The organism is Bacteroides coprosuis (assembly GCF_020741705.1).
Lineage (GTDB): Bacteria > Bacteroidota > Bacteroidia > Bacteroidales > Bacteroidaceae > Bacteroides_E > Bacteroides_E coprosuis.
The window spans coordinates 1-44890 of record NZ_DYYK01000055.1 but is presented as its reverse complement, the minus strand read 5'-3'; the positions used below and the strand labels follow the sequence as shown (position 1 = coordinate 44890).

41 protein-coding genes are annotated in these 44890 nt (G+C 34.2%); 24 read left to right on the top strand and 17 right to left on the bottom strand.

Going from position 1 to position 44890, the window contains the following annotated elements:
* The 9 genes from recG to folE form a co-directional block, all read left to right on the top strand.
* Positions 1–2078, top strand: a 2078-nt coding sequence (recG, locus tag K8V80_RS03445; protein ID WP_276775462.1) for an ATP-dependent DNA helicase RecG, incomplete at its 5' end; no start/stop codon positions are given.
* Between the two features lie 129 nt (positions 2079–2207).
* Complete coding sequence (gene ndk / locus K8V80_RS03440; RefSeq protein WP_006743519.1) at positions 2208–2672, top strand: nucleoside-diphosphate kinase; 465 nt, start codon at positions 2208–2210, stop codon at positions 2670–2672.
* 11 nt (positions 2673–2683) lie between these two features.
* Positions 2684–3544 carry a peptidoglycan DD-metalloendopeptidase family protein gene (locus K8V80_RS03435; RefSeq protein WP_006743518.1) on the top strand — a complete coding sequence of 287 codons (861 nt, stop codon included), beginning with the start codon at positions 2684–2686 and terminating at the stop codon, positions 3542–3544.
* 204 nt (positions 3545–3748) lie between these two features.
* Positions 3749–4603 (top strand): peptidoglycan DD-metalloendopeptidase family protein, encoded by an 855-nt coding sequence (locus tag K8V80_RS03430; RefSeq protein WP_006743517.1) that lies wholly within the window; start codon positions 3749–3751, stop codon positions 4601–4603.
* A gap of 103 nt (positions 4604–4706) precedes the next feature.
* A complete protein-coding gene (locus K8V80_RS03425; RefSeq protein WP_006743516.1) occupies positions 4707–5249 on the top strand; it encodes a DUF1599 domain-containing protein in 543 nt (180 codons plus the stop codon).
* Complete coding sequence (locus K8V80_RS03420) at positions 5239–6510, top strand: BT_3928 family protein (protein ID WP_276775460.1); 1272 nt, start codon at positions 5239–5241, stop codon at positions 6508–6510. Before K8V80_RS03425 ends, K8V80_RS03420 begins: the two co-directional genes overlap by 11 nt.
* Positions 6511–6545: 35 nt before the next feature.
* Positions 6546–7307: a triose-phosphate isomerase gene (gene tpiA, locus K8V80_RS03415; protein ID WP_006743514.1), complete on the top strand. Its 762-nt coding sequence runs from the start codon at positions 6546–6548 to the stop codon at positions 7305–7307.
* 87 nt (positions 7308–7394) lie between these two features.
* Positions 7395–7862 carry an SPOR domain-containing protein gene (locus K8V80_RS03410; protein ID WP_276775457.1) on the top strand — a complete coding sequence of 156 codons (468 nt, stop codon included), beginning with the start codon at positions 7395–7397 and terminating at the stop codon, positions 7860–7862.
* A gap of 19 nt (positions 7863–7881) precedes the next feature.
* Complete coding sequence (gene folE / locus K8V80_RS03405; protein WP_276775455.1) at positions 7882–8472, top strand: GTP cyclohydrolase I FolE; 591 nt, start codon at positions 7882–7884, stop codon at positions 8470–8472.
* Positions 8473–8485: 13 nt separating this feature from the next.
* On the opposite strand, the gene dnaG is transcribed toward folE, so the two are convergent.
* The 10 genes from dnaG to K8V80_RS03355 all read right to left on the bottom strand — a co-directional run bounded on the left by dnaG (position 8486) and on the right by K8V80_RS03355 (position 21056).
* Positions 8486–10477 carry a DNA primase gene (gene dnaG / locus K8V80_RS03400; RefSeq protein WP_276775464.1) on the bottom strand — a complete coding sequence of 664 codons (1992 nt, stop codon included), beginning with the start codon at positions 10475–10477 and terminating at the stop codon, positions 8486–8488.
* A 96-nt stretch (positions 10478–10573) separates the two neighbouring features.
* The gene (locus K8V80_RS03395; RefSeq protein WP_276775453.1) at positions 10574–11347 is read right to left on the bottom strand and encodes a prephenate dehydrogenase/arogenate dehydrogenase family protein; all 774 of its coding nucleotides are present in this window, start codon (positions 11345–11347) and stop codon (positions 10574–10576) included.
* Positions 11347–12417 carry a bifunctional 3-deoxy-7-phosphoheptulonate synthase/chorismate mutase type II gene (locus K8V80_RS03390; protein ID WP_276775450.1) on the bottom strand — a complete coding sequence of 357 codons (1071 nt, stop codon included), beginning with the start codon at positions 12415–12417 and terminating at the stop codon, positions 11347–11349. Before K8V80_RS03390 ends, K8V80_RS03395 begins: the two co-directional genes overlap by 1 nt.
* 17 nt (positions 12418–12434) lie before the next feature.
* Entirely contained in the window at positions 12435–13628 is a 1194-nt protein-coding gene (locus tag K8V80_RS03385) for a pyridoxal phosphate-dependent aminotransferase (RefSeq protein ID WP_006743508.1), read from the bottom strand.
* Entirely contained in the window at positions 13603–14442 is an 840-nt protein-coding gene (locus K8V80_RS03380; RefSeq protein WP_006743507.1) for a prephenate dehydratase, read from the bottom strand. Before K8V80_RS03380 ends, K8V80_RS03385 begins: the two co-directional genes overlap by 26 nt.
* Before the next feature lie 266 nt (positions 14443–14708).
* Entirely contained in the window at positions 14709–15629 is a 921-nt protein-coding gene (locus K8V80_RS03375; protein WP_006743506.1) for a tetratricopeptide repeat protein, read from the bottom strand.
* 97 nt (positions 15630–15726) lie between these two features.
* A complete protein-coding gene (locus tag K8V80_RS03370) occupies positions 15727–17628 on the bottom strand; it encodes a RecQ family ATP-dependent DNA helicase (protein ID WP_276775446.1) in 1902 nt (633 codons plus the stop codon).
* Between the two features lie 4 nt (positions 17629–17632).
* A complete protein-coding gene (gene recJ / locus K8V80_RS03365) occupies positions 17633–19351 on the bottom strand; it encodes a single-stranded-DNA-specific exonuclease RecJ (RefSeq protein WP_276775444.1) in 1719 nt (572 codons plus the stop codon).
* 620 nt (positions 19352–19971) lie between these two features.
* Entirely contained in the window at positions 19972–20418 is a 447-nt protein-coding gene (locus K8V80_RS03360) for an acyl-CoA thioesterase (RefSeq protein WP_006743503.1), read from the bottom strand.
* A 110-nt stretch (positions 20419–20528) separates the two neighbouring features.
* Complete coding sequence (locus K8V80_RS03355) at positions 20529–21056, bottom strand: NAD(P)H-dependent oxidoreductase (RefSeq protein WP_006743502.1); 528 nt, start codon at positions 21054–21056, stop codon at positions 20529–20531.
* A 367-nt stretch (positions 21057–21423) separates the two neighbouring features.
* On the opposite strand from K8V80_RS03355, the gene K8V80_RS03350 reads away from it, so the two are divergent.
* From K8V80_RS03350 to glmM, 8 genes are all read left to right on the top strand, one after another.
* A complete protein-coding gene (locus tag K8V80_RS03350; protein WP_040310080.1) occupies positions 21424–21987 on the top strand; it encodes an L-threonylcarbamoyladenylate synthase in 564 nt (187 codons plus the stop codon).
* A 147-nt stretch (positions 21988–22134) separates the two neighbouring features.
* On the top strand, positions 22135–23925 hold the full coding sequence (locus K8V80_RS03345; RefSeq protein ID WP_006743500.1) for a chloride channel protein: 1791 nt from the start codon (positions 22135–22137) through the stop codon (positions 23923–23925).
* Positions 23926–23947: 22 nt separating this feature from the next.
* Complete coding sequence (gene fmt / locus K8V80_RS03340; protein ID WP_276775443.1) at positions 23948–24922, top strand: methionyl-tRNA formyltransferase; 975 nt, start codon at positions 23948–23950, stop codon at positions 24920–24922.
* A gap of 52 nt (positions 24923–24974) precedes the next feature.
* Positions 24975–25625, top strand: a complete 651-nt coding sequence (rpe, locus tag K8V80_RS03335; protein WP_006743498.1) for a ribulose-phosphate 3-epimerase — start codon at positions 24975–24977, stop codon at positions 25623–25625.
* A gap of 12 nt (positions 25626–25637) precedes the next feature.
* Entirely contained in the window at positions 25638–27716 is a 2079-nt protein-coding gene (locus K8V80_RS03330; RefSeq protein WP_276775442.1) for a ComEC/Rec2 family competence protein, read from the top strand.
* A 55-nt stretch (positions 27717–27771) separates the two neighbouring features.
* Complete coding sequence (locus K8V80_RS03325) at positions 27772–28800, top strand: DHH family phosphoesterase (RefSeq protein ID WP_276775441.1); 1029 nt, start codon at positions 27772–27774, stop codon at positions 28798–28800.
* 10 nt (positions 28801–28810) lie between these two features.
* Positions 28811–29428 carry a DUF4827 domain-containing protein gene (locus K8V80_RS03320; RefSeq protein WP_006743495.1) on the top strand — a complete coding sequence of 206 codons (618 nt, stop codon included), beginning with the start codon at positions 28811–28813 and terminating at the stop codon, positions 29426–29428.
* Between the two features lie 11 nt (positions 29429–29439).
* A complete protein-coding gene (gene glmM, locus K8V80_RS03315) occupies positions 29440–30828 on the top strand; it encodes a phosphoglucosamine mutase (protein ID WP_276775439.1) in 1389 nt (462 codons plus the stop codon).
* Between the two features lie 84 nt (positions 30829–30912).
* Here the strand turns inward: glmM and K8V80_RS03310 are convergent, their stop codons facing one another.
* On the bottom strand, positions 30913–32133 hold the full coding sequence (locus tag K8V80_RS03310) for an S-adenosylmethionine:tRNA ribosyltransferase-isomerase (protein ID WP_276775463.1): 1221 nt from the start codon (positions 32131–32133) through the stop codon (positions 30913–30915).
* A gap of 91 nt (positions 32134–32224) precedes the next feature.
* Between K8V80_RS03310 and K8V80_RS03305 the strand changes: the two genes are divergently transcribed.
* On the top strand, positions 32225–33271 hold the full coding sequence (locus tag K8V80_RS03305; protein ID WP_276775438.1) for a DUF2027 domain-containing protein: 1047 nt from the start codon (positions 32225–32227) through the stop codon (positions 33269–33271).
* Positions 33272–33610: 339 nt separating this feature from the next.
* Here K8V80_RS03305 and K8V80_RS03300 read toward each other — a convergent pair whose 3' ends face one another.
* The 3 genes from K8V80_RS03300 to hemW all read right to left on the bottom strand — a co-directional run bounded on the left by K8V80_RS03300 (position 33611) and on the right by hemW (position 35772).
* Positions 33611–34213 (bottom strand): lysine exporter LysO family protein, encoded by a 603-nt coding sequence (locus K8V80_RS03300; protein WP_006743492.1) that lies wholly within the window; start codon positions 34211–34213, stop codon positions 33611–33613.
* Positions 34214–34216: 3 nt separating this feature from the next.
* Positions 34217–34513 carry a LysO family transporter gene (locus tag K8V80_RS03295; protein ID WP_006743491.1) on the bottom strand — a complete coding sequence of 99 codons (297 nt, stop codon included), beginning with the start codon at positions 34511–34513 and terminating at the stop codon, positions 34217–34219.
* Positions 34514–34641: 128 nt separating this feature from the next.
* On the bottom strand, positions 34642–35772 hold the full coding sequence (gene hemW, locus K8V80_RS03290; protein ID WP_006743490.1) for a radical SAM family heme chaperone HemW: 1131 nt from the start codon (positions 35770–35772) through the stop codon (positions 34642–34644).
* A 241-nt stretch (positions 35773–36013) separates the two neighbouring features.
* On the opposite strand from hemW, the gene K8V80_RS03285 reads away from it, so the two are divergent.
* The 3 genes from K8V80_RS03285 (at position 36014) to K8V80_RS03275 (ending at position 40687) form a co-directional block, all read left to right on the top strand.
* Positions 36014–38170, top strand: coding sequence for an elongation factor G (locus tag K8V80_RS03285; protein ID WP_006743489.1), 2157 nt, complete (start codon positions 36014–36016; stop codon positions 38168–38170).
* 265 nt (positions 38171–38435) lie between these two features.
* Complete coding sequence (locus tag K8V80_RS03280) at positions 38436–39983, top strand: sensor histidine kinase (protein WP_006743488.1); 1548 nt, start codon at positions 38436–38438, stop codon at positions 39981–39983.
* Between the two features lie 5 nt (positions 39984–39988).
* Entirely contained in the window at positions 39989–40687 is a 699-nt protein-coding gene (locus K8V80_RS03275; protein ID WP_006743487.1) for a response regulator transcription factor, read from the top strand.
* 80 nt (positions 40688–40767) lie between these two features.
* On the opposite strand, the gene K8V80_RS03270 is transcribed toward K8V80_RS03275, so the two are convergent.
* Together K8V80_RS03270 and K8V80_RS03265 are read right to left on the bottom strand one after the other, a co-directional pair.
* On the bottom strand, positions 40768–40944 hold the full coding sequence (locus K8V80_RS03270) for a hypothetical protein (protein WP_006743486.1): 177 nt from the start codon (positions 40942–40944) through the stop codon (positions 40768–40770).
* 129 nt (positions 40945–41073) lie between these two features.
* Positions 41074–41532: a MarR family winged helix-turn-helix transcriptional regulator gene (locus K8V80_RS03265; protein WP_276775431.1), complete on the bottom strand. Its 459-nt coding sequence runs from the start codon at positions 41530–41532 to the stop codon at positions 41074–41076.
* 165 nt (positions 41533–41697) lie between these two features.
* Between K8V80_RS03265 and rpsF the strand changes: the two genes are divergently transcribed.
* From rpsF to rplI, 3 genes are read left to right on the top strand one after another with little or no spacing between them, the layout of a single operon-like run.
* Positions 41698–42045, top strand: a complete 348-nt coding sequence (gene rpsF, locus K8V80_RS03260; RefSeq protein ID WP_006743484.1) for a 30S ribosomal protein S6 — start codon at positions 41698–41700, stop codon at positions 42043–42045.
* A gap of 2 nt (positions 42046–42047) precedes the next feature.
* A complete protein-coding gene (rpsR, locus tag K8V80_RS03255; RefSeq protein WP_006743483.1) occupies positions 42048–42320 on the top strand; it encodes a 30S ribosomal protein S18 in 273 nt (90 codons plus the stop codon).
* A gap of 18 nt (positions 42321–42338) precedes the next feature.
* Positions 42339–42782 (top strand): 50S ribosomal protein L9, encoded by a 444-nt coding sequence (gene rplI, locus K8V80_RS03250; protein ID WP_006743482.1) that lies wholly within the window; start codon positions 42339–42341, stop codon positions 42780–42782.
* Positions 42783–43138: 356 nt separating this feature from the next.
* Here rplI and K8V80_RS03245 read toward each other — a convergent pair whose 3' ends face one another.
* Complete coding sequence (locus tag K8V80_RS03245; RefSeq protein WP_276775427.1) at positions 43139–44590, bottom strand: IS1182 family transposase; 1452 nt, start codon at positions 44588–44590, stop codon at positions 43139–43141.
* Between the last annotated feature and the right edge of the window lie 300 nt (positions 44591–44890).

Genomic DNA, 44890 nt, shown 5'->3' with positions numbered 1-44890 from the left:
GAGATATTAAATTCTTATCGGGAGTAGGTCCAAGAAGAGCCGAAATTTTAAATCAGGAGCTAAATATCTTTTCTCTTCATGATTTAATTTATTACTTCCCTTATAAATATGTTGACCGAAGTCGTGTCTATACGATATCAGAACTTACGGGCTCTATGCCTTATATCCAATTAAAAGGTCAGATTTTACATTTTAATGTAGTAGGTGAAGGCCGTAAAAAGCGTTTGGTGGCTCGATTTACTGATGGTACAGGATTTATTGACTTAGTATGGTTTAGAGGAGTAAAATACATATCATCTAGTTTGAAACTGCGCCAAGATTATTTGATTTTTGGTAAACCAACCGTATTTAATGGACAAGTTAATATTGCTCATCCTGATATGGAAGATGCAACAGATATTCAACTTTCTTCTTTGGGATTAAAGCCCTACTATAATACAACAGAAAAGATGAAACGTGGCTCTATGAACTCTCAGTCCATAGAAAAACTAATGAAATCTGTTGTTGATTTGCTAAAGTATCCTATTCCCGAAACATTGCCTGAACATATCATTCAAAAATACAAATTAATGCCTTTGCAAGAGGCTTTGAAAATAATTCATTTCCCTGGTGATGCATTAAGTTTAAGGAAAGCTCAATATCGGTTAAAGTTTGAAGAACTTTTCTATATTCAGCTTAATATTTTAAGCTATAGTAAAGAGCGTCAATTGAAGTATAAAGGTTTTACTTTTCCGAAGATTGGTGAGTATTTCAATAATTTTTTCTTCAAGAATTTACCTTTTGAACTTACGGGGGCCCAGAAAAGAGTTCTAAAAGAAATTCGACAAGATGTAAGTACAGGAGTTCAGATGAATAGACTTTTGCAAGGTGATGTAGGTAGTGGTAAAACTCTAGTTGCCTTGATGAGTATGCTGATGGCTCTTGATAATGGTTATCAAGCCTGTATGATGGCTCCTACAGAGATATTAGCTAGTCAGCACTACGAAACGATATTAGAGTTTATACATGGACTTGATATTCGTGTGGAGTTATTGACAGGCTCAACTCGTAAAAAAGATCGTGAAAGAATCCTAAGTGGATTAATAAGTGGAGAGGTTCAAATTATAATTGGTACTCATGCTCTTCTTGAAGATACGGTTACTTTTAAAGCTTTAGGATTTGCAGTCATTGATGAGCAACACCGTTTCGGCGTAGCCCAGCGTGCGAAGTTGTGGATTAAGAATGATAATCCACCTCATATATTAGTTATGACAGCTACCCCGATACCTCGAACATTGGCTATGACTCTTTATGGTGATCTAGATGTTTCAGTTATCGATGAATTACCTCCAGGTAGGAAGCCTATACAAACCATACATCAATTTGATAACCGAAAGAAGTCTTTATATAAGATGGTAAAAGATCAGTTGGCTATGGGTAGACAAATCTACTTTGTGTATCCGCTTATCGAGGAAAGTGAAAAGATAGATTTAAAGAATCTGGAGCAGGGGTATGAGTTAATTACTCAAGAATTTCCAGAGTATAGAGTTGTCAAAGTTCACGGAAAGATGAAACCTGCAGAAAAAGATGAGCAAATGAATTTATTTGCTTCTGGTCAGGCACACATTATGGTTGCTACTACAGTTATAGAAGTAGGGGTAAATGTACCCAATGCCTCTGTTATGATTATTGAAAATGCAGAAAGATTTGGTCTATCGCAATTGCACCAGTTAAGAGGTAGAGTAGGACGTGGAGCAGATCAATCTTATTGTGTCTTAGTAACAGGATATAAACTTTCAGAAATCACAAGAAAGAGAATTGAGATAATGGTGGAGAGTAACGATGGATTTGAAATAGCCGAAGCCGATTTGAAATTAAGAGGGCCAGGAGATTTAGAAGGTACTCAACAAAGTGGTGTTGCTTTTGATTTAAAAGTAGCAGATTTAGCTAAAGATGGGCAACTTCTTCAGTTTGTGCGAACTGTAGCTCAGGATATTATTGATAAAGATAAAAATAGAAGTTTGATAGAGAATAAACTACTCTGGTCTCAATTGGATAATTTAAGGAAAACAAACCAGAATTGGGCAGCAATAAGTTAAAACTGCCGTATTAAAGCCACTTCTGGCTAAAAAAAAGGGTATTTTTATTGTTCTTTCATATTTTGTATTATCTTTGAAACGATTATTTCAAAAACAAGACGAGATTATAACCTTAAATTAAGTGTCTACATGATACAACAAACACTTGTGATACTAAAACCTTGTACTATTCAGAGAGCTCTGATAGGGGAAGTTATAACTCGTTTTGAAAGAAAAGGTCTGAAAGTTGTCGGACTTAAAATGTTACAACTATCAGATGAGGTTCTTAGTGAACACTATGCTCATCTATCAAATAAGCCATTTTTTCAGCGTGTGAAAAACTCTATGATGGCTTCTCCTGTAATTGTATGTTGCTTGGAAGGTGTTGATGCTATCGCTGCTGTGAGGAGAATAACTGGTGACACAAATGGACGCTTAGCAGATCCTGGAACTATCCGTGGAGATTTTTGCATGAGCTTTCAGGAGAATATAATACATGCCTCAGATTCGTCTGAAGCTGCATCGATTGAAATAAACCGTTTTTTTAAACCATATGAAATATTCGATTACAAGCAAGGTATATTTGAATACCTCTATGCAAATGACGAGTATTAAAAATGAAACCAATGAATTGTAGTAGTTATATTAAAGCATTCTTAGCTGTATTCGCCTTTTCTTTCGTAGGCTTTACTACAGCACAAGCACAAGACTTAATTGCGAGACAAGCCCCAATCGACAAAAAGCTTAAAAATATTGACTCTCTAACACTTCAAAGACAAATTGATGTTGTAAGAGAAGAATACCCTGCCTTAAGCTTGTATCCAAATTGGAATAATACTTCAGTACATGCTTATGGTAAAGCTGAGGTTCCAGAATCTTTTGAAATAGATTTGACTGGTTTTGTTATGCCAACAGACAGTCGTAGGATTACATCTAAATTTGGTTATCGTTGGAGAAGAATGCACAATGGACTAGATATAAAAGTAAATGTTGGCGATACTATAAAAGCAGCATTTGATGGTCGAGTAAGAATGGTTAAATATGAACGAAGAGGATATGGAAGATATGTCGTTATTCGTCACTACAATGGTTTAGAAACAGTTTATGGACACATGTCCAAACAATTAGTAGAAGAAGATCAGTATGTTAAGGCTGGTGAAGTAATTGGCCTTGGTGGTAATACAGGGCGTTCTACTGGTTCTCATCTTCACTTTGAAACCCGCTTCTTGGGTATAGCAATTAATCCTGCATTAATGTTTGATTTCCCCAATCAAGATATTGTTGTAGATAAATACACCTTTAAACGTCGTGGTGGTAGAACTGCTGCAACGAATAGTGCTACAGCTTCATATTATAGAGTCCGCAAAGGGGATACTCTTTCGGGTATAGCTGCTTCAAAGCGAGTATCTGTAAACAACATATGTAAGTTGAATGGAATAAAGAAAACATCTATCTTACGTCCTGGACAGCAATTAAGATTATATTAAAAGAATTTAATTATATAAGAAAAAGGAGTGTTTAAGTAATAATTAACTTAAGCACTCTTTTTTTATTTGAAAGAAAAATTATCTTTGTGACTTCGTGAGTTGGAACTTTACTTAGATTTAGTTTTTCTAAGAAAGTGATAAACCATTGTCATATAGCATATTCAAATAAATAGTTTATGCTGTGTTTAATCTAAAACAATATCCATGGAGAAACCATCTTTCAAATTTCTTTTTTTGCTTATTGCATTTCTTGGCTTCGGCATGAGTTCTGCACATTCTCAAGATTTGCTTGCTAGACAGGCTCCTATCGATAAAAAATTAAAATCAATTGATTCTTTAGTTCTACAAGAACAAATAACCTCAAGAAGTGAAGAGTTTCCTGCTCTTAGCTTATATCCAGAATGGATTACTTCTTCTGTGCATTGCTATGCTAATGTTGTTATTCCCGATTCATACACCATAGATTTAACCGATTTTGTTATGCCTACTGATAGTAGGAAAGTGACTTCTGGTTTTGGTGCCCGATGGGGAAGAAGACATAATGGTCTTGATATAAAAGTAAATATTGGAGACACTATAAAAGTTGCTTTTGCGGGTAAAGTGCGTATTGTTAAAAATGAGCCAAGAGGTTATGGTCGTTATATTGTAGTAAGACATTATAATGGATTGGAAACAATCTATGGACACCTATCTAAACAGCTTGTTAAGCCTGGAGATGATATTGAGGCGGGAGATGTAATTGGGCTTGGTGGAAATACAGGTCGTTCTTATGGCTCTCATTTACACTTTGAAACTCGTTTTTTGGGTATAGCTATTGACCCAAGTCAAATGTTTGACTTTCCTAACCAAGATGTCGTAGCGGACACCTTTGTTTTTGAAAAGAAAAAAGGTGATAATTCTACTGCTTCTGCAGGTGGAGCATACTACCGTGTACGCCATGGAGACACACTTACAGGTATAGCTGCCTCAAAGAGAATATCTGTTGATACGATTTGCAAATTAAACAGTATGAAGCAAGATGCTGTGTTGCATGCAGGTCAGCAATTAAGATTGTACTAAGTTTAGATTTACATATAAGCTTTAAAGGGTGCTCTAGATATTCTAAAGTACCCTTTATTTTTTATACATAAATGATTACCTTTGTACGGCATAAATAGTATATATGAAAGAGACACTTCAACAATTTGAACAGGTTGTAAGTCAATGTCGTGACTTATTCAAGAAAAAACTACATGACTACGGTGCAGCATGGAGAATTTTAAGACCTTCATCTGTTACTGATCAAATCTTTATAAAAGCGAATCGCATTAGGAGTATAGGCACTAAAGGAGTTAGTTTAGTGGGAGAAGGCATAAAGCCTGAATTTATTGCTATCGTAAATTATGGGATTATAGGTTTGATTCAATTAGAATTAGGGTATTCAGAATCTGATGATCTAGATGAAAACAAAGCCCTAGAGCTTTACGATAAGCATATGAAAGAAGTCTTGGATTTGCTAAAAATAAAAAATCACGATTATGATGAGGCTTGGAGAAGTATGAGAGTTTCATCATATACTGATTTGATCTTGATGAAAATTCATAGAACAAAACAAATAGAAAGTCTAGGAGGTGAAACATTAGTTTCAGAAGGGATTGATGCCAATTATATGGATATGATAAACTATGCCATATTTGGACTCATCAAATTAGAATATGGAGAATAAACATATACAACTATTTCAGAGTATATGGACAAATGTCTGTCGTTATATTCTATCGGCAGTATTTATATTTTCTGGTTTTGTGAAAATAATAGATCCACTAGGTTCTTATTATAAGTTACAAGACTATGCAGAAGCCTTTGGTCTTTTGTGGATCCCTAATTCTATGCTTTTATTCTTTGGCGTATTATTAGCTAGTATTGAGTTTGCTGTCGGGTTATTCCTTTTCTTTGGAGTAAGGAGAAATGTTTCAACTGTGCTCAGTTTGGTACTTATGATATTCATGACTCCACTGACTCTTATTTTAGCTTTGACAAATCCTATATCAGATTGTGGATGCTTTGGAGATGCACTGGTTTTAACTAACTGGCAAACTTTTTGGAAAAACGTAATTCTAATTTTATTAGCATTCTGGCTTTATAAGTTTAGGAAGTTGATAATTCCTTTTTTTACAGAAAAAACAAATTGGATCGTTTCTCTTTATACTGTGATTTATGTAGTAGTACTAGCTATGTATAGTCAGAGATATCTCCCTATAATGGATTTTAGACCTTATAAAGTAGGAGTAGATATTGTGGATGATATGTCTATTCCTGAAGGAGCTGAGGAGCCAGAATATGAGACAGTATTCCTTATGGAAAAAGGGGGAGAGCAAAAATTCTTTGATGTAGAACACTATCCTGATAGTACTTGGACTTTTGTAGAGGCTAAAACGAACTTAATAAAGAAAGGATATATTCCACCCATACAGAACTTTTCAATTCTAGATATAGAAACAGGCGAAGATATAACAGAATCATTTCTAACAAAGGTGGGCTATAAGTTTATATTGGTGGCTCATCGTATAAACGAAGCTGATGATAGTAATATTGATCTCATCAATGAGGTATATGATTATAGTGTAGATCAGAATTATCCGTTCATTTGTCTTACTTCTTCTTTAGAATCAGATATTGAGGAGTGGAGTGATAAAACTGGTGCAGAGTATCCTTTTTATCATGCTGATGATATTACGTTGAAAACCATAATTCGTTCTAACCCAGGTTTACTATTACTAAAGGATGGTGTAATTATCAATAAATGGGATCACTACTCTATTCCTGATGAATATCAGTTAACAGACTCTTTAGATAAGTTAGAGTTAGGAAAACTCAGTAAAATAGATAACAAAGAAACATTATTATATGTTGTCTTATGGTATTTCGGACCACTCTTTGTGTTGTTTGGTCTTGATTTACTGAACAGACGTCGTAAGCAGAAATAATTCTTTTATTAATTAAACTTTATAATAAAACAAAAATGAGAAAAAACATTGTTGCAGGAAACTGGAAAATGAACAAAAACCTTCAAGAAGGTATTCAGTTAGCGAAAGACGTAAATGCTATCTTAGCAAACGAAACTCCAAATTGTGATGTAATCATCTGTACTCCATTTATTCATTTAGCTTCTGTTACTCCTTTAGTAGATGCTTCTAAAATAGGTGTAGGTGCTGAAGATTGTGCAGACAAAGAATCAGGAGCATACACAGGTGAAGTTTCAGCATCTATGGTTGCTTCAACTGGTGCTAAATACGTTATCTTAGGTCACTCAGAACGTCGTGCATACTATCATGAAACATCTGCTACTCTTAAAGATAAAGTAAACTTAGCTTTGGCTAATGGTTTAACTCCTATCTTCTGTGTAGGTGAAGTTTTAGAAGAACGTGAATCAAACAAGCAAAACGAAATTGTTAAATCTCAATTGGCAGAAGCTCTTTTTGAACTTTCAGCTGAAGAATTTGGCAAACTTGTTATTGCTTATGAACCAGTTTGGGCTATTGGTACAGGTAAAACAGCTTCAAGTGCTCAAGCTCAAGAAATGCATGCATTCATTCGTTCGGTAATAGCTGACAAATACGGTAAAGATGTAGCAAACAATACTTCTATCCTTTATGGTGGTAGCTGTAAAGCTTCAAATGCAAAAGAATTATTTGCTAATCCAGACGTTGATGGTGGTCTTATTGGTGGTGCTTCACTAAAAGCTGAAGACTTCAAAGGCGTTATTGACGGCTTTAAAGCATAATTATAGCTATATTGCAAACTCAATTGGGAATTAACACCCAATTGAGTTTCTTTTTTTTATATAAACAAGTTTGTTAAATTTGTCCCTATGGTTAGAAAAGCATTTATATTAGGACTTAGTCTGTGTTGTAGTTGTCTCTATGCACAAGAAAAAAAAGATATTATAACCTCTCTTAAAGTAGATAAACCTGGTCAAGGGAAAGTGCGTATATTTCAAGATCCTAAAATTGAAGCTTTATTGAAAAGTGTAACTGCAGAAGTTGTTTCTACAGGTGATAAAAATATTATTAAAGCTACAGGCTATAGAATTCAAGTTTTTGCTGGTAATAATACACGAGAAGCAAGAAATAGAGCTATTTCCATAGGCGAACAAGTTGCCAAGCTTTTTCCTGAACTAGCTGTTTATACGCCATTTGTATCCCCAAGATGGATATGTAGAGTAGGAGACTTTAGAAGTATTGAAGAAGCAGATGCTATGTTGCGTAAGCTTCGAGCGACAAATAAATTTAAAGAGGTATCAATTGTGCGGGAACAGATTGTTATTCCTCTAGATTAAATATAAACCTATAACTATAATGCAGAATAAAGATAACTTTGATGCACTACAATCAGAGATAAAGAGTTTAAAAGAACACTATACTGAAGTATTAAGCTTATTAGGAGAAGATCCAGAACGTGAAGGATTAATAAAAACTCCTGAGCGAGTAGCAAAAGCCATGCTAACATTAACTCGAGGATACCGAATGGATCCCCATGAAGTCCTAATGAGTGCTCGATTTAAAGAAGATTATAAGCAGATGGTAATTGTAAAAGACATTGATTTCTTTTCTTTGTGTGAGCATCATATGTTACCCTTTTATGGTAAAGCATATGTAGCTTATATTCCGAGTGGATATATTACAGGACTAAGTAAAATAGCACGTGTAGTAGATGTCTTTTCACACCGCTTGCAGGTTCAGGAACGTATGACTCTTCAGATAAAAGAGTGTATTCAAGAGGCCTTAAATCCGTTGGGGGTAATGGTTGTCATCGAGGCTAAGCATATGTGTATGCAAATGAGAGGAGTTGAAAAACAAAATTCAATCACTACAACTTCCGATTTTACTGGGGCCTTTAATCAGGCAAAGACTCGCGAAGAATTCATGAATTTAATTCGACAAAAATAAGATTATAATATATTTAGATGCTAGGTGGTATGATAACTCTATCACCTAGTTTTTTTGCCATAACACTTTGTATCTGTTTCAACTCTAAATAATGTTCCATTAAAGAGTTGCATTTTTCGGGATCACGAATAATTTCTGGTTTTTGTAGTGCTTGTAAAGAGTGTTTGATTTCTGTTAGAACAAGGGCATTCTTGAAATTAATTAGTAGTGTAGGTACTAATTCATCCAACCTTTCTTCATCCGTAGTAATTGTTTGGCTCTTTGTATGATATTTACTCAACTGATACTTATCACTTACTAAATCAGCAGCTAATCTGCTTATTTCTGGATTGGGATGAGTTAAAAAGAATCTAGAAATTTCACCTTGATGTCCTTCAATAATAAAACGTTTACTTTCCTCTAATAAAGTACGATGAAGAGGATTATAAAATTCTAATTCATCTTGTCGTAAATCGTTTATAATGTATTCGATGACACTAATACTTTCTTCTTCCCCTTCTGAATTGACAATATTGCAGATGGCATGATTTCCATACCTTACTATTGTTTGAATAATTAATCGCTCAAACTTATAAAATTCTTGCCCCTCTTGTCCTTCTGTTGGTATATAAGATGTGCGAGGTGACGAACTCTTTTCTTCTTGCTGCTCTTTTTCTTTAGCCTCTTCTCTTTTAAGGATTCGTCTATTCTTGCTAAGCTCTTCTCTTTTAAGTTTTGTGACTTCAGCAACAAGAATATTTTCACTAATGTGGAGTAATTGACTAGTTTCTTTAATGTAGACGGAACGTATAATAGCTTCGGGTATAACCGATATACTTTTAACGATATCTGCTATTAGTTCTGCTTTTTTAATTGGGTCTTCTCCAGCTTCATCTATGAGTAAACTTGTTTTGAAACGAATAAAATCTTTTTCGTTTTGCTGGATGTATTCTTGAAAACTGGTTGCATTTTGTTTCCGAGCGAATGAATCGGGATCTTCCCCGTCTGGTAAAAGAACTACTTTTACATTCATTCCCTCTTCTAGAAGCATATCAATCCCTCTTAAAGAAGCCCTAATGCCTGCCATATCACCATCATAAAGCACTGTGATATTATCAGTGAAACGGTGAATTAATCTGATTTGTCCTGTGGTTAAAGCTGTTCCTGAAGATGAAACGACATTTTCTACACCTGCTTGATGCATAGAAATAACATCTGTATATCCTTCAACTAAGAAGCAGTTATCTGCTTTTACAATAGCTTGTTTAGCGAAGAATATTCCATAAAGCTCATTACTCTTGGTATATATTTCTGACTCAGGAGAGTTTACGTATTTAGCTATGCGCTTATTTTCTGTATTTAAGGTTCTTCCTCCAAATGCAACAACCTTTCCTGAAAGAGTATGCACGGGGAAGATCACTCTACTCCAAAACCGGTCGCGGATATCTCCATTATCAGCTTCATAGCATAGCCCCGTTTTTACGAGAAATTCTTTTTTGAATCCTTTTTTTAGGGCTTCATTAGCTAAACCACTTCTGGCATCAATGGAGTATCCAAGTTGAAACTTGGCAATAGTGTCATCTCTAAACCCTCTTTGTCTAAAATAAGCTAGCCCAATACTTTTCCCATTGGGATGATTCTTTAAAATATCTGCGAAGTAATCTCTAGCAAAGTTATTGACAACAAACATACTTTCTCTGGTACTTCGAGCCTGAATTTGTTCAGCAGTCAGCTCCTTTTCCTGAATTTCGATATTGTATTTCTTAGCTAGGAATTTTAGAGCTTCATAGTAATTGAGTTGCTCATGCTCCATAATGAAATGAACGACATTTCCTCCTTTTCCACAACTAAAGCATTTGCAAATCTGCTTTGATGGTGAGACACTGAATGAGGGCGTCTTCTCGTCGTGAAAAGGGCATAAACCGATATAGTTGACACCTCTTTTACGAAGTGTAACAAATTCTGATACAACATCAACAATTTGTGCTGCATTCATTATGCGATCTATAGTAGCTTGATCAATCATTTTATAAGAATCTCCTTCAAAGACAAAAATAGCTGTTTTATTCCTATTTCTCCCATTCGGAATATTAATCATTGGTAAATAAAAGAGAGAAAACCATTATTTGATTTTCTCTCTAATTTCACCGAGGTATCGAGCCATACTCTCTGAGTCTTTTTTATCTATAATTTGATGTAATCTTTCAAGTTCCCCAATTATCTTTTCAATCTGCTTAGGAGTTCTTGAGTTGAAAAGGATTTCTTGTAAGAGAAAATCATCTTCACTTAATACGCCTTTGGCTATCGCCATATGCTTCTTAAATGTTGTTCCCGGAGCCTCCTGATGTCTCATAACAGCAGAGAAAACAAAAGAAGAAACAAAAGGTATGGATAGAGAATAAGCAGCTGTTTCGTCATGCTCTTCAAAAGAATACTCGAAGATGTTTAAACCGAGTGTGTTATAGAGATCTTTGAAAAAAACTTTTCCTAGATGGTCACTTTCGCTTATAATAATGGCGCTTTCATTATTTAAATTTGACAATGTAGCAAAGGTTGGACCAAACATGGGGTGAGTAGAAACAAAAGGAAATCCACACTCTTTATAAAAATCTTTTAACCCATTCTTTATAGATGCAATATCACTAAGAATACAATCTTTAGGTAACACTGGAATTACTTGGTTGAAAGCATCAATTGTATACTTTACAGTTGCGGCATTTATTACCAATTCTGGTTTGAATTCTTCAATCTCCTTAAGTGTAGTGAAGCGATAAGTATTATATACGAATCTTAGTTTTTGAGGATTAGTTTCGTAAACAGCTGTTTCATGCTTAAAGCTTAATGCATCATTAAAAAACGAGCCCATCTTACCAGCTCCCAGAATAAGTATTTTCATTAGTTATGTTTATTAAGTATTTCCATTTGTTGGCGAACAGATTCTTCGTGAATAGATTCGAACACATCTTTTATAAAGCTTGCCGACATAGCACAAGTTTCACCTTGTTCTCCTCTTTTATTAAGGATTTCGTTGTAGCGGCTCGCTTGAAGTACTGTCATATTATGTTCTTTTTTATAAGTTCCTATTTCTCTGGCAATTCTCATGCGCTTTGATAATACTTCCAAAAGGTCATTGTCGCACTCATCAATTTGCTTTCTGAGCATATTTAAATTTTCGGTGGTTTGTTGTACTCCTTCTCTAATGACCAATAAATTTAAGATATAGTCCAAAACATCAGGAGTAACTTGTTGAGCAGCATCACTCCATGCACATTCAGGATTGCAGTGGCTTTCAATTACTAAACCATTAAAATTCAAATCCATTGCTTGTTGGCTGATGGGAGCAATAAGTTCACGTTTACCACCTATATGGCTAGGATCACAGAGAATAGGCAGTTCGGGAATTCTTCTTCTTAATTCAATAGGAATGTGCCATTGAGGTATGTTACGGTAAATCTTTTTCTCATAACTACTAAATCCACGGTGTATAGCACCTAGTTTTTTAATACCAGCATTGTGAATTCTTTCTAAAGCACCTATCCAAAGCTCTAGGTCAGGATTTACAGGATTTTTCACAAGTACAGGGATATCTACCCCTTTTAGCGCATCTGCAATTTCTTGAACAGCAAAAGGGTTGGCTGTAGTTCTTGCTCCAATCCAAAGAATATCTACTCCTGCCTTAAGTGCTTCATAAGCATGTTTAGCAGTCGCCACTTCTGTGGAGATGTACATACCAGTTTCTTCTTTTACCCTCTTCAACCAAGGTAGCCCCACTACACCTACACCTTCGAATCCTCCTGGTTTAGTACGCGGTTTCCATATTCCAGCTCTAAAGATTTTAATACCTTTAGCTGCAATACTATGAGCTGTTGATAACACCTGTTCTTCTGTTTCTGCACTACATGGTCCTGCAATTACCATTGGTCTTTTTGCAGGAATTCCCGGTAGTAAAATTGATTCAAGTTCCATTTTATTATATTGTCAAATTAATTTTTCTTACTTCTTAAATGTCTGATTCTCAAAAGAGCCTCTTCGAGATGTTCTTCATTACAACATAAAGATAATCTTACATATCTACTGCCATTGCTTCCAAATATAAAGCCAGGTGTAATAAACACATGAGCCTTTTGTAATAAATACTCCGTCAGGCTCTCTACAGTCTCATAGTAGTTGGGGATTTTACCCCAAAGGAATAATCCTACTTGATTTCTGTCGTATGAGCAATCTAGCTCATCCAAAATTTTAGAAGCTAAAGCTCTTCTACGACTATAGTTTTTATTATTATATGCATACCAGTCCATATCTACTTTTAGTGCTTCAGCAGCAGCTAATTGCATCGGTCGGAACATTCCACTATCTACATTACTTTTTACTTTAAGTATCCACGAGATGAATTGTTCATTGGAGGCTACCATTCCGATTCGCCATCCCGACATATTGTGACTTTTGCTCATAGAATTTAGTTCAATACAGCAGTCTTTAGCTCCTGGTATACTTAATATACTAAGAGGTTCTTTATTCAAAATAAAACTGTAAGGATTGTCATTTACTACAATAATTCCATTTTCTCGAGCAAATTCTACTAGTTTGCTAAATAGCTCTTTTGTTGCATTTGCCCCTGTAGGCATGTTAGGATAATTAGTCCACATAAGTTTTACTTTACTCAAGTCCATTTTCCTAAGTTCATCAAAATCAGGAATCCATCCATTGTTTTCGTCTAAGTTATAGGGAATAACCTCAGCACCCAAAATCTTGCTCAACGAAGTATAAGTAGGATATCCTGGATTAGGAACAAGAACTTGCTCTCCAGGGTTTACAAAAGCTAGAGTAATGTGCAATATTCCTTCTTTTGATCCGATAAGTGGTTGAATTTCTTTTTGTGGATCAAGAGAAACATCATACCAATGCTTATACCATTTAGAAAACTCTTCACGTAATTCAGGAATCCCTACATAGGGTTGATATCCATGATTATGAGTATTTTGAGCTTCATGGCAAAGAGTATCTATCACATGTTTGGTAGGAGGAAGATCTGGACTACCAATACCCAAGCTTATAACATTCTTCCCTTCTGCATTCATTTCTGCTATTTCTTTCAGTTTCTTTGAGAAATAGTATTCGCTTACATCATGTAATCTGTTAGCGGGCTGGATTTTAAACATTGTACTGTCCTTCTTCATATTCACCTAAAATTTTAAGATCATTAGTAAGTGGTGCTATGGCATTTAGCGCCTGTTTATATTGTTCGTAATCTGAAAAAGTAATATCAATATAAAACTGATATTCCCATTCTCTACCTATTATTGGGAGAGATTGGATCTTAGTCAGGTTCATTGTGTAAAAAGAGAGAATAGATAATACAGGAGCAAGGCTACCAAGTTTATGTGGTAGGGTAAATACCATACTCGCTTTATTTCTATTTTGTGGAATAATTTTATTTTCAGCAATCCTAGACTGCGCAATTAAGAATCGTGTAAAGTTGTGCTTATTCGTCTCAATTCCTTCTTCTAGAATTTTCAGTTTATTTATTTGGGCTGCATATTTGGAACAGATAGCAGCATGTCCTTCTATTTGATTCTTGTTTATTTCTTCCGCACTTAGGGCAGTATCCTCAGATTCTACTACTCGCATAGATGGATGAGCTTGTAAAAAAGACCGACATTGCATTAAGGCAATGGGGTGTGAGTTTACTTCTTTTATATCGTCCCAAGATTGATTCGGCAAGCAGGCTATGCAGTGTGAAATTCTTAGTTTGTGTTCTCCAACTATATTGGTATTACTCAATCTTAGGAGCTCATTGTTGTGTAATAGGCTTCCAGCTATGGTGTTTTCAATAGCAAGCATACCGATTACTTCTTGGTCATTGATAATGGACTCAAAAATCTCTTCAAAAGTGGAACAGCATATTAACTCTAACTCTTCTCCTTTAAAATATTGATGAGCTGCTATATCATGATATGATCCATGTACTCCTTGTATTGCTATTTTCTTCATAGTTTTTGACAATAAAAAAGTCCCACTCAATTGAGCGGGACTTCCATGTATTTTTAATAATGATTCGTTGAATCTTTAAATATTGCATATGACTTCCCGCTCTACTTCATTGCTAAAGTAAAAGTAAAAGAAGAAATATGTATAAGTAAATAAATTCATCGAATCTTTGTATGTTGTATTTCTGCTTACAAATGTAACACTTTTCTTATAAAAAGAAAGTATTATTTACTTTTTTATTTATTAAGTGGCTTTTTAGTTCTAACTAGTTAGTTTTTAAACTCTCCTGAAAACTGCTCTTTCTTCGATGGATCTAGTTCTAGCGCCTTTTTTGTATCTTCAAGAGCCCCTTCTTTATCTCCAAGCACTAGTTTTGCTTTCCCTCTATTTTGATAGAGATCTGCTATTGTAGGGTTGAGTTCAATAGCTTCGTCTAATACGATAAGCGCTTTTTCTATCTTATTCGTTTTAATTAGCAGTTCTGATAATTGAATATAAGCTTTAGTATTAAAAGGGTTCAGTTCTGTTATTTTGGAGTAAATATGGCTAGCCTGTTCAAAATCCTTTTGGTATTCATATATCTCACTAAGTAAGAGTAAAGCATCTTCTTGATCCTTTTCTCTTTCCATAATTTGATTTAAATCTTTTATAGCCTCATTATACTCTTGCATAGAGATGAGTATTTTTGCTCTTAGGAGCAAAGCTTCTGTATAATAATTGTTAATGGCAATGGCTCTAGTGAGAGAGGCTATCGCATTAAACTTATCTTTTTGACCATAATAAGCTACTCCTTGCAAGTAGTGTGCAATAGCATTTTCACTATCAATAGTGATCGCTTCATTGGCTGCATCCAGCATTTCTAAGTAATCTTTCTTGAATTGACAAATTTGTGCCAAATTCAATCTTGCTTCAATTAGCTGAGGAGCTAATTCTGCTACTTTAGTCATGTGTTGTTTGGCGACATCTAATTCGTGAGTACGAATATATATTTGACTAAGATGGAGTAGGGCATCAATATCGTCTTCATTGTATTCTAATACCTTATTGAAGAAAGCTTCTGCATGGTCTATTTTGCCCATTTTTAAAGCTTTAAGTCCATCAAATTTTAAAGTCTGAATTGTGTTTTTAATTTTCTTGCTCTCCTGTTCTTCAGGATTTTTTGTTCCGAAAATCTTTTTTAAAAAGCTCACCGTATTTTGTATTATATTTATTTGAAAGAACAAATGTAGTAAATAAACTGAATAGGACAGAATTTAATAAAACACTCTTTCTTAAATTGAGCATTTCTTATTTTATATGCAATAAATTACCTTTCCACATAATTACCTCTTCATCCACCATAAAACGAACAATGTTAGTAATTGAATCTAAGCTCTTACTCAGCTTTAGACTTAAATCTTGCAGAGATAGTGGGGATTGCTTTAGCTCCTGTAAAATACCTTTTTCCAAGGTGGAATATTCTTTTTCAGCTTGATCTTCTTTTCTCTTATTAATACACACATCACATTGGCCACAGTCCTTTTCGATTTTTTCGCCAAAGTAATGAAGTAGTTGTTTGTTTCTACAGTGTTCTGTATCTGTAGCATAAGTTAGCATTGAATTTACACGTATGGTGTAATTTTCTTTTCTTTCTTCGTAAACCTCATTCGGTATATATAGGTGTTTTAGTTCTACTCTCTCGCGGGTATAAATAATAAAGGGTGTCTTTTTTCTTGGCACATAATCTATTAGGTGGCGACGAGCAAAGAAAAGTAGTAAATCGTAGATTTGCTGCCTTGTGAGATTCGTTTTTGAGGCTAATGAGTCTTCGTTTATGTAGGCATAGTCTGTAAACAGTCCCGTGTATGAACGTAGGAGAGCATTCAGTAGCTTTTCAGCTTCTGCACTCATTTCTCTTAGTTTATATAATTCGTCTCTTTGTACTGTAAAAATAAGGCGTGAGGCATTATCCTGCTCTTCAGTATATTCTATATAACCTGCTTGAGTAAGTATATTTAAAGCATTATGAGCTTGTACAGGAAAATGTTTAAAGCGAACACAAAAATCTTCTAAATTGAAATCGTACACACAACCCAATCCATCACCCATAGCCATTTGGTAGTAATATTGTATGTGTTCATAGATTTTCGTTATATACTCTTTTTCAGGATAGTTGTCGTGGATTCTTTTTTTAAGTTTTGCTTTATCAGCATTAGAATAGAGAAGAATGGCTCTAGCATTTTTCCCATCACGTCCTGCTCTACCAGCTTCCTGGAAATAAGCTTCTAAAGAATCGGGGAGATCGATATGAATAACTAGTCTGACATCCGGTTTGTCAATACCCATCCCAAAGGCATTAGTCGCTATTATTACTCGATAGTTACCCTCTTTCCATTCTTTTTGTCGGTAGTCTTTAGTCTCGTTTTTTAATCCAGCATGATAGAATGTGGCTGAAATTCCATTCTTTTCTAAGAATTCAGCCATGTCCTTTGTCCTCCTTCGGCTACGAGCATAGATAATTGTACTTCCTGTTAGTTTTTTCAGAAGGTCTAATACTACTCTCCCTTTATCGTCTGTTTCATGTACGATATAAGCTAAGTTTTTTCTTTCAAAACTCATTTTAAAGACACGTTTTTCCTTAAAATGAAGTTTCTCTTGAATATCATTTACAACCTCGGGGGTCGCAGTTGCTGTAAGGGCTAAAATTGGAGTGTTGGGTTGTAAATCTCTAATCTCTGCTATTTTAAGATAGGCTGGTCTAAAATCGTATCCCCATTGAGAGATACAGTGACTTTCGTCTACCGCTATCAGACAGAGATTCATTTTCTTGAGTTTATCTCTAAAAATATCTGTAGCCAAGCGCTCTGGAGATATGTAAAGAAATTTATAACCTCCAAAAATACAATTATCTAAGGTCACAAGAATCTCCGTTTGAGTCATCCCTGAATAGATGGCAGCTGCTTTGATATCTCTACTTTTTAGGTTAGCCACTTGGTCTTTCATCAAAGCGATAAGAGGGGTTATGACAATGCATAAACCCTCTTTTGCTAATGTGGGAACTTGGAAGGTTATCGACTTTCCTCCCCCAGTAGGCATTAATCCTAAGGTGTCATGACCTTCTCCTATGCTTTCAATGATGTCTGCTTGAATGCCCCGAAAGGAGTCGTATCCCCAGTATTTCTTAAGTATTTCCAGATATGACGCTTGCATATACTTATTCTATAGGCTTAATATCTTCAATGTGTAATTGAATTTCACCTTTTCTATGGGTGTTTGCTTCTATGGTATAACAAATATCAAAAGATCGTCTACTTTTTATATATCTGACATGATTACTTTGACCAAAAGCAATTCCATTTAAGATGTTGTTGGATTTACTATCAATAAGCTCTAGTTTGATATGCTCTTGATTTCTTCCCACAACCTTACTTGTACCATAGTCATAGACTTGGTGTGTGCAGAAAATAGGCTTTTGATTGTAAGGACCATAAGGATTGAATTTTTTGAGATCCTTACAAAATTTACGAGTAATCTCCTGAAAATCTAGTTCAGCGTCAATGTTAATGCTAGGATGCGTTTGTTCTGGTAGAATATGCTCAGTAACATAGGCCTCAAATCTTCTATTAAATTCTTTTATATTTTCCTCTTTAAGAGATAATCCTGCTGCATAAGTATGTCCACCGAAACTTTCGAGTAAATCTTTACAGTGTTCAATAGCCTTATAGATATCAAATCCTGGAACAGAACGAGCAGATCCTGTAGCAAACTCACCACTCTTGCAAAGCACTACAGCTGGTCTGTAATAAACTTCTGTGAGTCGAGAGGCCACTATACCAATAACTCCTTGGTGCCACTTTTCATTATAGAGAACAACTGATCGCAAATCTGACAAATCGCTTATGTTTTCTACGATTTGATTAGCTTCCTCAGTCATGTTTTTGTCTAAATCCTTACGAGTTTCATTGTACTCGTTAATTCGTTTAGCTATTTTAATTGCTTTTTTATAATCTCTTTCAATGAGTAAGTCTACCGCTTCTTTTCCGTTTTCAATCCGTCCAGAAGCATTTATTCTTGGACCTATTTTAAATACAATATCACTTATTGTTATTTCTCTATCCTCTAGAGAGCATACATCAATGATCGATTTTAGTCCAATACTTGGATTGTTATTTAACTGCTTCAGTCCATGATAGGCTAATATTCGGTTTTCTCCCATGATGGGTACTATGTCAGAAGCAATACTGACAGCCACCAAATCTAGTAAAGGGACAAGGTTATGAAACTCTATACCATTATTTTGGGCAAAAGCTTGCATAAATTTAAACCCAACACCACAACCTGACAAGTCGGTGTAAGGATACGTGTTGTCTAATCTCTTCGCATTTAGAATAGCTATAGCTGGAGGTAATACATCATCGGGCACGTGGTGATCGCAAATGATAAAATCTATACCTTTATTTTTGGCATAGGTGATTTCCTCCACTGCTTTTATACCACAATCTAATACAATAATAAGACTGACACCTGTTTCTTTTGCAAAGTCAATTCCTTGTTGTGAAACTCCATACCCCTCATTATACCTATTGGGTATGTAGTAATCAATATTAGAATAGTATTCTTGTAAAAAACGATATACTAAAGAAACAGAAGTTGTTCCATCAACATCATAATCTCCGTAGATGAGAATTCGTTCCTTATTTCCTATTGCCTGATTCAATCTATCTACTGCGATATCCATATCCTTCATAAGGAATGGATCGTGTAAATCTTTTAGTTGAGGGTGGAAAAAAGTTCGTGCATCATTGGGAGTATGTATTCCGCGCTGTATTAGAAGTTTACCAAGTATAGGATTTATACCTAACTCCTTTGCTAACTTATGGCTTTCTTCTAATTGTTTTGTCGAAGAGTTTTGATAATTCCATAGGTAATTCATTTATATATTATTTTCTTTTATTTCCTTTTTTAGAAGATAGAAGGTTAATCAAATTATTAACCTTCTATCTTCTGTAAAAGTACTAAAAAAGGATAAGATTACCCCTTGTTTAGAGATATTTTAGATAAGCTAAAATAGCCTATAGCGAAATGTTTATTTGCTTTTTATATAATTAGTTTTTTGTTGAGGCTTGTTCTTATCCTATCGTTACTCTAGCGTAAATCTGTCTTTGTTGAAAAAGAGATTATTTTGTAAAGTACAGGATGTATTGAAGAGGTGCTTTATTCACTGTATAATAATAGAGAGAGTTTTAATGTCATTATTTAGGAATCAATCAGTGCTTAAGCAAGATGTTTTACAGATCTGCTGTAAAAGTAAGAAAAGAACGAAAATCACTAAGTGTATTCTTCTGATATGCTCTTTTTCTAAATACATATTATGTAGATTGAAGAAAAAATACAGCCTTAGTTTACTTGATGTATAGTCAGACACTCTCTATCTTGATTTGCAGTGTTTTATCTTAGTCATGATTTCATCATGACACCGACATGATGATGTTCTGACACCGATATGATGAGATCATGACACCGATATGTTGTTCTCTTGTCCGTGTTATAATTTTATCTAACCTGTTTTACTTTTCTCCGGAGATCTTTACCTTCAAATGCACAGATAGCATCTTTCCATTCTTCTGTTAGTTCTTTAGAATTATGGCTAGTCAGATCGTATGTAACCATAACAGATTTACAAGAGCATTTAATTTTTTTTGTGCGTTGGTCAATCACTTCTTGATAAAGGTGAAAACTTTTATTTCCAATTTCTGTGACAGCTGTTTGTACTGCTATTTGATTAGTAGAATAGATTTGTTCTATAAAATCAATTTCTAAATGAACAACCATGATTGCATCCTTATTCCAATCTACATTAGGACAAACAGAAGCAAAATAATTGGTCTTACCTAGGTCGTAGAATGAAAAATAGACTGAATTGTTTACATGGCCAAATTGGTCGATATCATTAAATCTTAGTTGTATGGGTAGGATATGTTTAAATATAACTTTTTCCATTTATGGGTTTCTAAATAAAGTAGAACAAAGGTACTAATATACAGTTTAAAGTAAAAAAAGAGGCCAAAAGAATTCTCTTTAGACCTCTTTTATATTCTAATAATATAGTTTTATTTTGTTATATAATCAAGGTAACCAGGTATGGATGGTAAGACATCTTTAACCTCTCTATTGTATTCTGCGCCATAGACGATGTATGGATCAAGTAATTTTCCTCCAATTAAATCTATCGTAGGAATAAGAAAATTGAAACAAGATTCAAGCGAAGGTAATTGAGGTTGTGCCTCTTTATAATCTTGTTCAGAGGCCCCAGCAGTTAAAATCCAACCAAATTTCTTTCCATGAAGTTTGGTTCCATTATGTCCATAAGCCCATCCATGTTCAAATACATCATCCATCCATTTCTTAAGGAGTGGAGTCATATTATACCAATAAACAGGAGTTTCAAAAATTATCTTATCCGCATTCAATAATAAATTTTGTTCTGCTTTTATATCGATATTAAAATCGGGATATAGTTTGTATAAATCGTGTATGATTACATTTTTATAATTTTGTTTTTCTAAAGCTTCGACTAGAGTTTTGTTATATATAGACTCTTTCATATTAGGGTGTGCCAATACTAAAACTGTTTTCATAAAAAAAATTGATATAAAGATTAAAAATTACTATTCTTAGAAAAAGCGTAAAAATACTTTATAAAGGTGTATTATAGTTGGCAGAAAGGAGTAGTATCCTTTATCTTGATTGTTGAAAAACAATAGATTCTAATAAGTAGTGCCTTACATAATGCAGAAAAATGAAGTAAACGTTAATTACGTTTGAGTTATGAACAGATAAAATATCCTTTTGTTTAAGAATAGATAAGGAGTGTAATGTATTTTAAATCTTTTATGCAAAGTTTAAACAGGTTTAAAAGAAATCTATTTAGATTGTATTTTTTCAATTCTTCATAGAAAAACACTACTTTTGTGGCTTCAAACTCAATTGTTTAAAATCCCATTTATGTTAGAAGATATAAAGAAAGCTTGTCAGGTTTTACGTGATGGAGGTGTAATTCTCTATCCTACTGATACCGTTTGGGGTATAGGTTGTGATGCAACAAATGCCGAAGCTGTAAAGCGTGTATATGCAATAAAGCAGCGTACTGATAGTAAAGCGTTACTTGTGTTGGTCGATTCTCCTGTAAAGGTCGATTTTTATGTCGAGGATATCCCTTCTGTAGCCTGGGATTTGATCGAATTAACAGAAAAACCCCTGACTATTATTTATGATGGAGCGCGAAACTTAGCTCCTAATTTATTAGCCGATGATGGTAGTGTAGGTATTCGGGTAAGCGGAGAAAAGTTTTCACAACAGTTGTGTCAAAGATTCCGTAAAGCAATTGTATCTACTTCTGCTAATATAAGTGGGCAACCAACTCCTTCAAACTTCAGTGAAATTAGTGATGAGGTGAAATCATTAGTTGATTATATTGTAGAGTATCGTCAAGATGATATGTCACACCCAAAACCATCAAGTATTATAAAGCTTGGAAGAGGCGGTGAAGTAAAAGTGATTAGAGAATAATAATAACTATTCAATATAATAGTTATCATATTAGATATTAGCCTTATTGCTTTCTAAGAGTAGGAAAGCAATAGAGGCTTTTTTGTGTCTGAATAATTGTATAAATATTTAATTTTTACATAACTTGGTAGCTTGAAAAAACAAAGTATGAAATTGGAAGACAAGAGTTTATTACAAAAATTTTTATTGTGGCGAGAAAGCAAAATCAGTGAAAAACAGTTTATCCTGATATTAAGTTTTATTGTAGGGATTTTAACTGCTTTTGCAGCTTTACTTTTAAAGTTTTTGATTCATTTTATTCAGAATTTTTTGACTGATAATTTCAGTACAACTGGGGCCAACTACTTGTACTTGATTTATCCCGTAATAGGTGTTTTTCTTACAGGTCTATTTGTTAGATATATTGTAAAAGATGATATAAGTCATGGGGTAACTCGGATTTTATACGCCATCTCTCGTAGAAAAGGTAGGATAAAACGGCATAATACTTGGTCTTCTATCATTGCAAGTTCTATTACAATTGGTTTCGGTGGTTCTGTAGGAGCTGAATCTCCTATCGTCCTTACAGGATCTGCTATTGGGTCTAACCTGGGTGATGTGTTTAAAATGGAGCATCGCACATTGATGTTACTCGTAGGCTGTGGTGCTGCTGGAGCTGTTGCAGGTATATTTAAAGCTCCGATAGCAGGATTGGTTTTTACAATAGAAGTATTGATGCTAGATCTGACGATGAGCTCTTTATTACCTCTATTAATATCTTCGGTCACTGCGGCTACTGTTTCATACATTGTTACCGGACAAGAAGCCATGTTTAAGTTCCACTTAGATAATCCTTTCGCTTTAGAACGTATTCCTTATGTGATTTTATTAGGTATATTTTGTGGTTTAATTTCTTTGTACTTCACTAGAACCATGAATAAGATTGAAGGAGTTTTTGGTAAGTGCAAAGGGCCTTATCAAAAGTTGCTATTGGGTGGTGTAATGTTGAGTGCTCTTATTTTCTTACTTCCTTCTCTTTATGGAGAAGGTTATGACACCATAGATTTATTATTGAATGGCTCTTCCGACTTAGAGTGGGATAGAGTTATGAACAACTCTTTATTTTATGGGTATAAGAATATACTATTAATCTATCTTGTCCTTATTATCTTATTTAAGGTTTTTGCAACAAGTGCTACTAATGGTGGGGGAGGTTGTGGAGGATTATTTGCTCCTTCACTCTTCTTAGGTTGTGTGGCAGGATTTGTTTTTTCACATAGTGTAAATGGGTTGGAGATTATTCATTGGTTACCCGAAAAGAACTTCGCATTAATGGGGATGGCAGCAGTTATGAGTGCTGTTATGCATGCTCCACTTACGGGAGTGTTTTTGATAGCAGAACTCACAGGAGGATATGATTTGTTTTTGCCTTTTATGATTGCTTCGGTAAGTGCCTATCTCACAATAATAGCTTTTGAACCTCATAGTATATATTCTATGCGATTGGCTAAAAGAGGTCAGCTTATAACTCATCATAAAGATAAAGCTGTTCTTACTCTAATGAAGATGGAGAACGTTGTTGAGACCAATTTCGTAGAAGTTAAACCAGAAATGGACTTGGGAGAACTAGTAAAAGCTATAGCTTCATCACAAAGAAATATATTCCCCGTAACTGATAAAGATGGGGTTTTATTGGGCATTATATTACTTGATGATATTCGAAATATAATGTTCCGTCAGGAACTATATCATAGATTCAAAGTAGAGAAATTGATGACATCACCTCCTGGAAAACTACTGAATACAGATAGTATGGAAAATGTAATGAAGACTTTTGATGACACCAATGCATGGAATTTACCAGTTATTGACGAGCAAGGTAAATACTTGGGCTTTGTTTCGAAATCAAAAATTTTCAACTCTTATAGAAGAGTATTAATTCATTTCTCGGAGGATTAATAGAGGTATTACAAAAAAGATTATGGATAAGAAAACACTAAGAATAATATATATGGGGACTCCTGAGTTTGCTGTAGAGTCTCTGAAAGAATTAGTTGAAAATGAATACAATGTTGTAGCTGTTGTTACTATGCCTGATAAGCCGGCTGGTAGAGGTCATAAGATACAATATTCAGATGTAAAGAAATATGCTTTGTCTCAAAATTTGCCTATTCTTCAGCCTTCCAACTTAAAAGATGAAGCTTTTATTGAAGAATTGAAGAGTTATAAGGCCGATTTACAGATTGTAGTAGCATTTAGGATGTTGCCCGAAGTTGTTTGGGATATGCCTCGATTGGGGACGTTTAATTTGCATGCGTCTTTACTTCCTCAATACCGTGGTGCTGCTCCAATAAACTGGGCTATCATTAATGGGGATAAAGAAACTGGAGTAACTACTTTTTTCTTAGAACATGAAATAGATACAGGAAAAATCATCATGCAAGAAAGAGTTGCAATAGGAGAAAATGACTCTGTGGGTGAAATACATGATAAGTTGATGATTCTAGGGGGTAAAGTAGTGACAGAAACAGTAGATCGAATAATTGCTAATCAAGTAAATCCTCTAAGTCAATCTCAAATCATAGAAAATGAGTGTATAGAAATGCGCCCAGCTCCTAAAATTTTCAAGGAAACGTGTGAAATTAATTGGGATCAGCCCCTAGAAGTTGTTCATAACTTTATACGTGGATTGTCTCCTTATCCTGCAGCATGGTCAACTCTTACTTCTACATCAGGAGAATCTTGGAAGGTGAAGATTTTTAAGACTCGCAAAGTACAGAAAGAACATAACATTGCTATCGGATCTGTTTTCCAAGAAGGAAGAGAAGATTTAAAAATAGCTGTGCAGGGGGGCTATCTAGACATTCTAGAAATGCAGTTACCAGGGAAGCGCCGTATGCCAATAGCCGATTTGTTAAGAGGATTTGATATAGACTCCTCTTTTAAAATGAACTAATCAAACCCTATTTTGTATCTTAGTAGAATAAGAATTATTAAAAACTCAAAATATGAAACCACTAATATCGCCATCTATACTATCAGCAAACTTTGCCAATTTAGCTGCTGATATGAAGATGATAAATGAATCAGAAGCAGATTGGGTACACATTGACATTATGGATGGTGTATTTGTTCCTAATATCTCTTTTGGTTTCCCTGTCCTTAAGTATGTGGCAGAACTAACAGATAAGCCTTTAGATGTACACTTAATGATTGTACAACCTGAAAAGTTTATTCAAGAGGTGAAAGATCTAGGAGCAGAAATAATGAATGTGCATTATGAAGCTTGCCCTCATCTCCATCGTGTTATTCAGCAAATTAAAGAAGCGGGGATGAAACCTGCAGTAACCATAAACCCTGCAACTCCTGTGTCTTTATTGAAAGATATCATTAAAGATGTGCATATGGTGTTAATAATGAGTGTTAACCCAGGGTTTGGGGGACAAAAGTTTATTGAAAATGCAATTAATAAAGTGAAAGAGTTGAAAGCTTTAATTAAAGAGTCTGGTTCTAACGCCATGATTGAAGTGGATGGTGGAGTAAATCTTGAAACGGGAAAGCGTTTGATTGAAGCTGGTGCAGATGTTTTAGTAGCAGGTAGTGCTATCTTTAAAGCAACAGACCCCAAAGAGATGATTCTTAAGATGAAAAACCTATAAAAATAAAAGCCTATGGGCTTTGAATCATTACATAAATACCCTCTAGTAAGGATATTGATCCCCTTACTAGGGGGTATTCTGTTTGCAGACCAGTTTCTTGAATCTAGATTGAATAATCAAACAGTTTGGATAATTGCTTGTCTTGCTCTTTTTATATCTCTTCTCTCAGCCCATCGCTTTATTCATAAGTTTAGGTTGAGGTGGATTTTTGGATTGAACTTGTTTTTTCTTGTGTTTTTTATTGGAGTTTGTAGAATCTTCACTCAAAGTGATTTAAGCTCGGTAGTTTATGATAAACCTGATTTCTATAAAGGAGTAGTAGATTCTTATCCCAAGGTGAAACTAAAATCAGTAGAGTATTTAGTAAAGCTAGAAAGTCCCTCTCATTCACAAGTCCTACTGCGTGTAGCGAAGGATTCTTTAAACAGAGTGTATCATAATGGAGATGTTTTGGCTTTTTATGGAAAAGTACATCAACAAGAAAGATCTGTTGATCCTGATGCCTTTGATTATGGACTGTATTTAAAAAGGAAGGGTATCATAGGTACCCTAACTCTTGCTTCTACTGAGATAAAATATCTAGGAGAGTCTTCTCAAAACAGTATTCAGAACTTCTTGTTTCGTCAGAAAACAAAGTTGTTAGATTATTATAAATCATTTGATGTTGGCCCCGATGTATTAGCCATTTTATCAGCATTGACTCTTGGAATAAAAGATGATTTAAGTGTAGAGTTGAAAGATGCATTTTCCATTGCGGGAGTGAGCCATGTTTTAGCTTTGTCAGGACTACATATTGGTTTGCTGTTTTTCCTGACAAATGGTTTTTTTCTTTTTTTATTTGGGAAATATCGATATGGTAAATTATTGGCTCTTTGCCTAACCTTAGTGTTTCTATGGTTATTTGTGATCTTTGTTGGTGCTTCTCCTTCTGTTGTCCGTTCTGTTTTACTCTTTAGTTTAATGGGTGTTTCTTTATCAACACAACGAAGGGGAAACTCTATTAATTCATTGGCTTTTGTGGCAATTATAATGCTATTATATAACCCTAACTGGTTATTTGATGTGGGCTTCCAACTTTCATTCAGTGCTGTTTTATCTATTCTTTTATTTTCTCGACCCACATTAGAACTTTATCATCCTAAATCTAAAATTGGAATTTACTTGTGGAGTTCCTTAGTCATCTCATTGGTAGCACAATTAGGGACATCTCCCTTAATTATCTATTATTTTGGTAGTTTTCCTACTTATTTTTTGTTAGCAAATCTGATTGTAATTCCTCTGATTACGATATTATTATACATCCTTGTAGTTTCAGTTTTAACTTATGCTTGCACGAGTTTGTCCTCAGTATTATTACTTATAGCGATTCACTTAACTGAATGGCTTAATGGGGTTGTTAGGATGTTCAGCACTTTACCATTGTCTTCTATTAAGAGTTTGTATATCAATACCTTTGAACTAGCTTTGCTTTATGCGATTTTGTTTTTCGTATACAAATTAATTTTCAGTTCAAGGGTTAAATGGTTATATTGTATTCTATCATTCTCTTTTTTATTTATTAGTTGTAGGTTGGTTTTAAATGAATTGAATAAACCTCATGTATCAATGCAATTGTATTGCAACGGCAATAAGCCCTTTGTGGAATGTGTTGAAGAAGATGGACTGTTATGGGTAGTACAGCCTGATAGTACTCTGAAATCCAGTAATATAGTTCTCACGGCTCAGCGTAGGTGGAGTAGATTGCAATACCAAGATCCTCTTTTTGTAAAAGATTCATGTGTAAATGATGCATTATTTTGGAATAACAGCATTCTATATTATAAGGGGAAATCTATCTATTGGTATATGTATCCTAGTCAAAAAAGAATAGAAACTTTATCTAAAATTAAATTTGAGCTCGATTATATCTATATAGATCGTAGAATAGGAAAAGAAAGATTCAAAAATGTTTTCAACACTTTTCATGCTAATACTGTTATTATGGGGCGTGGAGCGTCTGAAAAGAATAAAAAAGGAATAAAAGAATATTGTGATGCGAATAATTTGAATTTTATCTCTTTAGATGAAAAAGGTTACTTCAAGTTCTTATAGAATCTATAAAGAATTTCTTAAATTTGCATCTAACTCATAGAAATAGTAAAAGATAATGCTAAGAAATATAATAGAACAGGTAAAGATTGACCAGTTTAACGAATGGTTGAACAAGTATGAATCATTTGTAATTATTGGGCATATTGGACCTGATGGTGATGCTGTGGGTTCTTCTTTGGGATTATGGCATGTCTTAACGGCATTAGGAAAGAAGGTTCAAGTAATTATGCCAAATGCTTTTCCTGATTTTTTAAATTGGATGCCCGGAAGTGAACATATCTTGTTTTACAGTGAAACTCCTGAAGAAGTAGAAAAATGTATTGATGCAGCCGATATAATCTGTTTGTTAGACTTTAATGTTTTGAGTAGAATAGGTGATATGAGTTCGTTCGTTGAGAAGTCTAGTGCATTGAAGGTTATGATTGATCATCACCTACATCCTGGTGATCATTGCGATATTACGATGTCTTACTCCAAGGCTGTTGCCACTTCTGAGTTGGTGTTTCGATTAATAGTTCAAATGAACCTTCTTGATAAGCTGTCAAAAGCTGGTGCTGAATGTTTGTACACAGGCATGATGACGGATACTGGTGGATTCACCTATAATTCTAATCAAATAGAAATATATACAATTATAGGATTACTCCTAGAAAAAGGTATTGATAAAGACTTAATTTATAGAAGAGTTAATAATACTTATTCAGAGGATAGATTGCGCTTAATGGGACATGTATTAACAACCATGAAGGTGTACCCCGAGAATACGGCTCTATTAACTCTGACAGATGAAGAACAAGATAAATTTAATTTCGTAAAAGGAGATAGCGAAGGCTTTGTAAATATTCCATTATCTATAAAAAATGTAATATTTTCATGTCTTCTTAAAGAAGATGGAGAACTTAATTTAATTAAAGTATCTTTACGTTCGGTAGGTACTTTCCCTTGTAATGAATTAGCTGCTGAGTTTTTTAATGGTGGAGGCCATTTAAATGCATCTGGGGGTGAATTCTATGGTACAATGGAAGAAGCAATAGAAAGATTTGAAGAAGCCGTAAAAAAATACAAACCACTGCTACTTGCATAAATTAATAATTATGAAAAAAACTGTTCTAGCAATATTGTCATTTTTTTCTTTATTACTTGTATTCCAATCTTGTAGTAAATCAGTAACTTATGCAGATAAGTTGGCTGATGAGAAAAAAGCGATAGATAGATATATTAAAAAGAATAATATTAAGGTTATTTCATTTAATCAATTCGTAGAGAATGATTCAGTAACCCATATAGACAAAAATGAATATGTAGAATTACAAACAGGTCTATATATGCAAATCGTAGAAAGAGGATCTGAAAACCCTGTTGATACATTTGCTAATCGTGATGAAATAACCATTCGTTTTTCAGAATATAGTATCATGGATGGTTACTTTACTGCAGTAGGTAATTTGGATATGACTGATTTTGTTGACGCTTTCATTTATACGATAAGTAATAATAATACAATAAAAGGAGAATTTGTTGATAGAGGAAATATGATTGAGATATATGGAACTAAAACCGTTCCTTCAGGATGGTTGATTCCTTTGAAATATCTTCGTTATAATGCTCGTGTGAATCTTATTGTTTCTTCAAAACTAGGGCATATGAACTCCTTACAACAAGTTTATCCTTATGCATATGAAATTAGACGTTTGGGCTTATCTAAACGTTAATTAATGATACTATGACGCTAATAAAATCGATTTCAGGTATCCGCGGAACTATAGGCGGAAGAGTAGGTGATGGATTAAATCCTCTAGATATCGTAAAGTTTACTTCAGCTTACGCTACATTTATAAGAAGAACTACTAAAGTTAAGGGTAATAAGATAGTTGTCGGTCGTGATGCACGTATTTCTGGCGATATGGTAAGAGATATTGTTGCAGGTACTCTTATGGGTATGGGCTGGGATGTAATAGATCTAGGATTGGCTACCACTCCTACAACAGAGTTGGCTGTTGCTATGGAACAAGCAAATGGAGGTATTATATTAACTGCTTCTCATAATCCAAAGCAATGGAATGCTCTTAAATTACTAAATGAGAGAGGTGAATTTTTAAATGCAGAAGAAGGTAATGAAATCTTAACTATTGCTGAAGCTGAAGACTTTGAATATGTTGATGTAGATGCAATAGGTAAATACCATAAAGATTCGTCCTATAATCAAAAACACATACTCAATGTTCTAGGTCTTGACTTAGTTGACGTTGAGGCTATCAGAAAAGCTAATTTTAAAGTAGCTATTGATTGTGTAAACTCTGTAGGTGGAATTATTCTTCCAGACTTATTGGCACAATTGGGTGTACAACATGTAGAAAAACTATATTGTGAACCTACTGGTGAATTTGCTCATAATCCAGAACCTTTAGAAAAGAACTTAGGGGATATTATGTCTCTTATGAAAAAGGGTGAGGCAGATGTTGCTTTTGTTGTTGACCCAGATGTAGACCGATTAGCTATGATTTGTGAAGATGGTTCTATGTATGGTGAAGAATATACTCTTGTTACAATTGCTGATTATGTGTTGAAACACACTCCTGGTAATACTGTATCTAATTTGAGCTCTACACGCGCACTTCGTGATGTAACACAAAAGCATGGCATGAAGCATTATGCAGCTGCAGTTGGCGAAGTAAATGTAGTAAGCAAAATGAAAGAAGTGAATGCTGTGATTGGTGGTGAGGGTAACGGTGGTGTTATTTATCCAGAAAGTCACTATGGTCGTGATGCTCTAGTAGGGATTGCTTTATTCTTAAGTCATATGGCTCATGAAGGCAAAACTGCAAGTGAACTTAGAGCATCTTATCCTTCTTATTTTATTGCTAAAAACAAGGTTGATTTAACTCCCGAGATTGATGTTGATGCTATTCTCAATAAAGTGAAAGAGATTTATAAAGATGAGCAAATAAATGACATTGATGGTGTGAAGATTGATTTTGCTGATAAGTGGGTACATTTGCGCAAAAGTAATACTGAACCTATTATCAGAGTATATAGTGAAGCTAAATCTATGGAAGCAGCAGATGCTATAGGACATGAAATAATGAAAGTTATAAAAGACTTATCTAAATGATTTTCTGATATATATATATGATAATAAAAAAGGAGCTCAATTGAGCTCCTTTTTTATTATCTGTTGTTAAACTAGAAATCTATCTTAGGGGATTAATAGAGAAGAGTCTCCATAACTCAAAAACCTAAAGTTATGATCTAGTGCAAAGTGATAAATAGACTTCCAATCTCCTTTTACAAAAGCCGAGACAAGTAAAAGTAAAGTACTTTGAGGTTGATGAAAATTAGTTATCATTTTCTTTACAATTTTATACTCATAGCTTGGGGCAATCATGATTTGCGTACTTGTATGCAATATATCTAAATGATGTCTATCTAAGTAGTTCACTATTTCTTGTAAAGATTCTGTCGCTGTTAGGTTTGACTTCACATCATAGGGTTGCCATTGCTGGACATGCATTTCCTCTTCAGAAATATCTGGATTGTTTTTTATAGACACTCCTATATGGTATAGACTTTCTAATGTTCTTACCGATGTAGTACCTACAGCTACAACTTGTCCTCCATGATTGATAATATCTTTAATTGTTGATTTGCGAACTGCAATATATTCTGTGTGCATATCATGATCTGCAATCTCATCACTTTTGACGGGCTTAAAGGTCCCTGCACCAACGTGTAAGGTTACTTCATCCATATCTACTCCTTTTTTGTGAAGTTGCTCTAGTACTTCAGGGGTAAAGTGTAATCCTGCGGTTGGAGCAGCCACAGAGCCTTTTATTTTTGAATATACAGTTTGATATGTTTTCTTGTCGTTTTCTTCTGTATCTCTATTTAAGTAGGGAGGAATAGGTAGTTCGCCAAAGACGTCTAAAATATCAGCAAAGGTTATGGCATCATTGTTCCAAGAGAAATGGATGCAATGGCTTGTACCCATGGTTTCTCCTCTTTCCGCACAAAGCTCTATAATTTGTCCTTTAATCTCTAAATCTCTTTTTAAAATACCAGTTTTCCATTTTTTTGCATTACCAATCATGCATAACCAGCTACATTCTTTGGTTTGTTGGAAGTTCAGATTATAATCATGTGGTTGGTGGGGTTCCAAACAAAACACTTCAATAGTAGCACCTGTCTCTTTCTTAAAATAAAGACGGGCTTGAATAACTCTCGTGTTATTGAATATAACGAGTTCATGCTCATCTAAAAAAGAAGGGAGGTTGGAGAATATACTTTCTTCTATTTTCCCTTTGTTGTATACAAGTAGTTTAGATTGATCTCTATGTGCTAATGGATATTTAGCAATTCTTTCGTCAGGTAAAGGATAGTTGAAATCTTTTATCTGTATGTGTTTTGGACTTTCTTTCATCATTTTACTTACTTACTCGGCAAAAGTAACGATATTTGTTGAACTAGAGAATAGTTTGTATTTTAGATTATAGAATTTAAACTTAACAAAGATGAAGATAGGTGATAAAGTTCGCTTCCTCAATGAAGTAGGAGGGGGTGTGATATCTGGTTTTCAAGGTAAAGATACTGTTTTGGTGCAAGACGAAGATGGTTTTGATATTCCTTTATTGAGATCAGAATGTGTTGTTGTTGAAACAGATAATTATAATTTGCAGGTTACCCCTGAAGAAGCTCAAAAAGAGAAGGCTTCAGCAGATAGTAATCGTGATGAGGCTTTAGATTCTCCTATTCTTGAAACAAAAGAGGGTGAGCAACTTAATGTTTATTTAGCTTTTGTTCCACAGGATATCAAGAATATTTCTACAACTTCTTTTGATGCTTTTTTGGTAAACGATAGTAATTATTTTCTTTACTATACATACTCCAATCAGACTATAAATAATAAATGGTCTTCGCGTTCTCATGATTTAGTAGCTCCCAATACAAAGTTGTATTTAGAAACATTTACGAAGGACGTTTTAAATGAACTTGATACAGTTCGTGTACAGCTTATTTCATTTAAGCATGATCGTAATTTTGAGATGAAATCTCCGATTGATGTTGAACAAAGAATTGATGTTGTGAAGTTTTATAAACTTCATAGTTTTAAAGATTCAGAGTTTTTTGATGAGCCTGCTCTTGTTTATGATATTATAGTAAAGGATGAGGTCAGAAAAACAATTCAAATTGATCCAAAAGTTTTAAAAGAAGGCTTATTGTCTAAACCTGAATTTAGAAGACCTAAATCAGAGCCTCTTGTAAAAAAGAGAAAAAATGAAGTTATCGAGATCGATTTACACATTGATGAGCTGATAGACTCTACTATCGGTCTTGATAATAAAGCGATGCTAGAGTGTCAGTTGAAAGAATTCAGAAAGGTGATGAATGAAAATATTCAGCACAAGAATCAAAAGATTGTATTTATTCATGGTAAAGGCGAAGGTGTTTTGCGTAAAGCCATTATTGATGAGTTAAAAAAACATTATAGACACTGTACTTATCAAGATGCCTCATTCCAAGAATATGGTTTTGGAGCAACTATGATTACTATACATTAAATTTTAATTCCAATTCTAATTAATTAATAAATGGACCTATCCAAATTTGGATAGGTCTATTTGTATTCTGATATGAGGGCTTTTATCTATAAAAGATCAGAATCTTAGTGTTATCATAACACCGATATGAAGATGCGATGACACCGACATGTCATTATCATGTCGGTGTCATCGTGAATCTATTATTTTATCAAAAAGCATTTTTATTTGATAGATATGGTAGATATTGGCTTGATAAAGTGAAATTTGTAAGAGCCTCTACTCTTATAATAAGAAAGAAAAAGGGATTGACTTTTTCAGACAATCCCTTTTTATATTCTTGTTATTCCTGCTTTCAAATTAGAACGAACACAATATCGTAACTAAGAACACTACACTCATATCAAGTAATAGACCATGAAATATACACAATACGGTATATTCTTTTCCTACAACTTTTGTTACACTAGGCAAAGTTGTATCTAGTGTTGTTGCACCGCCAGCTGCTATAGGAGCAAAGGTTCCAAAGTACTTATAAAAAATTGGAGCACCCATAAGGGCTACAATTTCACGAATAATGTTTGATAATAATGCAATGGTGGCTAAATCAGCTCCTTTTTTTTCGCCAATCAAAACACTAGATAGTGAATAATATCCAAAACCTGATCCCACAGCCATACACTCAGTAATAGAGTGTTCGCTGAATAAGAATCCAATAACTGCAGTTCCTAGTAATGTTCCACAAATAGTCATCAATGGAAGTAGAAGTAGTCTTGGGTTTAGGCTTCGCAGACTTCTTAATATTTTAGGATCGCTACTTATTGTTATACCAATACAAAACATTAGGGCACAAAGTGCATAAAGACTAACGTTGTATTCAAGGATAAAACTGGGAGTTAACCCTTTCATCCCTAGAAATGTACCTAAAATAAAGAATACAATAATAATTAAACTTCCTTTCATTCCTTAGATTTTATTTCTCTTACTTAAAAGGCGCCATAGCACCCACGAAAAAAAGATACTCCCAGAAATTGCTCCTACAGTTATGAGCATTGCTTCCATGCCAATTATTGGTAGTTTTGCTACTACCGTCTCATCAGTTCCCACTTTTACACCTAAACAGAATAGAAGAGTCCAGATTAAAATTGTAATTATTTTTCCAATTTTATTCATATCTCTACCTTTTACGATGTAGCCTACTACTAAGCCGGAAATTAACGAACCAATAATGGCTAGAATAATCATTAATTCTCCCTTTGACATAGCTATTTTAAATTTTCTGCAAAGATATGTATTTTATTGAGTCAAAAGAAGCAAGTATAGATAAGTTTTTTATTTTAACTATACTTATAGTCGAATCTGTTTAAGTGTGTTAATACATAGGAAGTTAGCTATTCAATAAATAGTAAATCACTCATGATTCCATCAGAGATAAAGACGCCTTTTTTGGTAAGTTTCAGATTGTTATTTTTTAGCTCTAAATTCCCTGAATTTATATGTTTTTTTGCCAGTTTTAGTATGTAATTGTAATAGGTCTCTCCAAACTTAGTTTGAAGGGTTTCCAAAGACAAGCCCCACATAGTACGCAATGAGGTAATGATGTAGTCATTATATTGAGTTGTAATGTCTAGATTTTCTACTTCTTGATTCAGGTTGTTTGCTTTTATTTGAATCATGTATTGATGTAGGGAAGATACGTTCCATGCGCGTGTAAGTCCATTATAAGAGTGAGCTGAGGGTCCACAACCTAAATACTTTTTCCCTGTCCAATAGGATGTGTTATGTTGAGCTATTTTACCTGGTTTTGCAAAATTAGATATCTCATAGTGTATAAATCCGTTTTTTGTAAGAATATTTATTAATTTAGTAAAAGATTGTAAGCTAAAATCTTCATCTACTTCTTGAATGAAACCCTCTATTAATTTCTTATATAAAAGTGTGCCTTTTTCATAAATTAAATGGTAGGCAGAGATGTGTTCTACATTTAAATCGATTGCTCTTTGAATATCATTTTCCCACTCACTCATGGTTTCATAGGGTAAACCATACATTAAATCAATACTAATGTTCTTAAATCCATGTTCTCTCGCATCTTTAACAGCTTGTATGGCTTGGTCGGAAGTATGTCTTCTGTTTAGCTTTTTTAACATAGAGTTTTGAAAAGTCTGAATGCCTATACTTAATCTATTAATAGGAAGGGTTCTTAGCATACTTAAATAGTTTGGGGTTAGGTCATCGGGGTTGCCTTCCATAGTTATCTCCTGAACATTACTTATATCGTAGTATTTTTTTATTGTATTAAATATCTTTTCAAGTTCGGCATGAGATAACTGAGAGGGTGTACCTCCCCCCAAGTAGATGGTTTCGATAGGTTCGTTTCCTAAATAATCTTTTCTTAATTCTAGTTCTTTACATAATGCATTAATATAGGGTGAAGTCAATTGCGATTCTGTGGTAGAGTAGAAGTCACAATAAATGCATCGAGTCTTACAAAAGGGGATGTGTATATATATTCCAGCCATAGTATGTACTATTTTAAATAAAAGTTACGACACTTAAGAGTAACGTTATGTATGTATTTTTTTATCTTTTCTATCAAAAGATATTCTTTTTTAATAGAACAAAGATAAACATTCTTTTTTTTTGCTTTTTATGTTACATAACACGGAATGAAAATTGTTTTAAATGTATAATATTTTTAAGTTGCATAAGCATCATTTAAGGTGATGTAAACCACCATGTTAATCTAAAATTTGAATCATTATGAAAACGTATCAAACAAATGAAATCAAGAACATTGCCCTCTTGGGCAGTTCTAGGTCTGGCAAAACTACCTTAGTCGAAGCAATGCTCTTTGAAAGTGGTCTGCTAAAGCGTAGAGGTACTGTAGAAGAAAACACTACTGCTAGTGATTATTTTCCAGTGGAGCATGAGTACGGTTATTCAGTATTTACTTCACTATTTGGTATAGAATGGAATAACAAAAAACTGAATGTTATTGATTGTCCAGGTGCAGATGATTTTATCGGGGGTGTAGTAACCGCATTGAATGTAACAGATACAGCAATTGTATTAATTAATGGACAGTATGGCGTTGAAGTAGGAACGCAAAACCACTTTAGATATACTGAAAAATTAAATAAGCCTGTTATATTTTTAGTTAATCAGCTCGATCATGAGAAATGTGATTATGATCAAATTTTAGAACAACTAAGTGATTCTTATGGAAGTAATGTTGTACCCGTACAATATCCTATAGAAACAGGGCCAAACTTCAATTCTATAATTGATGTTTTGGTTATGAAAAAATATACATGGGGTCCTGAAGGGGGTAAACCTACTATTGAAGATATTCCTGAGTCTGAGCTTGAAAAAGCCCAAGGATTAAATAAGGCTTTGATTGAAGCTGCTGCAGAGAATGATGAAGGTTTGATGGAGAAATACTTTGAACAAGATTCATTGTCTGAAGATGAAATGCGTGAAGGAATACGGAAAGGGTTAGTTGCAAGAGGAATATTCCCTGTTTTCTGTGTTTGTGCAGGAAAAGATATGGGCGTACGTCGCTTTATGGAATTCCTGACAAACGTAGTTCCGTTCGTTTCTGAGATGCCCAAAGTTGAAACAGTTGATGGTGAAGCTGTAGAACCTTGTGGTAAGGGTTCTGAATCTCTTTACTTCTTTAAAACTAGTGTAGAACCCCATATTGGTGAGGTATCCTATTTTAAAGTAATGAGTGGTACTGTTCATGAAGGCGATGAGCTTTTTAATGTAAAAAAAGGGTCGAAAGAACGTATGGCTCAGTTATATGTTGCCAATGGCGCAGAAAGAACTAAAGTCGATAGCTTTCAAGCTGGCGATATTGGAGCTACTGTTAAATTAAAAGATGTCCGCACTGGAGACACTTTAAATAGTAAAGATTGTCATTATAAATTTGACTTTATAAAATATCCAAGTCCTAAATACTCCCGAGCAATAAGTGCTGTAAATACAGGAGATACCGAAAAAATGATGGAGGCTATCTCTAGTATGCAAGAAGAAGATCCCACATGGGTTGTGATTCAGTCTAAAGAGTTACGCCAAATTGTAGTATATGGGCAAGGAGAATTTCATCTACGTACTTTAAAGTGGCGCTTAGAACACAATGATAAGATACCAGTTGAGTTTAGTGAGACTCGTATTCCTTATAGAGAAACTATTACTAAAACAGCAAAAGCAAATTATCGACACAAAAAGCAATCAGGAGGTGCGGGACAGTTTGGTGAAGTATCTTTAATTATAGAGCCTTATAAAGAAGGTAGTGAAATCCCTTCTATGTATAAACTAGACGGACAAGAAATTAAAATTAGTGTTCGTGGAGTCGAAGAAGTAAAATTAGATTGGGGAGGAAAACTAGTTGTGGTAAATAGTATCGTAGGTGGTGCTATTGATGCAAGGTTTATTCCCGCTATCCAAAAAGGGATAATGGAGAGAATGGAGCGTGGACCATTAACACGTTCTTATGCTAGAGATGTCCGTGTCATTATATATGATGGAAAAATGCACCCAGTCGATTCCAATGAAGTCTCCTTTATGTTAGCAGGTAGGCATGCCTTTAGTGAAGCTTTTCGTAATGCAGGTCCTAAAATATTGGAACCAATATATAAAGTAGAAGTATTTGTTCCTGCTAACTATATGGGTGATGTAATGAGTGATTTGCAAGGAAGAAGAGGTATAATTATGGGTATGAGTAGCGAAAAAGGATATGAAAAAATAGAGGCTATGGTTCCTCTAAAAGAAATGTCTTCCTATTCTACAGCACTTAGTTCCTTGACGGGTGGTAGGGCTTCTTTCATTATGAAATATGCTAATTACGAATTATTACCAGCTGATATTCAAGAAAAACTGATTAAAGAGTTTGAAACAAAACAGTCTAATGAGTAATCAAAATATACCTTTTAGTTAAAAATAGCCCTAATTGTTAATAGCGATTAGGGCTATTTAAATTCATATTTAGAATGAATACTCTAGTATAGAACTCGTTATTAAGTTAATTTTTTACTAAATTTGCAAACTAAAACGTACTTTACTTTGTTATATTCAAGAGAATAATGAATTAAAGCCATAAATAGGTCTTGACGTTAATAAATACACGTTAATATGCTAATTAACATAGAATGTTAATTAGGTTATGTTAAATTAAGGTTTTATGAAAAAATCAACAATCTGGATATTGGGCATAGTTATGGGCTTGTCTTTCCTCAGTTTAATCTATATGCAGGTTCGATATATAGAGGAGATGGTTCGCATGCGTAATGAACAGTTTGATGGATCGGTAAAAAGGAGTCTATATAGTGTTTCTAAGCATGCAGAATTAGCCGAGACGGAACGCTGGATATTAAAAGATATTTACGATTCAGAGCGAAGAGATTATATTGAATCGGCTGCAAGAGGGAATGATATAACAAGACAATCACAGCGCATCACAATAACAAGCCCTGATGGAAGTACCTTTTCTACCTTTGAAGTACAATCTATGACCAGAATAGATAGTGGAAATGTCAAGATAGATGTACCCAATAAGGTGAACGCTAAGTCAATCCCCCAAACATCACGTTCTTTGGCGGAAATGCTTAAAAATAGGTATATCTACCAAAGGGCCTCTGTAGATGAAGTTGTTAGGCAGTTATTGTATAAGGCTAGTGAAGAGAGTGTGGGCGATCGAATAGATTTCCAACAGCTCGATAACTATATAAAGTCGGAACTACTAAATAATGGAATTACTCTTCTCTATCATTTTAAAGTACTAGATAGAAGTGGAAATGAAATTTATAGATGTTCTGATTATGAAGATAAGGGAAGTGATAATTCATATACTCAACCTTTGTTTCCGAATGATCTCCCAGCTAAAATGAGCTTTATTAAAGTGCATTTCCCAGCTAAGCGAGATTATATTTATGATTCAGTAAACTTCGTGGTTCCTTCAATGGTATTTACGTCTGTTTTATTGATGACTTTTATATTTACGATCATTATTATTTTCCGTCAAAAGAAACTTACAGAGATGAAAAATGATTTTGTGAATAATATGACTCATGAGTTTAAAACTCCAATATCAACCATATCATTAGCAGCTCAAATGCTAAAAGACCCAGCAGTAGGAAAATCTCCAACTATGTTTAATCATATATCAGGGGTTATTAATGATGAAACAAAGCGATTGAGATTCCAAGTAGAAAAGGTGTTGCAGATGTCTATGTTTGATAGGCAAAAGGCTACCCTGAAAATGAAAGAGCTGGATGCTAATGATTTGATATCGGGTGTTGTGCATACTTTTGCTTTGAAGGTAGAGCAGAATAATGGAAAGATAGAATCTTTCTTAGATGCAGAACACGCTACGATTTTTGTTGATGAAATGCATATAACAAACGTTGTCTTTAACTTGATGGATAATGCTGTGAAGTATAAGAAACCCGAGAAAGAGTTGGTTTTGACAGTGCGTACATGGAATGCCTCTGATAAACTAATGATATCTATTGAAGATAACGGTATCGGTATAAAACGAGAGAATTTGAAGAAAGTCTTTGAGAAATTTTATCGCGTGCATACAGGTAATCTGCACGACGTTAAAGGCTTTGGTTTAGGTTTAGCCTATGTGAAAAAAATTATTGAAGATCATCACGGAACCATTAAGGTGGAAAGTGATATTGATGTAGGAACGAAATTTATTATAGCATTACCTTTATTAAAAAAATAATTGATATGGACGAAAAACTGCGTATTTTATTGTGTGAAGATGATGAGAATCTAGGCATGTTGTTAAGAGAATACTTACAAGCCAAAGGTTATGCCGCAGATCTTTTCCCTGATGGAGAAGAAGGTTACAAAGCATTCTTGAAAAATAAGTACGATCTGTGTGTATTTGATGTGATGATGCCTAAAAAGGACGGATTTACATTAGCACAAGAAGTTCGTGCTGTGAATGCAGAAATTCCTATTATCTTTTTAACAGCTAAGACTCTTAAGGATGATATCCTAGAAGGATTTAAGATTGGTGCTGATGATTATATCACCAAGCCATTTAGTATGGAAGAGCTTACATTCAGAATTGAAGCTATCCTTAGAAGAGTTAGAGGCAAAAAGAACAAGGAAAAGAATGTTTATAAGATTGGTAAATTTATATTTGATACCCAAAAGCAAGTGTTGACAATGGGTGAAGACCAAACCAAACTTACAACTAAAGAATCAGAATTGTTGAGTCTATTATGTGCTCATGCAAATGAAATTCTTCAAAGAGACTTTGCTCTTAAAACAATTTGGATTGATGATAATTATTTCAATGCTCGTAGTATGGATGTATATATCACTAAACTACGTAAACATTTGAAACCAGATCCAGAAGTTGAAATTATTAATATTCACGGAAAAGGTTATAAATTAATTACTCCTAGTGAAGAGTAACTTCTGATATACAAATTAAAAAAGCGAGTGTTATAACACTCGCTTTTTTAATTTCTTCTTAAACTATACTTGTTGTTGAATTAGTCAACAATCTTTTTATTGATAATAATATAAGCTATAAAACCAATAATGATTAAAGATATAGAACTACCAAGGATAGTATTGTTGTCTAGGTTGTGAGTTATTGCACTACCTACAAGAATACCTACACCAATAAGTATAATAAGTATTCCTAAGTTTTTTAATAAGCCTTTCATTTGCGTGTGATTTATGTAGATTATTTATATTCTATCACAAATTAAAGCATTATTATCTAATCCTAAAAATAATTGTTCATAAAACACTCTTATTTTTACTGTTATACACGGCTTCTTTTCAATTTTACGTTAGATGTCTTTTATTTCCGTTGTATTTCTGAAGATTTGCTTCATAACTACCTGACAGATTTCTAGTTCCTCTGCTGATATACCTTCCAAAGCTTCATTTAAAGTTTGAATAGTAATCTGATGTGCAGATTGCTCTAAATCTTTACCAGTTTTAGTCAAGTAAATAAGATTTGTCCTCCTATCTTGTTCTTGAGATATGCGAACTACTAAGTGTTGGCGCTCCATATTGTCGAGTAATCTCGTCATGCTGGGTTTGTCTTTGAACGTAGCATCGCATAAATCTTGCTGTTTGACACCGTCTTTCTCCCATAAATAAATGAGGACAGTCCACTGTTCGGGCGTAATATCTAGCCCGTTCTTCTTAAAATTTCTATAAAGCTTGCGATATATCGCAGCCGACACTTTGCCGTTTAATATGGCAAAGATTAGTCTAATGTCGAATTCAAATTGATCAGTCATCCTAAATATTTGTTTAAACAACTTATTACACAAAGATAAATTTCTTAACTTGGAAAACCTAGTTAAAAAAGGTAGAAATTTAATGAAACCTTTTGCGTGAGAAGTTATAATAACTATCTTTGCACCGCAATAAAAGATTTTTTATTAAATAATTTTTAAGTAAGTATGAATCAATACGAAACCGTTTTCATTTTAACTCCCGTTTTATCTGATGTTCAGATGAAGGAAGCGGTAGAGAAATTCAAAGATGTTCTTCAAGCTGAAGGTGCTGAGATCGTCAATGAAGAAAATTGGGGCCTAAAAAAATTGGCTTATCCTATCCAAAAAAAATCAACTGGTTTCTATCAGTTGTTAGAGTTTAACGCAGATCCTGCTGTTATCGAAAAATTGGAAGTAAGTTTCCGTCGTGACGAACGTGTTATCCGTTTCCTTACATTTAAGATGGACAAATACGCTGCAGAATACGCTGCTAAGAGAAGAAATATTAAATCATCTAAAAAGGAGGGTAAATAATTATGGCACAGAAAAGTCAATCAGAAATCAGATACTTAACTCCACCTTCAGTAGACGTTAAAAAGAAGAAATATTGCCGTTTCAAAAAGAATGGTATTAAGTACATCGATTACAAGGATCCTGAATTCTTGAAGAAATTCTTAAACGAGCAAGGTAAGATTCTTCCTCGTCGTATTACTGGTACTTCATTGAAGTTCCAACGCAGAGTTGCACAAGCAGTGAAGAGAGCGCGTCACTTAGCGTTACTCCCATACGTAACTGATATGATGAAATAATTAAGGAGGAAAATTAGTATGCAAGTAATTTTAAAAGAAGACGTTAATAACTTAGGATATAAAGGTGACATCATAGATGTTAAACCAGGTTACGCTCGTAACTTTTTAATCCCAACAGGTCAAGCTATAATCGCTACTCCTGCTGCGAAAAAAATGTTAGATGAAGAACTTAAGCAACGTGCGCACAAACTTGAAAAGATCAAGAATGATGCATTAGCACTAGCTGAAAGCCTTGAAGGTGTATCTTTGACTATTGCTACTAAAGTAAGTGCAACAGGTACAATCTTTGGTTCTGTAACTAACATTCAAATTGCAGAAGAACTAGAAAAACTAGGCAAACAAGTTGATAGAAAACTTATCGTAGTAAAAGACAGTGTAAAAGAAGTTGGTCACTACGTAGCTATCGCTAAATTACACAAGGAAGTTTCTGTTGAAATTCCTTTCGAAGTAGTTGCTGAATAATATAGTTTTCTACAAAGAGAAAAATAGAAAGAAGAGGAGTTCGCTCCTCTTTTTTTGTTTTCCTATTCTAACAGAAGATAAAGGGTTGTCTAATAGAGAGAACTCTTTTTTTTATTGATAGCTGATAGGGACAACTAGTAATATGATAAAAAAGCCTATCCAATTCATTTGAGGGCACTGAAAAAGTCTCCGTTTTAGATGGGTACTAACAAAAGAATAATCTGGTAAAAGAAAATATTTTCTTTTACCAGATTTTCTTTTAAAAGCTCACGGATTGTTTTTGGGACACAAAACAGTCTTTTATTTAGGCTATAATAGGTTCTATTTACGATAAAAAAGCACTACTCCTTAGTAAATCACATATTCAATTTGAGTATTCGCTTTAAATTCACAACGAAAATAGCCATCGCTCCTTGCATTTGCATATTTTTAATGCCATAGGAAGAGGCTCTGCCATATCCGTGTACATTTTTCAGTTCACTATTCTTAGCTTCAACTTTATATCTGTGTTTTGACTTCTCTCTAAAGTAATCTGATTCCTGAAAAGTCATTTGATCTCTGTGCTCATCAGATTTAATGGTTACAGCATAAGTTTTAGACTTTGCCCCAGGCTTATAACAACCATCTTTAAGAGCACAAGTTTTACATTTTTCAATATCAAAAAGGTATGTATAAGTTTGATTTTTACCACTGTTCTTTTTCCCTTGACGTGCTTTTCTAATAGCTAAGTGACCAGCTGGGCATACGAACATTCCTGCATCCTTATTGTAGTCAAACTTATCTTCTTGCTTCCTATGACCTTGAGTAATCCCTGGATTCAATTTGGCAACAACTTTTATACCATGTTCATTTGCTAATTTTAAATTTTCCTTTCCTGAATATGCGGTATCACCAATAATTGTGTTGACTTGAATTCCATTTTGCTTGCTTATCTTTAATAATTCTGGAAGCTGGGGACCATCTCCCTTTTCTGCTGAGGTGATGGTTGCTGCCGTAATAATTCGTTCTTCTGTTATGGCTATATGAGTTTTGAATCCAAAGAATGAGGAGTCAGAACTTTTATGACCTGTCCGTGCATCAGTATCTTTAGATAACGTATAATGATCTTTTGTGTCTTCAATTGCTTCTTTTAATAGATTGAGCTTCTCCTTAACCTTGGGCAATGAGCTCAATGCAAGATCTGATCCTATTTCCTTTTCAAGCTTATCACAATAATCAAGTTCACTTGATAAATCATTGTTTTCATTCTTTGGGGGTAAACTTCCTTGCTTTACTTGATTTACGGAATAAACGACCTTACGAACTTGTTTAGCTCGTTCTTTAAGAACATCTATTGGTGAGATTGGATTGGAGCGGGAAAGTGTATGGGTAGCGTCTACAATAATGGACTTAGATTGAATAATACCTTTTTCAATAGCTATGGAAACAGTCTTGCTTATCAATAAATTGAGTAGGTCTATATCTTTTAAACGAAGCTTCCTAAATTTAGTAAGCCAGCTGGGATTGATAACTTCATCCTCTGGAGTCATTTCTAGAAAGTATTTAAAGGACATATCATAACCAGAGCGTTCTACTACATCGACATCAGAGATATTATAGATAGTTTTGAGTAGTAAGTATTTGAACATACGGATGGGACTTTCCGCATTTCTACCATTATTATGGCAATACTTTTCGACTAGCTCATCATAAACAAAAGTAAAATCGATTAGCTCATTTATTTTACGAAGTAAATTGTCTTTAGGAATTACTAAATCGTACAAATCTGAATATGAGCTTAGCTGAAGTTTTTGTTGTTGTACTAACATATAAGTGCTTGAATATTACACTTAAAGATACAAAAAAACAGCAGATAACTGGTAATCAAACCAATGTATTTGCTATTTTTTTTAAGACTTAATTCATAAGGACTTTTTCAGTGCCCTCAACAGTTTTTGATAAGGCCTTTCTTGTATTCTGCCTATTCTTTTGACACCGATATGTCATCATTATGTCGGTGTCATCGTTTCATCATGTCGGTGTCATGATGAAATGATGACTCTATACAAAAGATGTATTTGGGTTGCCTTCAAGTGTGTATAACACTCTATTTTAAAGAAAAATAGCTT

Coding starts and splice junctions, on each gene's coding strand:
- ndk (WP_006743519.1), top strand. CDS start 2,208: ATGATACAACAAACACTTGTGATACTAAAACCTTGTACTATTCAGAGA.
- K8V80_RS03435 (WP_006743518.1), top strand. CDS start 2,684: ATGAATTGTAGTAGTTATATTAAAGCATTCTTAGCTGTATTCGCCTTT.
- K8V80_RS03430 (WP_006743517.1), top strand. CDS start 3,749: ATGGAGAAACCATCTTTCAAATTTCTTTTTTTGCTTATTGCATTTCTT.
- K8V80_RS03425 (WP_006743516.1), top strand. CDS start 4,707: ATGAAAGAGACACTTCAACAATTTGAACAGGTTGTAAGTCAATGTCGT.
- K8V80_RS03420 (WP_276775460.1), top strand. CDS start 5,239: ATGGAGAATAAACATATACAACTATTTCAGAGTATATGGACAAATGTC.
- tpiA (WP_006743514.1), top strand. CDS start 6,546: ATGAGAAAAAACATTGTTGCAGGAAACTGGAAAATGAACAAAAACCTT.
- K8V80_RS03410 (WP_276775457.1), top strand. CDS start 7,395: ATGGTTAGAAAAGCATTTATATTAGGACTTAGTCTGTGTTGTAGTTGT.
- folE (WP_276775455.1), top strand. CDS start 7,882: ATGCAGAATAAAGATAACTTTGATGCACTACAATCAGAGATAAAGAGT.
- dnaG (WP_276775464.1), bottom strand. CDS start 10,477: ATGATTGATCAAGCTACTATAGATCGCATAATGAATGCAGCACAAATT.
- K8V80_RS03395 (WP_276775453.1), bottom strand. CDS start 11,347: ATGAAAATACTTATTCTGGGAGCTGGTAAGATGGGCTCGTTTTTTAAT.
- K8V80_RS03390 (WP_276775450.1), bottom strand. CDS start 12,417: ATGGAACTTGAATCAATTTTACTACCGGGAATTCCTGCAAAAAGACCA.
- K8V80_RS03385 (WP_006743508.1), bottom strand. CDS start 13,628: ATGAAGAAGGACAGTACAATGTTTAAAATCCAGCCCGCTAACAGATTA.
- K8V80_RS03380 (WP_006743507.1), bottom strand. CDS start 14,442: ATGAAGAAAATAGCAATACAAGGAGTACATGGATCATATCATGATATA.
- K8V80_RS03370 (WP_276775446.1), bottom strand. CDS start 17,628: ATGCAAGCGTCATATCTGGAAATACTTAAGAAATACTGGGGATACGAC.
- recJ (WP_276775444.1), bottom strand. CDS start 19,351: ATGAATTACCTATGGAATTATCAAAACTCTTCGACAAAACAATTAGAA.
- K8V80_RS03360 (WP_006743503.1), bottom strand. CDS start 20,418: ATGGAAAAAGTTATATTTAAACATATCCTACCCATACAACTAAGATTT.
- K8V80_RS03355 (WP_006743502.1), bottom strand. CDS start 21,056: ATGAAAACAGTTTTAGTATTGGCACACCCTAATATGAAAGAGTCTATA.
- K8V80_RS03350 (WP_040310080.1), top strand. CDS start 21,424: ATGTTAGAAGATATAAAGAAAGCTTGTCAGGTTTTACGTGATGGAGGT.
- K8V80_RS03345 (WP_006743500.1), top strand. CDS start 22,135: ATGAAATTGGAAGACAAGAGTTTATTACAAAAATTTTTATTGTGGCGA.
- fmt (WP_276775443.1), top strand. CDS start 23,948: ATGGATAAGAAAACACTAAGAATAATATATATGGGGACTCCTGAGTTT.
- rpe (WP_006743498.1), top strand. CDS start 24,975: ATGAAACCACTAATATCGCCATCTATACTATCAGCAAACTTTGCCAAT.
- K8V80_RS03330 (WP_276775442.1), top strand. CDS start 25,638: ATGGGCTTTGAATCATTACATAAATACCCTCTAGTAAGGATATTGATC.
- K8V80_RS03325 (WP_276775441.1), top strand. CDS start 27,772: ATGCTAAGAAATATAATAGAACAGGTAAAGATTGACCAGTTTAACGAA.
- K8V80_RS03320 (WP_006743495.1), top strand. CDS start 28,811: ATGAAAAAAACTGTTCTAGCAATATTGTCATTTTTTTCTTTATTACTT.
- glmM (WP_276775439.1), top strand. CDS start 29,440: ATGACGCTAATAAAATCGATTTCAGGTATCCGCGGAACTATAGGCGGA.
- K8V80_RS03310 (WP_276775463.1), bottom strand. CDS start 32,133: ATGAAAGAAAGTCCAAAACACATACAGATAAAAGATTTCAACTATCCT.
- K8V80_RS03305 (WP_276775438.1), top strand. CDS start 32,225: ATGAAGATAGGTGATAAAGTTCGCTTCCTCAATGAAGTAGGAGGGGGT.
- K8V80_RS03300 (WP_006743492.1), bottom strand. CDS start 34,213: ATGAAAGGAAGTTTAATTATTATTGTATTCTTTATTTTAGGTACATTT.
- K8V80_RS03295 (WP_006743491.1), bottom strand. CDS start 34,513: ATGTCAAAGGGAGAATTAATGATTATTCTAGCCATTATTGGTTCGTTA.
- hemW (WP_006743490.1), bottom strand. CDS start 35,772: ATGGCTGGAATATATATACACATCCCCTTTTGTAAGACTCGATGCATT.
- K8V80_RS03285 (WP_006743489.1), top strand. CDS start 36,014: ATGAAAACGTATCAAACAAATGAAATCAAGAACATTGCCCTCTTGGGC.
- K8V80_RS03280 (WP_006743488.1), top strand. CDS start 38,436: ATGAAAAAATCAACAATCTGGATATTGGGCATAGTTATGGGCTTGTCT.
- K8V80_RS03275 (WP_006743487.1), top strand. CDS start 39,989: ATGGACGAAAAACTGCGTATTTTATTGTGTGAAGATGATGAGAATCTA.
- K8V80_RS03270 (WP_006743486.1), bottom strand. CDS start 40,944: ATGAAAGGCTTATTAAAAAACTTAGGAATACTTATTATACTTATTGGT.
- K8V80_RS03265 (WP_276775431.1), bottom strand. CDS start 41,532: ATGACTGATCAATTTGAATTCGACATTAGACTAATCTTTGCCATATTA.
- rpsF (WP_006743484.1), top strand. CDS start 41,698: ATGAATCAATACGAAACCGTTTTCATTTTAACTCCCGTTTTATCTGAT.
- rpsR (WP_006743483.1), top strand. CDS start 42,048: ATGGCACAGAAAAGTCAATCAGAAATCAGATACTTAACTCCACCTTCA.
- rplI (WP_006743482.1), top strand. CDS start 42,339: ATGCAAGTAATTTTAAAAGAAGACGTTAATAACTTAGGATATAAAGGT.
- K8V80_RS03245 (WP_276775427.1), bottom strand. CDS start 44,590: ATGTTAGTACAACAACAAAAACTTCAGCTAAGCTCATATTCAGATTTG.